Source organism: Ciceribacter ferrooxidans (genome assembly GCF_004137355.1).
Lineage (GTDB): Bacteria > Pseudomonadota > Alphaproteobacteria > Rhizobiales > Rhizobiaceae > Allorhizobium > Allorhizobium ferrooxidans.
Map to the genome: position 1 here is coordinate 111,952 of NZ_SDVB01000391.1, position 45,848 is coordinate 157,799.

The following is a 45,848-nucleotide window of genomic DNA, read 5'->3' on the forward strand; positions in this document are numbered from 1 at the left end:
TTGTCCGCGGCCGGTCACCCCACCCCGGCCCTTCGGTCCGACCCTCCCCCTCAAGGGGAGGGTGACTGAGGCGGCACATGCTGACATCTACCTCCCCCTTGAGGGGGGAGGTCGCCGCGAAGCGGCGGGTGGGGGTGACGTCTGTCCGTCCCATCCGATCTTCTCCGCTCCGTGCCAAATTCGCGATTGTACGGACGGGGCAAATTTTGCTAGCAGGAGCTAGCCTTTATCACCCCACCCCGGACCTTCGGTCCGACCCTCCCCATCAAGGGGAGGGTGAGGAAAGAGACCATGCCCGATCTTCTGCTTGAACTCCGCTCCGAGGAAATTCCTGCCCGCATGCAGCGCAAGGCCGCGGGCGACCTGAAGAAGCTCGTGACCGATGCGCTGGTCGAGGCGGGGCTGACCTACGAGGGTGCGCGCGAATACTGGACGCCGCGCCGCCTTGCCCTCGACATCCGCGGGCTCGCCGCGCGCTCCGCCGATGTCCGCGAGGAGAAGAAGGGGCCGCGCGTCGACGCGCCGGAAAAGGCGATCGAGGGCTTTCTGCGCGGCGCCGGCCTTTCCGATGTCTCTCAGGCGCAGGTGGTGAGCGATCCGAAGAAGGGCGATTTCTATGTCGCTTTCATCGAGAAGCCCGGCCGTCCCGCGGAAGAGATCGTCGCCGCCGTCATGCCGGGCATCATTCGCGATTTCCCCTGGCCGAAGTCGATGCGGTCGGGTTCCGCGTCCATGCCGAAGGGCATGTCCTATGGCGGCATCGAGGGCAAGGGCAGCGAAAGCCTGCGCTGGGTCCGCCCGCTGCAGTCGATCGTCTGCACTTTCGGCACCGAGCATGACGAAGTCGCCGTCATTCCCTTCGAGATCGACGGCATCGTGGCCGGCAACACCACCTACGGCCACCGCTTCCACGCGCCGGAGGCCATCACTGTCCGGCGCTTCGGCGATTACGTCGCGAGTCTCGAAAAGGCGAAGGTCGTGCTCGACGCCGAGCGACGCCGCCAGATCATCGCGCAGGACGCCGCGAACCTCGCCTTTGCCAACGGCCTCGACCTCGTCGAGGACGCCGACCTGCTGGAAGAGGTCTCCGGCCTCGTCGAATACCCGCACGTGCTGCTCGGCACGTTCGAGGAAGACTTCCTCTCGATCCCGGCGGAAATCATCCGCCTGACGATCAAGACCAACCAGAAGTGCTTCGTCACCCGCCCGCACGGCGAGGCGGAAAGGCTCTCGAACCATTTCATCCTCGTCTCCAACATCGAGGCGAAGGACGGCGGCAAGGAGATCATGCACGGCAACGGCAAGGTGGTGCGCGCCCGCCTCTCCGACGCGCTGCATTTCTGGAAGCGCGACCAGGGCGACCTGCCGGACCTCGACACGCTGAAGGCCTCGGCCGCGAAATTCGATCTCGACCTTGCAAAGCCGCTCGACCAGCGCATGGCCAAGCTCGATGCGCTGAACGTCACCTTCCACGCCAAGCTCGGCACGCAGGGTGAGCGCGTCGCCCGCATCCGCGCGCTGGCGAAGGAACTGGCGCCGCTCGTCGGTGCCGACGCGGCGCTCGTCGACCGCGCTGTGGTGCTGGCCAAGGCGGATCTCCGCACCGAAGCCGTCGGCGAGTTCCCCGAGCTTCAGGGCCTGATGGGCCGCCGCTATGCGCTCCTGCAGGGCGAGGACGCCGCCGTCGCCGCCGCCATCGAGGACCACTGGAAGCCGAACGGTCCGTCGGACCGCCTGCCGGAAGACAAGGTCGGCCTGACGGTCGCGCTCGCCGACAAGCTCGATACACTCACCGGCTTCTGGGCGATCGACGAGAAACCGACCGGCTCGAAGGACCCCTATGCGTTGCGCCGTGCGGCGTTGGGTGTGGTGCGGATGATCTTGGAGCGCAATGTTCGGTTGGCTTTACTTAAGGAGCTGAATTCCGCGGGAGCGATAGTTGCTCATAGCCGGTGGGTCGCTCCCGTAAACGAGAAAGTTGACCTTGAGGTCGAGGCAGAGTTTTCGGGCCTGTCGTCAGAAAAACGAAACCGTCTCGCGCAACTTGGAGAATGGGACCTCATAGGGGATCCTGCTGGCTTCGACGTTGGATCGATAGCGACAGTGGTCATCGACCTCCTTTCCTTCTTCCACGACCGTCTGAAGGTCTACCTGCGCGACCAGGGTGCCCGCCACGACATCATCGATGCGGTGCTCACGCCAGAGGCCGACGACCTGCTGATGGTCGCCCGCCGCGCCGAGGCGCTGACGGCCTTCATCACCTCGGAAGACGGTATCAACCTCTTGGCCGGCACCAAGCGCGCCACGCAGCTTCTCGCAGCGGAAGAGAAGAAGGGCACCGTCGTTGCCGACGCAGTCTCCGAGGCGCTGCTGACGCTCGACGCCGAGAAAGCGCTCTATGCCGCGATCAGGGTCGCGACCGCGGAAGCCGCCGAGGCCGTGGCGAAGGAAGACTTCCGCTCCGCCATGCAGGCGCTGTCGAAGCTCCGCGCGCCGGTCGACACCTTCTTCGACGACGTGCTGGTGAATGATGAGGATGCCGCGATCCGCGCCAATCGCCTGGCACTCTTGAAGGCGATTCGCGAAGCGACCGGCACGGTTGCGGATTTCTCGAAGATTTCGGGCTAGCCTCTCCCCCTGCGGGAGAGGAAGAAAAATCGGCATCTTGGCTTTAGCCAAGTGCCAGATTTTTCAGGTGAGGGGGAAGGTCTGACGCAGGACGTTCGCTTTCTCGGCGGGCTGCCCACAAGGGGAAGAGGAATGAGCGTGTCGAACATCCTCATCAGCGCCTGTCTTCTCGGCCGCCCGGTCCGCTACGACGGCAAGGGTAAGCCGCTCGTCCACCCGGCGATCGATCGCTGGAAGGCCGAGGGCCGGCTCGTCGCCTTCTGTCCGGAACAGGCGGGTGGACTTTCGACGCCGCGCCCGCCGGCCGAAATCGAGGGTGGCGCAACCGGCGAGGACGTGATCGAGGGGCGCGCAAGCGTCATCGAGAAGACCGGGCGCGACGTCTCGCAAGCCTTCGTCGAGGGCGGACGGAAGGCCGTCGATTTCGCCCGCGCCCATGGCTGCGCCTACGCGCTGCTGATCGACGGCAGCCCGTCTTGCGGGTCCGGCTTCATCTATGACGGGAGTTTTTCCGGCGGGCGCCATCCGGGCCTCGGCGTAACCGCGGCGCTGCTGCGCCGGGCCGGTATCGAGGTCTTCTCCGATCGCGAGATAGAGGCGCTCGCGGCGCGTCTCGCCGAAGGCACTTAGTTGCCAGTCGGCGATCCTATCAAAGGCATGCCAGACATGCGAAGGGCGGCGTTGCCGCCGCCCTGATCCGTTTGCGGGTGGGACGATCAATCGTCGTTGTCGTTTCCGCCGTCGTGATCGTTGCCATTGTCATGGCCGGCACCGTGATCATTCTCGCCACGGCCGTTGTCGTCGCCACGACCGTTGTCATCGTTACCGTTGTCGTCATTGCCGCCGGTGCCGTTGTCGTCACTGCCGTTGCGGTCGGTGTCGCCCATGCCGTTGTCGTCGCCCGAACGGTCGCCGCTGGCCGAGGAAGTCTCGTGGCCGAGGCACTGGGCGACGGTAGAGCACTTTTCGGTGGCCATGGCGGGGGCGGCAAGCAACGAGGAAGTGGAAGCGGCGAGAAGGGCGGCGAATACTGCGGTGTAGGTCTTCATTGGTCTGTCCTCCGTGTTGAAGATGGGATTATGAATACTCAACACTGGCTGACGGTTGGCTGACCGCTATCTGACGGGAAGCTGACAACGGCAAGAAAAACGCCCCGCAACGAAAAAAGCCGCCGGATCGCTCCGGCGGCCTTCCTGCATGATGACGATAAGTCGTCAGCTCGCCATACGCATCTGCTGCGCGACGCGCTGCAGGCCGTAGCCCTGGCTGCCGGAAACCTTGAAGCTGCGGATGAGGGTCAGCAGTTCCTCGGTATCGTTGGCGAGCGCCTCGGCCGATGCGGTGGTTTCCTCGGCCATCGCGGCGTTGTGCTGCGTCGCCGCGTCGAGCTGGTTCATCGCCGAGGAGATCGAGCGCAGCGTGGTGTCCTGCTCGACCGCCGAATGGGCGATCTTCGAGACGATGTCGCTTGCCGTCTTGATCTGGTCGGAGATCCGCTTCAGCGCCTCGCCGGCCTGGCCGACGAGCTGCACGCCGTTCTGCACCTGCCCGGTCGAATGCGAGATCTGGTCCTTGATCTCCTTAGCGGCGGCAGCCGAACGCTGGGCGAGCTCGCGCACTTCCTGGGCGACGACGGCAAAACCCTTGCCGCTTTCGCCGGCCCGTGCCGCCTCGACACCTGCGTTGAGCGCCAGCAGGTTGGTCTGGAAGGCGATCTCGTCGATGACGCCGATGATCTTGCCGATCTCCATCGAAGACTTCTCGATGCCGCTCATCGCGCTGATCGCCTCGGCGACGACGGCATCCGAGCGGGATGCTTCGCTGGAGACCGTATTCACGCGCTTGGCGGCCTCCTGTGCGCCCTCCGCCGTCTGGCGGACGGCGACGGTGAGTTCGTCGAGTGCCGCCGAGGTTTCCTCGAGGTTGGCGGCCTGCCGCTCGGTGCGCTGGGAGAGTTCGTTGGAGGCACGGCGGATTTCCTCCTTCGAGCCGCCGATGTCGACGCCCTTGGCACTGACCTTGGACATCGCCGCTTCGAGATGCGAGAGCGCATCGTTGAAGTTGTCGCGAAGCGTCGCGTATTTCGGGCCCAGATCGCCGCAACGGACGGTCAGGTCGCCGCCGGCAAGCTCTTCCAGGGCAACGCCGATGGTCGCGACCACATGCGCCTGCTGCTCGCTCTCCTGCCGCTGCATGGCGGCATTCTGCTGCCGCTCGCTGTCGAGCTCGCGGTCCTGTGCCTTCTGGCGTTCCGCCATGGCATGGCGCTCGCGCACCTTGTCCTGCAGCGAAAGCGTGGCCTTGGCCATCATGCCGACCTCGTTGCGCATGTCGGTATGCGGGATCGTAACCGTGACGTTCTCGTCGGCGACGGCTTCCAGCGCGTCGTGGATGGCCGTGAGCGGCCGGGTAATGCCGCGGATCACGAAGAACGCTGCGGCAGAGCCGAGACCGAAGACGACCATACCGATGAACAGAGCGTCCATCACGCCCTTCATGACCGTTGCATCGAGATCGTCCAGATAGGCGCCGGTGCCGATCATCAGGCCCCAGGGTTCGAATGTGGTCGAATAGGCGGCCTTGGGGGAGAGCTGGTTTTCGGCCATGCCGGGCTTCGGCCATTCATAGGTGGTCCAGCCGCCGCCCTGGCGGGCCTTCTGCACCATTTCGACGAGGAACTTGTTGCCCGATTTGTCGGTGACATGGGCGAAATTCTTGCCGATGCCCTTTCCGTCGAGATAGATCACGCGGTTGACGTCGTAGTCGTAACCGAAGATGTAGCCGTCGGGCTCGTAGCGGATTTTCGCGAGGACGTCGTAAGCCTGTGTCTTGGCTTCCGCGGTCGTCAGCTCGCCCTTCACCTCGAGGTCGTGATAGCGCTTGAGAACCGAGACCGCTGCCTCGGTCTGTGTCCGCAGCATCTCGTAACGCTCGCTGTAGATTGCGTCACTCGATGCGCGGATCTGGAAAAAGGTGGCGATCGCGAAGGCGAGCATCAGCCCGCCGATCAGCATCATAAGCTGGCTGGAAATCTTAAGGTTCTTCATCGTGCCTCTCAGACAGGGGGCCGGTTCCGCTGCCTGGATGGGGATCGCAGCTTCGACCGACGGTCAGTCGGCGCTTCCTGCGCCCGTCATGTGCTGCATCGCACCTCGTATCGGTTCATAGCGATCCAACTATAAACTTTCCCCTAATTTACGAGGGGGCTTATACCTAAGGATAGTCAATGCCTTGTGCCGAGCCGCTGAAGGGCCGCAAAGCAATGCGCCCGGACGGGGTGTCCGGGCGCATTTGTCCGCAGTCGCTGCGGCGGCCACCCCTCGAACCTGGATCGTGCGGTCATGGGGCGGGGGATTTCGTGGCGGGCGTCAGGGCAGCCTGAGTTCAAAACCTGACGTGTCGAGCGTGGCCGCCGTGGTCGCGGTTGCCGCGCCGGCCTCGCCGCCCACGGCTGCCGTTGTTGCCGCGGCATCGATGCCGACCTCGCCGTTGCCGTCCTGGCCCGGAATGGCGGCGGTGACGATCGAGCCGTTGGTCGCCCAGCCCTCGGCCTTGTTGATGAAGACGACCGGCGAGCCGCCCATCCAGGCTTCGGTGCGGATGAGCTTGCGTTCGCCGTCCATGTTCCTGATTTCCGCCTTCTGTTCTCCGGCGGGAAGCGTCGGCACAACATAGGCGCTCTTCTTGACGGCGACCGGCGGCGGGCAATCCGGACAGCGCATGACCTCGACGCTGTGGCTCTCCGCGCGCGGAACGGCGTGGATCACCTCGACGGACGATGCCACGGCCGGGCCGGTGGCCAGGATGACGGCTGCGGTCAGGATCAGACGACGCATGGTATAAGCACTCCCCGAGCTGTTATCGGGGAGGCTAGACCGGCTTTGTTGATATCCGGTCAGGAGGAATGGTAAATATTGACCGAATAGCGCCTTTTTCGTCGCGAAATCGGTGCCGTTGGTCAGTTTTCGTCGCGCGCGATCGCCCGCCAGCCGATGTCGCGGCGGCAGAAACCGTTTTCCCACGCCACCTGGTCGACCAGCGCATAGGCCCGCGCCTGGGCCTCGGCGACCGTCTTGCCGGTCGCCGTCGCGTTCAGCACACGCCCGCCGGTCGCAACCAGCTTTCCGTCCTTCAGCGCCGTACCGGCATGGAAGACCTTGGCGCTCGCCGTTTCCGCGGGCATGGCCTCGATCGGCGTGTTCTTGTCGTAGGCACCGGGATAGCCCTTCGAAGCGAGCACGACGGTGAGCGCCGGATCGTCGATCCACTCGGCCGAAACCTTGTCGAGCGTGCCGGTCGCAGTGGCGTAAAGCAGCGGCAGCAGGTCGCTCTTCAGCCGCATCATCAGCACCTGGCATTCCGGATCGCCGAAGCGGACATTGTATTCGATGAGTTCGGGCCCCTTGGCCGTGATCATCAAGCCGGCGAAGAACACGCCGCTGAAGGGCGAGCCCATCTCCGCCATGCCGCGCATGGTCGGCTCGATGATCTCCTTCATCGTGCGCTCGACCATTTCTGGCGTCATCACCGGGGCCGGCGAATAGGCGCCCATGCCGCCGGTGTTCGGGCCGGTGTCGCCGTCGCCGACACGTTTGTGGTCCTGGGCAGTGGCGAGCGGAAGCGCGTGCTTGCCGTCGCAGAGGCAGAAGAAGCTCGCTTCCTCGCCGTCGAGAAAGGCCTCGACCACCACTTCCGCACCGGCCGCACCGAAGGCGCCTTCGAAACAGTCGTCGATCGCCGCCAGCGCCTCGTCGAGCGTCATCGCAACCGTCACGCCCTTGCCGGCGGCGAGCCCGTCGGCCTTGATGACGATCGGCGCGCCCTGGGCACGGACATAGGCCTTCGCCTTCGGCGCGTTGTTGAAACGCTGGTAGGCGCCCGTCGGAATGTCGAAGCGGGCACAGAGATCCTTGGTGAAGCCCTTCGAACCTTCGAGCTGGGCGGCGGCGGCCGACGGCCCGAAGACGGCGATGCCGGCGGCGCGCAGCACGTCGGCAAGTCCCGCTACCAGCGGCGCTTCCGGTCCGACGACGACGAAGTCGATCGCCTTTTCCTCGCAGAAGGCGGTGACGGCGGCGTGATCGTCTACGTTGAGGGCGACGAGCACCGCATGCTCGGCGATGCCGGGATTGCCCGGTGCGGCGTAGAAGGCCTCCATCAGCGGCGACTGCGCCAGCTTCCACGCCAGCGCATGTTCGCGCCCGCCCGACCCGATCAACAGAACCTTCATCGCTCGTCTCCGAAATCCTTTGATAGCCGGGCGTTAAGGGCAGGGGGGCGAAAGGTCAAGGTGGCATATGCGCTTTCGCGCCATGCTTTCCTGTGGAGGCGGGGAGGGCGCCGTTGCCTTGGCACAATCCGTCGCTATGGTCTGCCGACTTCTTAAGAGGACAGGAATGTTCATGGCCGACGACATCAAATCCATTTCCGCGATCATCGCCGCCGAGATCAGTGCGCGCCCCGACCAGGTGGTGGCGGCCGTCGGACTGCTGGACGAAGGCGCGACCGTGCCCTTTATCGCGCGCTACCGTAAGGAAGTGACCGGCGGTCTCGACGACACCCAGCTGCGCAACCTTTCCGAACGGCTGATCTACCTGCGCGAGCTTGCCGCCCGCCGCAAGGCGATCGTCGAGTCGATCACCTCACAGGGCAAGATGACCGACGAGCTCGCCGCGAAGATTGCAGGCGTCGCCACCAAGGCCGAGCTGGAGGATATCTATCTTCCCTACAAGCCGAAGCGTCGCACACGCGCCGAGATCGCCCGCGAGCGCGGGCTTGCACCCCTTGCGGAGGCAATCTGGGCGGACCGCACGGCCGATCCGGCGAAGCTCGCCGAAGCCTATCTGACCGAAGAGGTGCCGGACGTGAAGGCGGCGCTCGAAGGCGCGCGCGACATCGTCGCGGAAGGGATCGCGGAGAATGCCGACCTGCTCGGCCGGCTGCGCAACGATCTCAAGGACCGGGCGCTGCTCTATTCCAAGGTGGTCGAGGGCAAGGAACAGGCGGGCGAAAAGTTCGCCGACTATTTCGATCATTCGGAGCGCTGGGCTACGGTTCCCGGCCACCGTGCGCTCGCCATGCTGCGCGGCTGGAACGAGGAGGTGCTGACGCTCGCAATCGAGGCGGACCGGGACGACGCGTCCCCGGTTAAGCCGGCGCAGCGGATGATCGCCGCCGCCTTCGCCATTGCCGACAAGGGCCCCGCCGACCGCTGGCTGATGGAGGTCGCCGGCTGGACCTGGCGGGTGAAGCTCTCGATGTCGCTCTCCCTCGACCTCATGCGCGAACTGCGCGAACGGGCCGAGGAAGAGGCGATCCACGTCTTTGCCCGTAACCTGAAGGACCTGCTGCTCGCAGCCCCCGCCGGCTCGCGCGCTACCATGGGGCTCGATCCGGGCATCCGCACCGGCGTGAAGGTCGCGATCGTCGACGGCACCGGCAAGGTCGTCGACACCACGACCGTCTATCCCTTCCCGCCGAAGAACGACGTTCGCGGCACGCAGGCGGAGCTGGCGAGCCTCATCCGCAAGCACAAGGTGGAGCTGATCGCGATCGGCAACGGCACCGGCAGCCGCGAGACGGAGAAGCTGGTCGCCGACATGCTCGCCCAGATGCCGGCGCCGAAGCCGACCAAGGTGATCGTTTCGGAAGCCGGCGCCTCGGTCTATTCGGCCTCCGAGACGGCGGCGCGGGAATTCCCGAACCTCGACGTCTCGCTGCGCGGTGCCGTCTCGATTGCGCGGCGTCTGCAGGACCCGCTCGCCGAACTGGTGAAGATCGAGCCGAAGTCGATCGGCGTCGGCCAGTACCAGCACGACGTCGACCAGGCGAAGCTCGGTCGCTCGCTCGACGCGGTGGTCGAAGACGCGGTGAACGCGGTTGGCGTAGATTTGAACACGGCCTCGGCGCCATTGCTCGCGCGCGTCTCCGGCCTCTCCGGTTCCATCGCCGAGGCGATCGTCGCCCATCGCGACGAGACCGGCCCGTTCGAAAGCCGTAAGGAACTTCTCAAGGTGTCCCGTCTCGGCGCGCGCACCTTCGAGCAATGCGCCGGCTTCCTGCGCATTCCGAACGGCAAGGAGCCGCTCGATGCCTCCGCTGTCCACCCGGAGGCCTATGGCGTGGCAAAGAAGATCGTCGCCGCCTGCGGACGCGACCTGCGCACGCTGATGGGTGACAGTGCGACCCTGAGGAGCCTCGATCCGCGAACCTTCATCGACGAGCAGTTCGGCCTGCCGACCGTGAAGGACATCATCGCCGAGCTCGAAAAGCCCGGCCGCGACCCGCGTCCGAGCTTCAGGACCGCGACCTTCGCCGAGGGTGTCGAGGAGATCACCGACCTGAAGCCCGGCATGCTGCTCGAGGGGACGGTGACGAACGTCGCTGCCTTCGGCGCCTTCGTCGATATCGGCGTGCACCAGGACGGTCTCGTCCACGTCTCGCAGCTCGCCGACCGTTTCGTCAAGGATCCGCACGAGGTGGTGAAGGCCGGCGATGTCGTGAAGGTCCGCGTCGTCGAGGTCGACGTCAAGCGCAAGCGGATTGCGCTCACCATGCGCAAGGACGGTGGCGAAGCGCCGCCTCCGTCTGCCCGCGACAGCCGCGGGCCGGGTCCGTCGCGTCCCGGCGGCGGCAAACCGCAGGTCCGGCAGGAGGCGCGTCCGCAGCAGGGAAGTCTCGGCGTGGCGCTGGCGGAAGCCTTCCGCAAGAAGTGAGGCAAAGGGTGGCGCAAAGACGCCACCTGTCCCCGGCTTCAAGAAATATGAAGCATCGATAATAATCTCGCGCTTGTCCAAGCTGATAAAAGCGTTAGATTTTTTCCGTTTCATATTCGTTGATAGCAAATTGGGGGCATAAATGACCTCGAAGCTTGAGGGATTACTGAATCGCATAATCAGAACCGGTACGCTGACGGCGACCACCGCTGACGGAAAGAACAAGACCTACGGAGACGGTACGGGCGATCCGGTCGCCATCCGCTTCATCGACGAGAAGGCCGAGAACGAACTCGTCGATGATCCGCAACTGAAGCTCGGCGAAATCTACATGGACGGCCGCATGGTCATGGACGCGGGGGATATCTACGATCTCCTCGCGCTCGTGAAGTCCAATACGCTTGCCGAGGACTTGAGCTTCGGCATGATCTGGCGCGGGGTGGCCCGGCTGGCGCTCACCCGCCTGCAGCGCCTCCTTCCCCTCAACCACAACCAACGCAACGTCGCTCACCATTACGACCTCTCGGCGAAGCTCTTCGACCTCTTCCTCGATCCCGACTGGCAATATTCATGCGCCTATTTCGAGACGCCGGAGACTTCGCTGGAAGAGGCTCAGGTCGCCAAGAAGCGCCACATCGCCGCCAAGCTGCTGCTCGGCGAAGGCCAACGCGTGCTGGAGATCGGTTCCGGCTGGGGCGGCATGGCGATGTATCTCGCCGAATCCTCCGGGGTCGACGTCACCGGCATCACGCTCTCCACCGAACAGCTGCGCGTCTCGCGTGGCCGGGCAGAGAAGCGAGGGCTTTCCTCCCGCGTCCGCTTCGAGCTGCAGGACTACCGCACCATGAAGGCGAAGCCGTTCGACCGCATCGTCTCGGTCGGCATGTTCGAGCATGTCGGCCCCTCCAATTACGGCCGGTTCTTCCGCAAGGTGGCCGAGCTGCTCGACAAGGACGGCGTCATGCTGCTGCATTCGATCGGCCAGCCGACGCCGCCGCTCGTCAACAATCCCTTCTTCGAGAAGTACATCTTCCCGGGAGGCTACATTCCCTCCCTCGCCGAGGTGCTGCCGGCGGTGCAGAAGGCGGGTCTCTTCGTCCGCGACATCGAGATCATGCCGCGCCACTACGCCCGCACGCTCCGTCTGTGGCGCGAACGGTTCCTCGCCCGCAAGGAAGAGGTGGTCCGGCTCTATGACGAGCGGTTCGTCCGCATGTGGGAATTCTATCTCGCCGGTTCGGAGATGGCCTTCACGCATCAGGGCTTCTTCATCTTCCAGATGCAGCTCGCCCGGAACACCTTCGCGGTTCCCGACACGCGCGGCTACATGGCCGAGCGTGAGGCGTCTCTTGCCGCCTTCGACGCGACGCGCCCGCCACTCGAGAAGGTGACGTACTGAAACCGGGCGCGGGGAGAGCAGCGGCAAGGTTAATGATCCGGTAACGCATTTCGTGCGAATGCGTCACCGGTTCCCCTCCGCACCGGCGGACCTTCGTATTGCGTTTCCGGAGCTTGTGTCATGCGTCTTCCCGCCCGCTTTCTCTTGTCCCTCGTCACCCTTCTGCCGGCTCACGCGGTCCTCGCCGGCGACTGGTATGCGAAGCTCGGCGCGCAGGGTGTGAGCGAGCCTTCCTACGAAGGCTCGACGGAACGGAAGATCGGGATCTCTCCGACGATCTCGATCGGACGCGAAGGCAATACGCAGCCGTTTTCGTCGCGCAACGACAGCCCCTCCTTCGGTATCGTCGAGACCGAAGCGGTGAGGGCCGGCGTCGCCGGCCGGCTGGTCTGGGGACGGGATTCCGATACCTCGGACGACCTCGAGGGCCTGTCCGACGTGAAGTTTGGCGCCGAAGTCGGCGGGTTCGTCGATGTCTACCCGACCGACTATCTGCGGGTGCGCGGAGAGTTGCGCCAGGGCGTCCGCAGCCATGACGGCCTCGTCGCCGATGTCGCCGCCGATGCGTTCACGGACATTGCGCCCGACCTGCAGGTTTCCGGCGGACCGCGCGCCCGATATGCGACGAGCGGCTACAGCCGCGCCTATTACGGCGTGAACGCCGCCGAATCGGCCGCTTCCGGTCTTGACCAGTATGATCCGGGCGCCGGCTGGCAATCGGTCGGGGCAGGGGCGGCGATCACCTGGAATGCCACCGAACGGCTGCAGGCGAGCGCCTTTGCCGAATACAAGCGCCTCGTCGGGCCGGCCGCCGACAGCAGCCTCGTCCAGGAGCGTGGCACGCCGAACCAGTTCCTCTTCGGCGTCGGGGCAAGCTACAAGTTCGGTGTCCGGGTCGACTGATCGGCCGCACCTCTTGTTTCCTTCCGCCGGTGTTTGGTCTATCAATCCGGCATGAACACGTTTGCTGAAAATTCCGGGCGCGTCGCCGATGCGCCCTCCGACAACTGGGTCTACCGCATCCTGCCGCGCGCCGCCTGGCCCTTTGCCCAGCTCGCGCGCTGGGACCGGCCGATCGGCTGGCAGCTCCTGATGTGGCCCTGCTTCTGGTCGTCGGCGCTTGCCGCCAACGTCCTCCAGGGGGAGGGGCGGTTGAGCGTCCTGCTCTTCGCCTTCCATCTCGTGCTCTTCTTCATCGGTTCGGTCGCCATGCGCGGCGCCGGCTGCACCTATAACGACCTCGTCGATCACGAGATCGATATGGCGGTCGCCCGCACCCGGTCGCGGCCGCTTCCCTCCGGTCGCGTCAGCCGCCTGCAGGCGAAGCTCTTCATGGCGGCGCAGGCCCTCACCGGCCTTTTCGTCCTTCTCTGCTTCAACGGCTTTGCGATCGGGCTCGGCGTGCTCTCGCTGGCGATCGTCGCGATCTATCCCTTCGCCAAGCGCTTCACCGACTGGCCGCAATTCTTCCTCGGGCTCGCTTTCTCCTGGGGCGGACTGATGGGCTGGGCCGGGCTCTTCGGCTCGCTGTCTCTGCCGGCCGTGCTGCTTTATGCCGCCGCCGTCGCCTGGACGATCGGCTACGACACCATCTACGCCCATCAGGACAAGGAGGACGATGCGCTGATCGGCGTGCGTTCCACCGCGCGCCTCTTTGGCGAAAACACCCGTGCCTGGCTCGTCGGCCTCTACGGCCTGACGCTCGTTCTGCTCGCCGCCGCCTTCTTCGCGGCCGGGGCCGGTCTCCTCGCCTTTGCCGGCCTTTTCGTCGCCGGCGGCATGTTCATCTACCAGATCGCCGTTCTTGACATCGATGACGCTGTCCAGTGCCTCGCGCTCTTCAAGTCCAACAGCCGGGTCGGCGCGATCGTCTTCCTCGGGCTTCTTGCCGCGCTGCCTTTCGCCTGAGGCAAAACCGCTGGCCCGAAACGAAACAGGCCCCGCATCGGAATGAGCGGGGCCTCGTATCTGGCGGTTGCCTGATTGTCTCGAAAAGAACCGGATGACCGGTCCTTCGCTCAGTTGCGGGCGATGATTTCCTTGCCGGAGATCTTCATCGCCACGCCGAGGCTGCCGGTCGAGCGGCGGACCAGGAAGCGCGGGCGGCGCTGTGCGAAATAGGAATGGCGGCGGCGCGGCTGGGTGGCGCGGGCCTTGACGTCACCGAGATGCTCTTCAAGCGGACGGGCGATACCGTCGGCCTCGACCATCAGCATCGGGATCCGGAAAGCATCCGCCCATCCCCGCCAGTCGGCTGCGATATCGCAGAGGTCGTGTGCTACCAGCAGCGGGATGCACAGGTCCGGATCTTCGTGATGCAGTTCCAAGGTTACCGTTACCTCTCCATCTCCGTGGTCGATCGCCCGCGCCGCGACGCCCTTGAAAGCGCGGGCCGGCAGGGCGAAGGACAGCGGCAGGCCGCTCGAAGGCAAGACCTTTCGCAGAATGGCGCCACGCTCGTCAATGGTGATCGTGACATCGCCGGCCGCTTCGCGCAATGCGTAAGTGATCTGATGCGGGAAACGGGACGGATCCAGTCTCAGCGTCGCGCCCGCCCAGGCAGGCTTCATAACCGTGTTCGTCATCATCATTCTACCCTTGTTTTACCTCGAGAGCCGTCATGGCCATCGCTTCGGGACTTTGCGTCCTCTGATCGCGAAGATAGTCGCGCCCCCTTCCGGGCAACTTAAAAATTGCGGTTAAGAAAACTTTGCATCCTCAGATGGTTAGCGAAGTCCAACGGCTCAGGGTTTCGAGACAGTGAACGCGCTCGCCACCTGCTGCCGCGCCAAAAGCCCGGGGCAAGGCTCGGCAGGCATGGTGGCCGCGCCAGTGTTCTCGTCCGGGAGTTGCGCCGTGGTTTCCACCTATCTGAGCTATGACCTCGTCGTCAGGAATCTGAAGTCGAGTCTCGATCGCGTCGCTTCGGACGCCCAGACGGAGCGGCTTGCCGCCTACTACAAGGAAAACATCGACAAGGTGACCACGGTCGACGAGTTTCTCGACGACTACCGGCTCTACAGCTATGCGATGAAGGCTCACGGCCTGGAGGACATGACCTACGCCAAGGCCTTCATGAAGAAGGTTCTGGAAAGCGACCTCAACGATTCCGAGAGCTACGCCAACAAGCTCACCGACGAGCGCTACCGGAACTTCGCACTTGCCTTCCAGTTCGTCGGGCAGGTCAAGGATGTCCAGACGGACGCCCAGGAGACAGCGATCATCGACGGCTACAAGCGGGCTCAGGTCGATCTCGCCGGCGACGTCGAAACGGAGACGAACTATTACGAGGCGGCGATCGACACGGTCACCAGTGCGGACCAGCTGGTCAAGTCGAAGCGGCTCTTCAATTACGTCCTTGAGGCCTACGGCATCGACCGCGGCTACTATACCAACGACCACTTCGTCAAAATCCTGACGAGCGACACGTCGGATCCGAACAGCTACGTCAACCAGCTCGTCACCGACAATGCCGCCAACTCGGCCGCGTTTCTCAAGATGGCACAGGCGTTCAATTTCAACGCCGACGGCAGCCTTTCGGCGGCGACCGCCCAGACGGCGGACCAGAAGGAGGCGACCGTCTACCTCTATGTCGACGGCGCGCAGAACTACGTGTCCGAATACACGCTTGCGCGGGAGAAGAAGTACTACTCCGCCAAGATGGCGACCATCACCTCGGTCGGGGAACTCACCTCCGACACGCGCCTCTTCGACTACGTGAAGACGGCCTTCCAGCTCGACGCCGGCATGACCTCGTCGGTCTTCAAGTCGATCGTTACCAGCGATCTCTCCGACCCGAACAACTACGCCGTCACCAATGGCGGCGCCGCCTGGGTGGCGATCGCCCAGAAATTCAATTTCGATACGGCCGGCAACGTCAAGGCCGGCTACGCCGCGCAGCAAGGCACCCAGATCATCGAGACGAATTCGGCCTATGCCGAGTTTTACGACGATAAGGATGTCGAGCGTATGGACAGCATGATCGACTATTACAAGACGAAGCTTTCCGACCTCACCGACGTTGACGTCCTGCTCGGCAATGCGGCGCTGCGCCCGATCCTGCTCAAGCCCTTCGGCATCGAGGCCGGAGAATACACCGACGCCGAACTGCGCAAGGCCCTGACCAGCGACGTCACCGATCCGGCGAGCTTCGTCAACAGGTCCCGGGACGAGCGTCTGGTAAAACTCGCCGAAGCCTTCAATTTCGACGGTAAGGGCGATGCCGCGGTGCCGCTTCTCGCGCAGAACCAGTTGGCCATCACCCGCACGGCCAAGGATTACATCGTCAACAAGATCCGCTTCCTCGAGGGTGACGACAAGACGAAGGCGAAGACGGCGGCCGAAGCGGAGACCAAATACTATCAGGAGAAGATCCAGAGCATTCGAACCGTGGACGATCTTCTGGCCGACCGTCGCGTGGTGGATGTCGTGCTCGGCGCCTATGGATTCGACCCGGCAAACGTGTCCGACGAGTTCCTGAAGCAGATCTTCTCGTCCGATCTCGATGACGAGAAGAGCTTCGTCAACCAGCAGACGGACGAGGACTGGGCCGAGCTCCTGGCCTCCTTCAATTTCGACGGCGATGGCAATCTGACGCGCGAGACCGTCGGCACGGTGCAACAGCGCGGTTCGGCACTCGAGACCGCCAACATGTACCTCCGGCAAAGCCTCGAAGAGAGCGAAGGCGAGAGCAATCAAGGTGTGCGTCTCGCCCTTTACTTCGAACGTATGGCGCCGACGCTCACCGACGCCTACGGGCTGATTGCCGACAGCGCGCTGCTCGAGGTCTTCCGCGTGACCTACGGTTTTCCCTCCGAGTTCTCCAGCATGGACGTCGACGTGCAGGCGAAGATCGTCAAGAAGAACCTCGACCTCTCGGAGATGCAGGACCCCGCCAAGGTCAAGCGCCTGCTGCAGCGCTTCACCGCCATGTACGACATGGAGAACTCCACGACCGATCCGGTGCTCGGGGTTTTCGGCGACGGCAGTGCCGGCATCAGCGGCGACCTCCTGATGTCCCTCGCCACGCTGCGGTCCGGCTGATCCACGGCCGGGCTCAAGCCCGGGACGGAGGCCGGCCTCTTGCCTGGCGGTTTCTGATCGGCTACCGATATATCCATGAAAATATATCGACAGCTGGAGAGGGTTCTATAATGAGCGTTTTTGCGGGGGTATCCCGTCTTGTCGGTGCGGTGGTCGTCGCCGGTGTCGTCTTCCTTTCGCCGCTGGCCGCCTCGGCGGCCGATGCCGTGACGGTCTTTGCGGCGGCGAGCCTCAAGGATGTGCTCGGCGAAATCGCCTCCGACTGGAAGGCGGAAACGGGCGGGGAGGTTACGCTCTCCTTCGCCGGCAGTTCGGCCCTCGCCAAGCAGATCGAGGAAGGGGCGCCCGCCGACCTCTTCATCTCGGCCGATCTCAAGTGGATGGATTATGTCGAGAAGGCCGGCCTCGTCGCCGAAGGCAGCCGCGTGAACCTGCTCGGCAACCGGATCGTGCTGGTCGCTCCTTCCGACAGCGCCGTCGCACTTGCGATCGGCAAGGACTTCCCGCTCGCAAGCACCCTCGGCGACGGACATCTCGCCATGGCCAATACCGATGCCGTACCGGCGGGCGTCTACGGCAAGGCGGCGCTCGAAAATCTCGGCGTCTGGGAGAGTGTCAAGGATCACGTCGCCCAGGCGGAAAATGTCCGCGCGGCGCTCCTCCTCGTTTCGCGCGCCGAGGCGCCGCTCGGCATCGTCTACGAGACCGATGCGAAGGCCGATCCGAAGGTGAAGGTGGTGGACCGCTTCCCCGAGGACAGTCATCCGGCGATCGTCTATCCGGCCGCCGCGCTCAAGGCTGCGGATAATGCCGATGCGGCGGCATTTCTCTCTTACCTTCAATCGCCGAAGGCCTATGATCGCTTCACGGCTGCCGGCTTCACGGTGCTTGCCAAGACGAATTGACCGGAGACCGAGGACCACGCCGCCGTGACGCTATCGCCGGAAGAACTGACGGCCATGTTCCTCAGCCTGAAGGTCGCGGCGACAGCCGTGGCCTTTTCCGTGCCGGTCGGCGTGGCGGTCGCCTGTCTGCTCTCTCGCGGCAGGTTCTTCGGCAAGGCGCTCCTGAACGGCATCGTCTACCTGCCGCTCATCATGCCGCCGGTCGTCACCGGCTACCTCCTGCTCCTGACCTTCGGGCGAAAGGGGGCGGTCGGCGCCTTTCTCGACCAGTGGTTCGGTCTCGTCTTCTCCTTCCGCTGGACCGGCGCGGCGCTTGCTGCCGGCGTCATGGGTTTTCCGCTGCTCGTGCGTTCGATCCGCCTTTCGCTCGATAATGTCGACCGCAGGCTGGAGGCGGCGGCCTCGACGCTCGGCGCCAGCCGCCCGTGGGTCTTCGTTACGGTGACCCTGCCGCTGATCGTGCCGGGCATCGTCGCCGGCGCGGTGCTCGCCTTCGCCAAGGCGATGGGCGAGTTCGGCGCGACCATCACCTTCGTCTCCAACATACCCGGCGAGACCCAGACGCTCGCCTCGGCGATTTACACCTATACGCAGGTGCCGGGCGGCGAGTTCGCGGCGATGCGGCTGACGCTCGTCTCGATCGTGATCTCGCTCGGTGCGGTGATCGCGTCGGAACTGCTGGCGCGCCGCCTTGCCGCCGGCACGGGGGCGCAATGAGGCTGCGCATCGACGTCCGCCATCGCCGCGACGGCTTCGAGCTTGTCGACGATCTCGCGATCGGCGCCGGCCTGACCGCACTTTTCGGCCCCTCCGGTTCGGGAAAGACCACGCTGGTCAACCTCGTCGCCGGCCTCGAAAAACCGCAACACGGGCGAATCGCCTTCGACGGCGAGACCTGGAGCGATGCGGAACGGGGGATCTTCGTGCCGCCGCACCGGCGCCGGATCGGCTATGTCTTCCAGGAAGGGCGGCTCTTCCCGCACCTCACCGTCCGGCAGAACCTCGCCTATGCCCGGCGCTTCACGCCGGCCGCCGAGCGCCGCGAATCACTGGAGCGTGTCGTCGATCTCCTCGGCATCGGCCGTCTGCTCGACCGCCGTCCGGCCAATCTTTCTGGTGGCGAGAAACAGCGCGTGGCGCTCGGACGCGCGCTGATGGCGAGCCCGCGCCTGCTCCTGATGGACGAGCCGCTGTCGGCGCTGGACAATGAGCGGAAGGCGGCGATCCTTCCGGATATCGAGCGCATCCGCGATGAGGTCGGCATCCCGATCCTCTATGTCAGTCATGCGATCGAGGAGGTCGCCCGCCTCGCCACCCGCGTCGTCGTGCTCGCCCAGGGCCGGGCCACCGCGATCGGGGCGCCGGACGAGGTGCTGAACGTCGTGTCGTCGGCGACAGGCGCCCTGCAGCCGGGCAACTTCCTCCACGCTGTCGTCACCGGCCACAGCCCGGAGGAGGGACTGACGCTCGCCGACAGTCGCGCCGGACCGCTCTTTCTGCGTCAGGCCGACATGGCGGTCGGCACCCATATCCGTGTTTTCGTGCCGACCAGCGAGATCGTCCTTTCGACGACGGTTCCGGACGGCATATCGACCCTCAATCGTCTCTCGGGCCATGTCGTGGCACTCACGGATTCCGGCCATTCGGCCATGGTGACTGTTGATTGCAGCGGCGAGCAGCTCGTCGCCGAAGTCACGCGCCGCTCGGCCGCGGGCCTCGGGCTCGCGCCCGGCAAACCCGTCCACCTTCTCTTCAAGGCAGTGTCGATCGCCACCGAGGGCCTGTTCCGCCAGTCGTGACGAATGCCGGGGGCATGACGCCGCCGTTCAGTCGTCGCCGTCCACGTCGGCGGCACCATGCGGGCGGTAGGCCATGTCGAGTGCGCCTTCCACCCAGGCGAGATCGCTTTCGACTGCGCACCGGCTTTCTTCGTCCATGCGCCGGCAGCAGGAAAGCAGCCTCTCCCCGAAGGGGGTCAGCTCGGCGCCGCCGCCGCTTTTTCCGCCGTGGCGGGTGATGATCGAGGGTTCCTGGAACATGCGGTTGATCTCGTCCGCCAGCAGCCAGGCGCGGCGATAGGACATACCCATCGCAGCACCCGCGGCGCGGATCGAGCCATGCTCGACGATGTTGGCGAGAAGCTGTGCCTTGCCGGGCCCGAGCCGCGTGCCGTTCGGCAGGTCGATCCGGAGCGTCAGCCGTGCCGTCATTGCGGAGATACCATCTTGCCGGGGTTCATGATGCCGGCCGGATCGAAGGCCTGCTTGATCCGGTTCATCAGCTCCGTCTCGATTGCCGGCCGCGTGGCGATCAGCTCGTCGCGCTTCAGCTGCCCGACGCCATGCTCGGCGGAGATCGACCCGCCCGCCTTGCGGACGATGGCATGCACGATGGCGTTGATCTCGCGCCAGCGGCCGATGAAGGCGGCCTTGTCCGCTCCGACCGGCTGGCTGATGTTGTAGTGGATGTTGCCGTCACCGAGATGGCCGAAGGCGCAGATGCGGGCGCCGGGCATCGCCGCCGTGACCGCCGCGCCGGCCTCGTCGAGGAACTGCGGGATGCGCGCGACCGGCACGGACACGTCGTGCTTGATCGAGCCGCCTTCCGGCTTCTGCGCCTCCGACATGCTCTCGCGCATGTGCCAGAGCGCGTCCTGCTGGGCGAGCGAGGCGGCGATCACCGCATCCTGAACGAGGTCGGCCTCGAAGGCCTGTTCCATCAGCGTGGTAATCATCGCCTCGGCGGTCTCGGCCGAGTCCGAGGTCGAGATGTCGATCAGCGCGTACCAGTCATGGGCGGTATCGAGCGGATCGCGCACCCCCGGAATGTGCCTTGTGGTGAACTCGACGCCGATGCGCGGCATCAGCTCGAAGCCGGTGAGCGCCGTTCCGCAGAGGACGGAGGCGCGCTCGAACAGTGCCAGCGCATCGGCGGGGGAACGCAGTCCGGCAAAGGCGACCTGCCGCCCGCGTGGCCGCGGGAAGAGCTTCAGCACCGCGCCGGTGATGACGCCGAGCGTGCCTTCCGCGCCGATGAAGAGGTCGCGCAGGTCGTAGCAGCTGTTGTCTTTCTTCAACCGCCGGAGCCCGTCCCATATCTCGCCGGTCGGCAACACCACTTCGAGGCCGAGGCAGAGCTGGCGCATGTTGCCGTAGGCGAGCACGGCGGTGCCGCCGGCATTGGTCGAGAGATTGCCGCCGATGCGGCAGCTACCTTCCGATCCGAGCGAGAGCGGAAAGAGCCGCTCGTGCGCTTCCGCCGCCTTCTGCACGTCGGCGAGGATGCAGCCGCCGTCGACGACGATCACGTCCCCGACCGTGTCGACCTCGCGGATGCGGTTCATCCGTTCGAGTGACAGCACGACGTCGCGGCTTTCCTCCCGCGGCACCTGCCCGCCGACGAGGCCGGTGCGCCCGCCGGCCGGGACGATCGGCGTGCCGGTCGCGCTTGCAAGCTTCAGGATCGCCGCGACTTCTTCCGTCGAGCCGGGCTTGAGGACGAGCGGCGAGGCGCCGTGATAGAGGCCGCGGCCCTCGACGAGATAGGGTTCGATGTCGGCGGCGGCCGTCAGCGCGTGGGCGGGGCCGACGATGTCGATGAACTGCTGCAGGAGGGCATTCGCTGAATCCATCTTTCCTCTCCCTGGCTAGCTCTCTCTCGGCGCCGCCGCCCGCTTCAGCCGGTCGTTGATCGCTTCGCCGAGTCCGCGGTTCGGAACGGGCGTGACGGCGATGTGCGCAGCCCCGCTCGCATCGGCCTTCTTCATGTAATCGAAGAGATTGGCGGCTGCTTCCGCAAGGTCGCCGCCGGGGCTGAGGTCGAGGACGAGCCTCGCGCTTTCTTCTCCCGCGACAGATGCACCGGCGAAACGGATCAGCGCATCGCCCGCTGCGATGCGCCGCGCTTCGAGCTGCATCGCGGCATTCGGCGCGTAGTGGGAGGCGAGCATGCCGGGCGCCTCGATGGCCGCGGCGGCGCCGGCCGGACGCTCCACGGGCAATCCGCTCACCTCCTCGAGTGCCTCGACCGCGATGCCGCCGGGACGCAAAAGCCGGAGCCTGTCGGGTTCGACGCGTACGATGGTCGATTCGACGCCGACGCGGCAGGGGCCGCCGTCGAGCACGAGTTCGATCCGCCCGCCGAGATCGTCGAGTACATGGCGGGCGGTGGTCGGGCTGATCTTGCCGGAGGAATTGGCGCTCGGGGCGGCAAGCGGGTGGCCGAAGGCGCGGATGAGGTCGCCGGCAAAACCCTGCGGCACGCGCACGCCGACGGTGTCGAGGCCCGCCGTCGCCAGCGTATGGATGCCGCTTCCGGCCTTCAGCGGCAGAACGAGGGTCAGCGGACCGGGCCAGAAGCGTTCGGCGAGCCTCAGCGACACCGGATCGAAGACGGCGTAGCGCTCGGCCATCTGAAGGTCCGCCATATGGCAGATCAGCGGATTGAAGCGGGGGCGTCCCTTGGTCTCGTAGATACGGGTGATCGCGGCGGGATCGGTGGCGTCGGCGGCAAGCCCGTAGACCGTCTCGGTCGGCACCGCCACGGGCAGGCCACGCGACAGCACCGCCACCGCTTCGGTGATCGCCTCCTGCCGGGCGGTTTCGATTGAGATGCATCTTGCCATGTCGCCGCTCGCAACGTCCTGTTTTCCCGTCAATAGCGTGTCTTGCATGCCGGGACCAACTCCTTTTTGCCCTTCCGGGCGGAGCCTGCGCGGGCTTTGTCCACAGGTGGGAGAACCGCCTCGCGGACGGTCGCTAAAACTTTATCCATCGGCGTAACCGAAAGAAAGAATTCTGCCTCTTATAGTCGGCTCGAACGACAGATTCGCCTCGAAATGCCGGAACAACAAACATGCTTCCTCCGAAGAACCCCGCCTCCAGTATCGCCCTGCGTGTCGCGACCGCCATGCACCAGATGGGGATAGAAGGCCTGCCGCGGAACTACGAGCTGGTTTACGAGGCCTATGCCGGCAGCAATCCGGAACTGGTGCGGGAATTCGTGGCGCTCGGCAAGAACAGGACGCAGGACGCACTGGATGCACTGGGACGGAAATACCTGCCGCACCATCACGAAGCGGGCCTTCTGAGCCGCCACAACGGTCACGTCCGCGCCGAACTCAGCAACTTCATCAGCCTCCTGAACGAGGAGAAGGTCTCGCTCACCGATTACGGTCGCCTGATCGGCGATGCGTCGCGGGTGATCCTCGCCGAGGGCGACATTGACCATGTCGAGCTCGGGCAGTCGATCACCGCGCTCAAGGTCGCGACGGAGAAGCGCGCCACCCAGAACAGCACCGTGGTGCGCGCAGTCGTCAACAAGACGGCGGCGCTCGCCGACCTGCAGCGCGAGGCGGAAGACGCGGAAACGGCGAAGTTCGTCGACGCCCTGACGGGGCTCGGAAGCCGCCGCGCCTTCAACAAGGCGCTCGCCAAGGTCTATGCCAATCCCAACATGCCGGTGCTCTGCGGCCTCGCCGTCGGCGAGATCGACGACTACAGCCGCATTTCCGAACAGATGGGCGCAACCGTCGCCGAACGCTTCCTGAAGCAGGTCTCGAAGATCGTGCAGACGGTGACGAACGGCGGCGACCTCGCCTGCCGCTTCGACGGTGCGCGCTTCGGCATGCTCTTCTATACCTCCGAACAGGAGGAAGTGAGCCGCATCGTCGATCTGGTGCGGGTGAAACTCGCCTCGACGGCGGTCGTCAACGGCGGTTCCGGCCGCGCGCTCGGCCAGGCGCAGATGTCCTTCGGCATCTGTTTCTCCGAACAGGCGCCGAACGCCTTCGATCTCACCAGCTATGCGGAACGGGCACTCGCGACCTCGAAGGCTGCGGGTGGCAATACGGTCACGGTCTATGGTGAGGGCGGCTTCGTTCCGAAGGACTGGCTGATCTACAAGAAGCAGTCCGTCGGCGGTTTCGGCGGCTGATGATCGCGGCCGCCGCCGGCGTCAGAGGGCGGCGATGATCTTGCGCAATTCGACGTCGCGGGCGCCCAGCATCAGCACGTTCTTCAGGGCTTCCTTCGGGTCCCGGGTGCGGAAGAGCACGCCGTTGTCGCGGACCGAGCGGTCGATCGCCATCGTGCGGCTGTCGTGATCGGGCTGGATCGCGACGGCGAAGTACATGCGCGAGAAATCCGGACGGATGCGCTCGAAGAACTGTTCGGTGCCGCCGATGTCGGCGAAAAAGTTGGTGAGGTAGAACGCCCACTTCACGTCGGCAAAGCGGGCGAAGCTGGTGCGCGCCGCCGTCACGTGGCAGTAGCCGAGATGCGGCTGGTTCTCGAGCGTGCGGTGAAAGATGAGTTTCGGAAAGCGGATCGACCGGTGAAAGGCGTTGATCCGTTCGTGGGTCGTCTCGCCTGCGGCTTCGAGCTTGCGGCCGGTGCGTTCGGCGACCTCCTCGTGGGTAAGGTAGCGGCGCTCTTCCGCCACCCAGTCCTCACGCCGCCGCGAGATTCTCCCCGTGCGCAGGAACTCGCTGTGGACGGCCTTGAGCGCCGATGGTGGAGCGTCGTTTTTCTTCAGTGCGAAATATCTGAACTTCGGCATGGTCCAACTTCGGCGGCAAGGGCGAGGCTCTGAACGAGCTCCGACAGATCGGCATTATGGCGCGCTTTCGTTACGCGAAGCTTGCGTCGCCGTCTGTTGCCCTTGCCCGGTTCCGTGCCGTCGCGCGCTTGTCAATTTGCGCCAATCCGCTTCTTCGAAAGAACTTGGATTGTTCTGTTAAGTATGGGTTCTAAAACGATTATTCTAAATATCGCGATCTGCCGTGGGGGTCGCTCCGCAATGTCGTGATTGCTTGAGGCGATGTCGTTTCGCAGCGCAGCAGAGACACGCGGCCTGTGGTTAGATGATCGAAGGACGGCGTCGGGACCCAGCAAACCACCGAGCCGCTCCCTTCCCGCCACGCCCTGCCGAACGAGGACACCGATGGATCTGCACAGTTCCGTGTTGCGTCAACTCAAGAGCCGCCGTGAGGGCTTCAGCCTCGCGCAGCCGTTCTATATCGACCCGGACTACTTCAAGCTCGACATGGAGATGATCTGGTATCGCGACTGGCTGTTCATCGGCCATGACTGCGAAGTCCCGCGCGCCGGCAACTATTTCACCGCGCAGATCGGCGATTACCCGGTTGTGGTCGTGCGCGGCAAGGACGGCGCGATCCGCGCCTTCCACAACACCTGCCGCCATCGCGGCCACCGCGTCTGCACCTCCGATCGCGGCGCCTCGGCCAAGCTCGTCTGCCCCTATCACCAGTGGACCTACGATCTCGACGGCTCGCTCGTCTTTGCCCGCCAGATGGGCGAGACCTTCGACAAGAGCGAGTTCGGCCTGAAGGCCGTCCATTGCGAGAGCGTCGGCGGCTACGTCTTCGTCTGCCTCGCCGACGAGGCGCCGGATTTCGCGTCGGTACGCGCCACCATCGAGCCCTACCTGAAGCCCCATCGGCTGTGGGAGGCCAAGGTCGCCCATCGCAGCACGATCATCGAGAAGGGCAACTGGAAGCTCGTCTGGGAAAACAACCGCGAGTGCTACCACTGCGCCGGCAACCATCCGGAGCTCTGCCGTACCTATCCGGAAGCGCCCACCGCGACGGGCGTGCAGGGCGCCAAGGACGATCCCTTCATCGCCGCGCACTGGGCGCGCTGCGAAGCCGCCGGCCTGCCGAGCGAATTCCGGATGGACCCGACCGGCCAGTTCCGCACCGCCCGCATGCCGCTGATCCAGGAGGCGGAAAGCTACACGCTGAGCGGCAAGCCGGCCGTTCGTCGCCCGCTCTCCGCCGACGTGCCGATCAGCCATGCCGGCACCATGCTGCTTTTCCATTATCCGACGACCTGGAACCACATCCTCGGCGATCACGCGATTTCCTTCCGCGTGCTGCCGCTATCGGCGGAGGAGACCGCCGTCACCACGACCTGGCTGGTCAACAAGGACGCCGTGGAAGGGGTGGACTACGATCTCGACGAACTGACCCATGTCTGGACGATGACCAACGACCAGGACCGGGCGATCGTCGAGGAAAACGCCTTCGGCATCCGCTCGCCGGCCTATGAGCCCGGCCCCTATTCGCTGGAACATGAGGGCGGCGTCATGCAGTTCGTCGAGTGGTACTCGAATTTCATGGTCAACCGTCTTCAGGGCGACAAGGCCCGTCTTTCCGCGGTCGCCTGACATGAATATCGCCATTCCGAATTACCGCCATGTCGACGAAATGCGCCCCTGGTCCGACCGGGAACACAAGCTTACCTGCGTCGCCGTCACGCCCGAATCGCCGGACGTGATGACCTTCACCTTCCGGCCGGATCGCTCCGGTCTCTGGTTCCGTTATCACCCCGGCCAGTTCGTCACGCTCGAGCTGCCGGTCGGTCCGGAGCCGGTGCTGCGCACCTATACGCTCTCCTCCAGTCCATCGCGGCCCTATACGGTCGCGGTGACGGTGAAGGCGCAGAAGGGGTCGGTCGGCACCCGCTGGATGCTCGACCACCTGAAGCCCGGCATGGTGCTGAAGGCGATCGGCCCGCTTGGCGACTTCTCTTATGTCCGCCATCCGGGCCGCAAGTATCTCTTCATCTCCGCCGGCTCAGGCATCACGCCGATGATGTCGATGACCCGTGACCTCGGCGACCGGGCGCCCGACAGCGACATCGCCTTCGTGCACTGCGCCCGCACGCCGGACGACATCATCTTCCGCGCGGAGCTCGAGGCCAAGGCCCGCGAGATGGAGAACCTCACCCTCGGCTTCGTCGTCCGGCAGACCGCCCGCGGCCAGCTCTGGTCCGGACTCAAGGGGCGGATCGACAAGGCGAAGATCGCGCTGCTCGCGCCCGATTTCCTCGACCGCACGGTCTTCTGCTGCGGGCCTGAGCCGTTCATGGCGACCGTCCGCGATGCGCTTTCGGGCGCCGGCTTCGACATGAAGAACTACCACGAGGAAGCCTTCCAGCCGGTGAAGCCGGCGCCGCCGGTGGTGGTCGCCGGCCCCTCGGGCGAGGTCGCGCCGACGAAAGTCACCTTCGCGATGTCCGGCAAGGAGGGCGCCTGCGAGCCGGGACATACTCTCCTGCAGGCGGCCCGTGCCGCAGGCGTGCGCATCGGTGCGGCCTGCGAATCCGGCCTCTGCGGCACCTGCAAGGTGATGAAGCTCTCCGGCGAGGTGGAAATGAACCACAACGGCGGTATTCTCGACGACGAGATCGACGAGGGATACGTGCTCGCCTGCTGCTCGCGGCCGAAGGGCGACGTCGAGATCGAGGCCTGACCGGCACCGCTCCGGAACAACATGGCTCGCCCGGACGTTTCCCCGGTGCCCGGGTGGTAGAACGTGCATGAATGCGTCGTTCAGGATGCCTTTTCTATCCCGGCGGGTATCTCGTTGCGACAATACTACGCTTTCGTTTTCCCGGAAAAGTCGTGGTATGATGTCGCACGAGAACTAGGATGGAGTAAGTGTCATGAAAACGACAGTTAAGCGCTGGGCCGCGCTTGCTCTGGCCTCCGCCCTGACGATGGGCGTTTATGCACCCGCCGAGGCGGTGACCATGCCTGTGCCAGCTCCGAAGGTCGAGACCTCGGGTGACGTGCTGAAGGTCGATCATCGCGTCTACTATCGAGCACCCTACTATTACTATCGTGGCTATCGCGGCTATCGTCATCCGCGTCCCGGCTATCGCTACCACAACGGCTACTGGTTCCCGCTCGCCGCCTTCGGCGCCGGTCTCATCATCGGCGGTGCGCTCGCCACCCCGACTGTCCCGCGTGCCGGAATGGGCCTCAACCCGCGGCACTACCGTTGGTGCGAGGCGCGTTATCGGTCGTATGATCCGTATTCCAACACCTTCCAGCCGTATCACGGACCGCGCCGCCAGTGCCTCTCGCCGTACTATTGAGCGGACGGCACCTGGAAGAGACGTGAACATGCCCGGCTTCTGCCGGGCATTTTCGTCGATGGACGGTTCCCGGCAAAACGGAAAAGGGGCACCGGCCCGAGCCGATGCCCCTCCGCAAGCGGTGAGCGTGTCCGTCAGCCGATCATCGCATTGTCGTCGCGCTTGATCGCGACGACGGTCGAGCGCGGCAGCTTGCCTTCACCATCCGGGAACGGAGCATCGGGATGCTGGATACCGACGAAGTGGGTACGCTTGTCGGCCGACCAGGTCTGGCCGGTGACCTCAGCGCCCTTCGGCGCCGTCAGGAAGCGCTCGATGCGGCCGGTGGCCGGATCGCCTGCGAGCATCTGGTTGTTGCCCTGGCCCGCGAAGTCGCCTTCGTTCGAGTCCTCGCCGTCCGTCTGGATCCAGAGGAGGCCCGTCGTGTCGAACATCATGCCGTCCGGCGAGTTGAACATGTTGCCGGAATTGATGTTCGAGGAGCCGGCATAGGCATCCTTGTGAACGTCCGGATTGCCGGCCATGCAGAACAGGTCCCACTTGAACTTGCCGTCGGCATGGTCTTCGTTTTCGGGATACCAGCGAACGATCTGGCCGTATTCGTTCTCGGCGCGCGGATTCGGGCCGCCGACCGGCATTTCGTCGCCGCCGGCATTCTTCTTGATCCCGCGCTTGCTGTTGTTGGTCAGTGCGCAATAGGCCTCGATGGCAACCGGGTTGATCGCCACCCATTCCGGGCGGTCCATGGTGGTGGCGCCGACCTTGGAGGCTGCCTGGCGGGTGAAGACGCAGATCTCGTCCATCTTCATGCCGGTCGTCTCCGGCGTCAGCGCCAGCCATTCGCCGGTGCCGTCGTCGGCGAATTTCGCGACGAAAAGCGTGCCCTCGTCGAGCAGCTTGGAGGTGTCGCCGCCCGGAACGTAGATGCCGTTCGAGACGTATTTGTAGAGGAACTCGCCACGCTCGTCGTCGCCCATGTAGACGACCACGCGGCCGTCACGGGCCACCACGACGGCGGCGTTCTCGTGCTTGATGCGGCCGAGGGCGGTGCGCTTGACCGGCGTCGAAGTGGCGCTCGAGGGGTCGATCTCGACCACGTAGCCGGCGCGGCGCGGCTCGTTCGGGTTCTTCGAGACGTCGAAGCGCGCGTCGAACTTCTCGTAGGCATAGCGCGTCTCGGCCGTGATGCCGTAGCGGGCATAGTCTTCCGGCAGAACGAAGTTCGCATCGGTCGAGCCGAAATAGCCGTTGAAGTTCTCTTCGCAGGTCAGATAAGTGCCCCACGGCGTCCGGCCGGCGCCGCAATTGTTGAAGGTGCCGAGACAGTCGGTGCCCTTCGGATCTGCCGCGGTCTTGACGAGATCGGAACCGGCGGCCGGACCCGAAAGCATCATCGGTGTGTTGTGGTGGATGCGGCGGTTGAACGGGCTGTCGAGCACGATCTGCCAGCCGTTCTCGCCCTCGGTGACTTCCATGACCGTCACGCCCTGCATGTTCTGCAGGATCTTCACGTCGTCGGCCGACTGCGGCACGCCCTTTTCGGTGTGCGGCAGGTTGATTTCCGGGTTCACGTATTCGTGGTTGATGGCGATCACCTGATGGCCGCCGATCGCGAAGAGCTCCATGCCGTCGGTGTTCTCGCCGAAGACCTTGTCGGAGTTTTCGAGGTTGACGCCCTTCGCCGGATCGACGTCCGGAACGTTGGAGAACAGCGGCTGGCCCCACTTGGCGAGCGGCTGCCAGCTGTAGCCTTCCGGAACGTGGACGGTGTTGTCGGTGGAGATCGGCACCGGCTTGAACTGGAAGCGGGAAGCCACTTCCTGGGCCTGCGCCGAGGTCGAGCTCATCAGGTTACCGAGCGTACCCATGGCGGCGGCGGCCGAACCGAGGACGAGCACCCCGCCGAGGAAGCCGCGGCGCGAGATAGCCCGCTCGACGACACGATCGAAGTCGGTTTCGGCCGGCGGCGGGTTCTGCAGTTCGTCCCATTCGTCCCAAGACAGCTTGCTGGTATCGACGTCGGTCATGGTTTGCTCCTGTGCTGACGCTGTTGGAATATCCGAACCGCGGGTTAACTGGCTGCCGTTACAGTTCTGTGACGGATCGGCTCGGGCCTGTGGAAGCTGCGCCAAATGCGGCGCGCCATTTCTTCAATCGTTTCCGGACTGAACGGTGTGTCACCCGCAGATCCTGCGGGATAGCCGGATTTTCCCTGTCATCCCGTGCCGATGGTGACTACGTTAGCAAAAGCCAAATCGATCGGAGACCTTCATGTCGTTCTTTCCCGGAATCGATCCAGCCGCCGGTGATGCACCGGCCTGCGACGCCATCGAACATCTCATCATTCCCCGCACCAGCGACATCGGCGGGCTCGCCGTGCGCCGCGCGCTGCCCTCGGCCAAACGACGTCTGGTCGGCCCCTTCATCTTCTTCGACCGCATGGGCCCCGCCGTGCTGAAGGCGGGCGAGGCGCTCGACGTGCGCCCGCATCCGCATATCGGCCTCTCGACCGTCACCTACCTCTTCGACGGCGAGATCAAGCACCGCGACAGCCTCGGGACGACGCTCGTCATCCGTCCCGGCGACGTGAACCTGATGACGGCGGGGAGGGGCATCGTTCATTCCGAACGCACGCCGGAAAATCTCCGCGGCAGCCCGCTCTCGATCTCCGGCCTGCAGACCTGGATCGCCCTTCCCGACGAGAAGGAGGAGATCGACCCCGCCTTCGCCCATACCGGGCGTGATGCGATGCCCGTCTTCGACGACCGCGGCGCCAGCGGGCGCGTGGTGATCGGCAGCCTTTCCGGCATGACCTCGCCGGTCGGCGTCTTTTCCGACACGCTCTATGTCGACCTGGCGCTCGTTCCCGGCGCCAGCTTCCCCTTCGACGCCGGCCACGAGGAGCGCGCCGCCTACGTCCTTTCCGGCGAGGTCGAGATCGCCGGGGATATCTTCGGCGCCGACCAGTTGCTGGTTTTCCGCCCCGGCGACGCGATCACGCTGAAGGGCGGCGTCGACGGCTGTCATGTCATGCTTTTCGGGGGCGCGGCGCTTGCTTCGCCGCGCCACGTCTGGTGGAACTTCGTCTCCTCGTCGAAGGAGCGGATCGAAAAAGCCAAGGAGGAATGGCGCACCGGCAGATTCGACATCGTTCCCGGTGACGAAGACGAGTTTGTCCCTTTGCCCGAAGGTCGTTAACTTCTATATAAGGAGGGCATGGGCCGTTCTGCGGTATTGCCGGGCCGGGAATTTCGGCTTAGGGCGCAGGACCCTTGAACCGACGACATAAGAAGAATGAGGCCTGAGCCCGTGACATCGCTGCCCGAGACCCCCTTGCTCGACAAGGTGAAGCTGCCGACGGACCTGCGTGAACTGGATGACCGCGACCTGCCGCAACTCGCCCGCGAAGTCCGCGACGAGATGATCGACGCGGTGTCGAAGACCGGCGGGCACTTAGGCGCGGGCCTCGGCGTCGTCGAGCTGACGATCGCGATCCACAAGGTTTTCAATACGCCGCACGACCGGTTGATCTTCGACGTCGGACACCAGTGCTATCCCCACAAGATCCTCACCGGCCGGCGCGACCGCATCCGCACGCTGCGGCAGGAAGGTGGCCTTTCCGGCTTCACCCGTCGCGCCGAGAGTGAATACGATCCCTTCGGCGCCGCGCATTCCTCGACCTCGATCTCGGCCGGGCTCGGCATGGCGGTCGCCGCGGACCTCAGTCATACGGAGCGCAACGTCATCGCGGTGATCGGCGACGGCGCGATGTCGGCCGGCATGGCCTACGAGGCGCTCAACAATGCCGGTGCGCTCGACGCCCGGCTGATCGTCATCCTGAACGACAACGACATGTCGATCGCGCCGCCGACCGGCGCCATGAGCGCCTATCTGGCGCGGCTCGCCTCGGGCCGCACCTATATGGGCTTCCGCGACTTCGGCAAGAAGCTGACGGCCTATCTCGGCAAGAGCATCGACCGGGCGATCACCCGCGCAGTCGAGCACGCCCGCGGTTACGTGACCGGCGGCACCATGTTCGAGGAGATGGGCTTCTACCATATCGGCCCGATCGACGGACATTCCTTCGACCACCTGCTTCCGGTACTGCGCAACGTCCGCGACAACGGCAAGGGCCCGGTGCTGATCCATGTCGTGACGCAGAAGGGCAAGGGCTATGCCCCGGCAGAGGCCGCTGCCGACAAATATCACGGCGTCAACAGGTTCGACGTCATCACCGGCACGCAGGCGAAGGCGAAGCCGAATGCTCCGAGCTATACCGCCGTCTTCGGCGAGACGCTGGTGCAGGAGGCAGCGCTCGACGAGAAGATCGTCGGCATCACCGCGGCGATGCCCTCCGGCACCGGCATCGACAAGCTGCAGGAAGCCTTCCCGCACCGCACCTTCGATGTCGGCATCGCCGAGCAGCACGCCGTCACCTTCGCGGCAGGCCTTGCCGCGGAAGGCTACAAGCCCTTCTGCGCGATCTATTCGACCTTCCTGCAGCGCGCCTACGACCAGGTGGTCCACGACGTGGCGATCCAGAGATTGCCGGTGCGCTTCCCGATCGACCGCGCCGGCCTCGTCGGCGCCGACGGGCCGACCCATGCCGGTTCCTTCGACACCGGCTTTCTCGCCGCGCTTCCCGGTTTCGTGGTGATGGCCGCCGCCGACGAGGCGGAGCTGAAGCACATGGTGCGCACGGCCGCGGCGTACGACGAAGGCCCGATCTCCTTCCGCTATCCGCGCGGCGAAGGGGTCGGCGTGCAATTGCCCGAACGCGGCTCGATTCTGGAGATCGGCAAGGGCCGGATCGTCAAGGAAGGCACGAAGATCGCCCTTCTCTCCTTCGGCACGCGCCTTGCGGACTGTCTGCTGGCGGCGGAAGACCTCGACGCCGCCGGACTTCCGACGACGGTGGCGGACGCCCGCTTCGCCAAGCCCCTCGACCACGACCTCGTCCGCCGGCTCGCCCGCGAGCATGCGGTGCTGGTGACCGTCGAGGAAGGCGCCGTCGGCGGCTTCGGCGGCCAGGTCCTGCACTTCCTTTCCGGCGAGGGCCTGCTCGACCACGGGCTCAAGATCCGTTCCCTCGTGCTCCCCGATATCTGGATGGAGCAGGGCAAGCCCGAGGCGATGTATGCGAAGGCCGGCCTCGACAGCCGCGGCATCGTCGAGACGGTGTTCCGCGCGCTCGGCCAGAAGGGTTTCGGCGTGAACGCCGCCGGCTGAACCCCGACACCCTCCCTTACCCCAAAAGAGAAGGCCCGGATCGCGGCGGCGATCCGGGCCTCTTTCGTGACGGCTTTTGATTGGATCAGAACTCCGACCATTCCTGCTTGACGGCAGCCTGGGACGAACCGCCGCCGAAGGCGCCGGCGACGCGGTTCGCGAGCGCCCGGGCCGGGGAGGCGGCGGGACCGCTGCTTTCCGTTGCCGCCTGAGGCGCCGGACGGCGACCGGCCAGCCGTGACGTGACGGCGGGAGCGGCGGCGCGCGTGGCACCGCCGGTCTCGGCGAGCGTGAACTGCGCGAGAAGGCTGTTCAGCGAGGCGGCTTCGGTCGCGAGCGAGTGGCTGGCGGCGGTCTGCTGCTCGACCATGGCGGCATTCTGCTGCGTGCCCTGGTCCATCAGGTTGACGGCGGTGTTGATCTCCTGCAGGCCGGTCGCCTGTTCGCGGCTTGCCGTGACGATCGCCGCGACGTGCTGACTGATGTCCTGGACGGCGACGACGATCTTTTCCAGTTCCGAGCCGGTCTCCCCGACCAGCGCGACGCCGGTGCCGACATGGGCGCTCGAGGTCGAGATCAGAGACTTGATCTCCTTTGCCGCATTGGCCGAGCGCTGGGCGAGCTCGCGTACTTCCTGGGCGACGACGGCAAAGCCCTTGCCGGCGTCGCCGGCGCGGGCTGCCTCGACCCCGGCGTTGAGAGCGAGCAGGTTGGTCTGGAAGGCGATGTCCTCGATGACGCCGATGATGTTGCCGATCTCGCCGGAGGATTTTTCGATCTCGTTCATCGCCGCGACCGCATTGCGGACGACGGTTCCCGAACGTTCCGCACCGCTGCGGGTGCGGGCGACGAGTTCGCCGGCGTTTTCGGCGCGCATGGCGGTATCCTTCACCGTCGTGGTCACCTGTTCGAGGGCGGCTGCGGTCTCCTCGACGGAGGCGGCCTGCTGTTCGGTACGCTTGGCGAGGTCGTCGGCGGCGGCACGGATTTCCGCTGCACCCGCATTGATCGCCGCGGCGTTCTCACCGACCGAGCGGAGCGCGCCCTGGAGTTTTTCGAGCGAGTTGTTGAAGTCGACGCGGAGCGGATCGAGCCGCGGCGCGAACTCGCTGCGGATCCGGTAGGCGACGTTGCCGTCGGAAAGCGCCGTCAGGCCGGCTGCGAGCTTGTCCATCGCAAAGGCGATTTCTTCGGTCTCGCGGGCTTTTTCCGCTTCCGCGGCGCGGCGTTCCTCTTCGGAGCGCAGCCGCATCGCCTCGGTCTCGCCGGAAAGGCGCAGCTTCTCGACGGCGGCATCCTTGAAGACCACGACGGCCTTCGCCATCTGACCGACCTCGTCGCCGCGGTCGAGTGCCGGGACTTCGATGTCGTGATCGCCCTCAGCGAGCCGCGTCATCGCGGCGGTCATGCCGACGATCGGGGTGACGATCGAGCGGGCCAGCAGCCAGATCAGCGCGACGGCCATGCCGCCGGCGACGACGCTGCCGAGGAACAGCGCCATCTGGATGTCGCTGTGGGCGCCGGCCTGTTCGGCCCGCTTTGCCTCCAGCATCGCGACGACCCGCTGCTTGATGTCGGCGGCGGCTTCGCGGAAGGCGTCGAGCTGCCCCTTGGAGGCATTGCGGCCGATCTCGATGATCTCGGCAATCGGCGCCTCGGTGTTCTTGCGGGCTGCGAGCTGCGGCTCGGTCAACTGGGTATGGAAGACGTCGGCGGCCTTCTTCATCGCCTCGAGCGACGCGACCAGACCTGCATCGCCCGCGGCGAGGGTCTCGGCGTCGGCGATCGACTTCAGCATGCGCTCGCGATGGGCGAAGACGTCGTTGTAGGTGCTCTCGCTGCGGAACAGCAGGTAGCCACGCTGGTTCACCGCCTGCTCCAGCATGGATTCCAGTGCGTTGTCCACGGAGGCGAGGATCTGTTCGGCGCGCTCCTGCTCCTGGGAGGCGAGCTTGGCGTGCCAGGCCTGCAGGAAGACGATGACGGAAGCGACGAAGCATCCGGCCATGATCGCCATGAAGGTCACGATCAGTTTTTTACTCAGCGACAAGTTCTTGATGGACATGCCAAAGGGTCTTTCACGCTCGAATGTCGGTCGGCAAGTGGGCGCACGGCCCGGCCGGATCGGCTTGCGGGAGGGCATGATCGGGCCTTGGCCGGAGCGCTGCCGTCATGGCGCGCTGCATCGATGGGCGGAACCGACGATCGGCCCACCCTGTAACGGATTATCCTTACAATCCGTTAGCAGGCGCTGATGAAATTGACGGAACCGAAGTCCGGCGTGCAAAAAGAGCTATTCGGACGGCACCAGCAGCAGAAAATCGAGGTCCTTCTGTGGATAGAAGTCCTCGGCCGTCATCTCGAACGTCGTCGGGCCGACCTTCTTGACGCCTTCGCCGCAGAAGCTGATGTAGTTTTTCGGGCTTCCCTTGTCGACCGTCAGCTTGAAGTGCTTGATCGCGCCGCCCCAGTTCGCCCCTGTGGTGAGCACGTAGGATATCCAGATCTCCGTGTAGTAGGGGCCCGTCTGGTCGCTCGCCGCCTTATCGAGCTTGGTCGCGGTCTTCACGAAACCGTCGTCCATGCAGTACTTCTTGAGGTATTCGTCATAGCTGTAGCCCGGCTTGCCCTCCTGGATGAAGGAGAGGCCGGCGGTGCCGCCGACACCGGGCTTGTACTCGTGATGGACGCGGACTTCCCTGCCGGCAGGGAAGGTGGTCTTCCACCAGTAAGCCGATTTCAGCGTCCAGAGCGGCATCGGGTGATGCTCCCAGCCCTTGCCGGCGTCGTAGGAGTCATCGAAAATCAGTCCGCGCGCCGTCCAGTCGGAGAGCACGTCCTGCGGCAGCTTTTCGAGGGCCGCATAGGTCGCTTCGCTGAAGGGCAGGAGGGAGACGCCGCGCGCCGTCACCTCGTCGGTCATGTCGATCCCCATCGCGTAGACGCGCTGCTGGAGCTCCGGCGTGATTTCCTCCCCGTCCTGCTTGACAACGAAGCCGAGGAAGTTGTCGGACTGGGTGTCGCCGATCGCGATGTTTGCGTCCGGCCCCGCCGTCAGGTCCGGCATCGGGAAAGCGACGTAAGATTCGACGTCCTTGTCGGAGCCGTTGCGGAAGACGTAGTCGACGGTGACTTTGTCCGGCGAAATGAAGAGGTCTTCGCTCTCCATCGAGACGTCGGTCGTCTGGACATAGACGAGGCCGCCGGCCTTGAGTTCGGCCATCGTGTCGTTGGCAACGGCCGCCGGTGCGGCGGCGACGCTGGAAAGGAGAACCAGGAGAGCTTTCTTCATCGCGAGAATCCTTCTGCCGCGTGCTGGCTACAGTTAGCGGCGAATGCGAAGGAGCGTCAATCGTCCGCAAAGTCACACCAGAAATGGCCCCTCGGCGGCAGCCGGGATACGGAACGGAACAAAAGGCTTGCCACGGCCTCCTTTGCGGGCCATGGACAGCCGCATGACCACAACCAATCCCCAACGCCTCGACCAGTTGCTGGTCGCTCTCGATATCGTCGCCAGCCGCTCGCGGGCGCGCGATGCGATCCAGCGCGGCACCGTCAAAGTCGACGGCAAGGTCGTCACCAAGCCGAGCCTCGTCTTTGCAGCGGACGTGACGATCGAGATCGATGACCCGGCGCAGGATTACGTCTCGCGCGCGGCGCTGAAGCTGGTCGCCGGGCTCGACCACTTCGGTCTCGATCCGTCCGGGCAGGAATGTCTCGACGTCGGCGCCTCCACTGGCGGCTTCACCGAAGTGTTGCTGAAGCGGGGCGCCGCCCATGTGACGGCGATCGACGTCGGCCACGACCAGATGCATCCCCGCGTCGCCGCCGATCCCCGCGTCACCAATATTGAGGGGCTCAACGCGCGCTATCTCGAAAGCGAGGATATCGGCGATCGGCCGATAACCTTCGTCGTTTCGGACGTCTCCTTCATTTCGCTGAAGCTCGCCCTGGCGCCGGCGCTCGACTTGGCGGAGCCGGGCAGCCACTGCCTGCTGCTGGTCAAGCCGCAGTTCGAGGCCGGGCGCGACGCGATCAGCAAGGCCGGCCTCTTGAAAGACCCGGCTTCGGCGCCGGCAGTCGCAGCCGAACTCGAACGCTGGCTCGCCGAGGACATGGGCTGGGAGAGCCTCGGCCTCATTTCCTCTCCGATCGCCGGCGGCGACGGCAACCAGGAATTCCTCCTCGCAGGGCGCAAACCATGAGCACCGAAACCGTCACCATCACCAGCCTCGGCGCCCAGGGCGACGGCATCGTCCACGGCCCCTCCGGTCCGATCTACGTGCCCTTTGCCCTTCCCGGCGAGACCGTCGCGATCGCGCGGGTGAAGAACCACGGCACCGTGATGTCGACGAGCGTCGCCTCGCCGGACCGCATTCAGCCCGCCTGTCGCCATTTCGGCCCGGAGGGTGTCGGCGGCAGCTGTGGCGGCTGTTCGCTGCAGCACCTCGCGCGGCCGGCCTATGGCGCCTTCAAGCGCTCGCTGGTGGTCGCGGCGCTGAAGTCGAAGGGCCTGGAGCCGGAGGTCGGCCCGCTTGTGGAGGCAGAAGCCGGTCAGCGCCGGCGCGTCGTCTTCGCCGCCCGCCGCACGGAAAAGGGCTTGCTCGTCGGCTTCAACCAGGCCGAAAGCCACCACATCGTGCCGATCGAGGAATGTCCCGTCATCTCGGCGGGCATTTTCGCGCGGCTGGAGGCGGTGCGGACGATCGGCCTTGCCGCCGCCGGCGCCGATGCCTTCCGCATCACGGTGATCGAGAGCCTGACGGGCCTCGACGTCGCCATCGACGGCGTCAAGCAGCTTTCGGATCGCCAGCGCCGCGACGTGACGGAAGCCGTGCTGAAGCTTCGCGGCATCGCGCGGGTCTCGGTCAACGGTGAGATCGTGATCGAGCCGCAGAAGCCGCTTCTCGATTTCGCCGGCGTCAGGGTTTCCCCGCCGCCCGGCGCCTTCACTCAGGCGACGATCGCGGCCGAGGAGGCGATGGCGAAGCTTGCGCTCGACCATGTCGGCAAGGCAAAGTGGGTCGCCGATCTCTTCGCCGGCGTCGGCACCTTCGCGCTCAGGCTCGCGCGCACAGCCCAGGTGCATGCCGTCGAATCCGACGAGAAGGCGCTGAAGGCGCTCGATCATGCCGCCCGCAACACGCAGGGTCTGAAGCCCGTTTCGGTCGAGAAGCGCGACCTCTTCCGCCGGCCGCTGATGGTCTCGGAACTGAAGGCCTTCGACGCCGTCGTCTTCGACCCACCCCGGGCCGGGGCGGAAGAGCAATGCAAGGAACTGGCCCGCTCGGCGGTGAAGAAGGTGGTGGCGGTGAGCTGCAATCCGCTGTCACTCGCCCGCGATCTCGCGATCCTCGTCGGGGGTGGCTATGCGATCACCGGCGTGACCCCGATCGACCAGTTCCTCTGGACGCCGCATGTCGAGGTCGTCGCGACGCTCGTCCGGCGCTGATCCGGACTCAGTAGGCGTAGAGCGTACCGCTTCCGACCATGCCCGCGCAGCGGCAGCGGCCACCGACGCGGCCGGGCCTTGCGGGACAGGACCACTTGTCGTCGGTTTCCGCGCTCGCCGGCGGATCGATCACACAATAGAAGCGCTGGGGCCGCATTCCGGGCGGAGGTGCCGGCCTGTTCGACTCGCTGTTGATCGTTCCGGAACCTTCGTCCTGCACCAGGTGAAGCAGGCCGTTCTCGGTCGCAAACGGTCCCGCAACGGCGGTTCCCGCCGTCACGACGAGGGCCAGGCACAGGATCATTGCGCGCATCGGTTTCATCCTCCAGCTGTGATGCTCGTTCTTTTAGCCGTCAGGAATTAAAGAAGCGCGAAGAGGCGAGAATGTGGTCCTGCCGACGGCCGGCAAGCAAACGGCACCGGCGGTGAACCGGTGCCGTCATGCGATTGCCTGCCGGATCGAACGGGCGCCGTCAGGCGGCGCGGCGAGAGCCCGCACGGTGAGGCTGGGCGCCCGTGTTTTCGATCCTGAACTGGGCGAGCAGTGTGGTCAGCGCCGCCGCTTCCGTGGCGAGGCCATGGCTTGCCGCGGTCTGTTCCTCGACCATGGCGGCGTTCTGCTGGGTGCCCTGGTCCATGGTGTTGACGGCGGTGTTGATCTCCTGGAGGCCGGTCGACTGTTCGCGTGTCGCCGTGACGATGGCGCTCACATGCCGGTTGATCTCCTGAACGTCGCGGACGATCACTTCCAGCGCCTGGCCGGTCTGGTTGACCAGTTCGACGCCCGACTGGACCTGTTGCCCCGAAGCGCCGATCAGCTGCTTGATTTCCTTGGCGGCATTGGCCGAGCGCTGGGCGAGTTCGCGGACTTCCTGCGCGACGACCGCGAAGCCCTTGCCGGCTTCTCCGGCGCGGGCAGCCTCGACGCCGGCGTTGAGTGCGAGGAGGTTGGTCTGGAAGGCGATCTCGTCGATGACGCCGATGATGTTGGAAATCTCGCCGGCGGACTTCTCGATGCCGTGCATGGCTTCGACGGCCCGCTGGACGATCTCGCCGGATTTCTCGGCGCCGTTGCGGGCGCGGCCGACGAGCTGGCCGACCTCTTCCGCCCGGTGGGCGCTGTCCTTGACGGTCGTGGTGATTTCCTCGAGCGCCGCGGCGGTCTCCTCGACGGATGCAGCCTGTTGCTCCGTGCGCCGTGCCAGATTGTCGGCCGCGATGCGGATCTCGTTTGCGCCGCTATCGATTGCGCGTGCGTTCAGGCCGACCGTGGCGAGCGCGTCGTGCAGTTTCCCGACGGAGGCGTTGAAGTCGACCCGCAGGCGGTCGAGGTCGCCGGCAAAGGGCGTGTCGATGCGATGGACGAGGTCGCCGTTGGCGAGACGGTCGAGGCCTGCGGCGAGCGAGTGCACGGCAAAGGAGACCTGCTCGGCCTCGCGCGCCTTCGTCGCTTCGCGTTCGCGACGCTCTTCCTCGCTCAGGGTGCGGTTTCTGTCCGCCTCCTCGGAGAGACGGCTGCGTTCGATCGCGTTGTCGCGGAAGACGGCGACGGCGGCGGCCATCTGGCCGATCTCGTCGCGGCGTTCGGTGCCGGGAATCTCGGTCGAGACGTCGCCGCTCGCCAGCCGGCCCATGACGCCGGTCATGTCGACGACCGGACGCACGACGAGCCGCGAGAGGAGGGCGGCGAGGATACCGATCATCGCGACGACGCCGATCAACGTGGCGACGGCGGCGGCCGTGCGGAACTCGCCGACGCTGGCATAGGCGAGGTCACGGTCGATCTGGACACCGAGATACCAGTCGTCACGCGGCAGGCCCTTGACCGGCAGGAAGCTGACGAGAACGTTGGTGTCGGCGACGGTGGTTTCGGTGATGTCCGCTCCGACCGTCGGGGTGTCGGTCGGGAAGGCATCCTTCAGCGTCTTGGTGACGAGGTTGCCGTCGCGGTGGACGAGGATGGTGCCGTCCTGCTTGACCAGGAAGGCCGAGCCCTTGCCGCCCATGTCGACGGAGTTGACCATGTCGACGAGGGACTTCAGCGAGAAGTCGGAGGCCGCGACGCCATAGAGCTTGCCGTCCTTCTTCACCGGAACGGCGGCGCTGATGATGAGGTTGCCGGTCGAGGCGTCATTGTAAGGATCGGTCAGGACCATCCTGTCCGCCTTGACGGCATCCTGATACCACGGGCGCTTGCGCGGGTCGTAGCCTTCCGGCAGCGGCTGGTCGGGAACGCTGGTGAAGACGCCCTGTTCGTCGCCGACATAGGTCGACATGAATTCGCGGATCAGCACCGGATTGTCGAAGGCGGCGGCGATCGCCGCGGCATCCGGCGCCTTGGCTGCGGCGTTGCCGGCGAGTTCCGTCAGCATGACGCGGGCGGCGAGCCAGTTGGAAATGCTCTGCGAGGCCTGCAGGCCCGAGGAGCCGATCTCGCTGCGGACCGCCGTGCTCGTCGCGTTGCGCTGGAGGGTATCGATGTAGAAAGAAAAGCCGGAAAGGGCGGCCACCACGACGAGGGACGCGGCGACGAGAATTTTGGTCATCAGGTTTGAGCGTTTGCTCACAGGGGCATACCTCTTTCAAGCGGCAAGCCCGTTCCATGCGCAATGAGATCTTCTCTGCGGCCGATCAGGCTTGCCCATCCGCATAGGGAAAGGCGACTGGGGCCATCATGGCGCGACTGCGGCCCACAAGCCGCATCCCCTTATATTCGGCGGGTCTTTAAAAGCCCGTTAACCGAGAGAAGCACTATGCCGGTGATTCGCCGGCCGGTCTCCTCCGGCTTTTCTCCTTCGGTAATCTCTCGAAGGTGGCGCGCCCTTGCTCTACCAAAGAGAGAGTCACGGAACATCGAAGGGCGGCGAGGATTCGTCCATCTCGAATCCACGGGAGTCCCCGCGCAAGGGCAGGGAGGTATTCAATGCGGAGGATCGACAAGCTGAAGGCGGGCAAATTCCCGGTCGATGCCGATCTGGTCAGGCGGCTGGTCGCGAGTCAGTTCCCGGCCTTTGCAGGGCTGGAGCCACGTGGGATCGCCGAGGATGGTTGGGACAACTGGACCTTCCGGCTCGGTGACGATCTGAAAGTTCGCCTGCCCAGTGCCGAGGGTTATGCCGGACAGCCGGTCAAGGAATATCGCTGGTTGCCCATCCTGGCGCCGCAACTGCCGCTTCGGGTTCCGGCGCCGGTCGCGCTCGGCGAACCGGAGCACGGCTATCCCTGGCGCTGGACCATCTACGAGTGGATCGACGATGAGCCCGTGCGGCGCGAGAGTGTTCCGGATCTCGTCGCGTTCGCAGCCGACCTCGCCAGCTTCCTGAACGCGCTGCACGGGCTTGGTGCCTCCGGTGGACCGCCGCCGGGTGAACACAACTTCTTTCGCGGGGGCGACGTGATCGAAGTCTATGGCGAGGAGGCGCGCCGTTCGCTGGCACAGGTGGCGCAAAGAATTGACCTCGCCGGAGCGTTGTCGGTCCTCGACGCGGCGGAGCGGGCCCGTTTCTCGGAGCGCCCGTGCTGGCTGCACGGCGATGTCGCGGTCGGCAATCTGCTGGTCCGCGACGGGCGGCTCTCCTCCGTCATCGACTTCGGCTCGGCGGCGATCGGCGACCCGGCATGCGATCTTGTGATTGCCTGGCTGTTCTTCGACGGAGAGAGCAGGCGCACGTTTCGTAAAGCGATGATGGTCGACGAGGCCTGCTGGGCCCGTGCCCGTGCCTGGGCGCTGTGGAAGGCCGCCCTCGTCCTGGCGTCGGGGGCGCCGACACATCCGCAGGAATTTCCGCCCGCGGAGGTCATCGAGGCAGTCGTTCGCGAGCATCGGACGGCCGGCGGCTGAAAGCCCGGCAAGCATCGGTCGGCGAGGCTCGCCTCCGGTCAGCGTGCCTTCAGGAAGGCCTCGAAGGCGGCGCGGGCTTCGGCGCTCTTCAGCCGCTCGACGAAGAAGGCGAGTTCTTCCTCCATGCGCACGAGAAGTTCGCCGCGGTCACCGCGGATGAGATCGCGGGCGATCCGCATGGCCTCCGGTGGCTTGGCGGCGATCGACGCGGCAAGCTTCAGCGTTTCCGCCTCGACGGCCTCCGGAGCGACGACCTTCCAGATCAGTCCGGCGGCGCGCGCCTCTTCGGCCGAGAAGCCCTCGCTGGCGGCGAGCATCGCGAAAGCCCGCTGGTGGCCCATCATCCGCGGGGCAAGCAGGCTCGATCCCGCTTCCGGCACGAGGCCGAGATCGACGAAGGGCGTCCTGAACAGGCTGCGGTCGGAGGCGATCGTCATGTCGCAATGCATCTGGATCGTCGTGCCGATGCCGATCGCCAACCCGTCGACGCCGGAGACGACCGGCTTGGAAACGCTCCAGAGCGCCTTGAGAAAGCCGAATGCGGCCGGTTCGCCGACGGCGCCGGCCATCGCGAAGGCGAGGAAATCCGCCATGTCGTTGCCGGCGGAGAAGCAGCCCTCGGTGCCGAGGAAGGCCACGCAGCGGATCGCCGCGTCGTCCTCGGCGGAGAGCAGGCCGTCTGTCATCTTCGCATACATCGCCTGGGTGATGGCGTTCTTCTTCTCCGGCCGGTTGAACCGGATCACCAGCACGCCCGGATGGGCTTCGGGGCGCTCGATCAGAATGTGGTCGGTCATGGGTATGTTCCCAGTTGGTGTTGCACTCCTCACGAGGGAGGCCGGCTCAAACGAAATACCCCCTCTGGCCTGCCGGCCATCTCCCCACAAGGGGGAGAAAGTCGGGGTGAGCTTTCCGCATCCCTCAAACGGTAGCGGACGTTCAGCCCCTCCCCCTTGTGGGGAGGGGTTGGGGAGGGGGCTTCATGCAAACAGCACCCGCGCTGCCGTCAGGCTCGCGGCGCCGTTGACGACGCGGTCCTTCAGCGCCGCGGTTTCGGCGATCAGGTTTTCCGCGGCGAAGCGGCAGAGCGCAATGCGGGTGTCACGGCCGTTCTCCTCGTCGGCAAGCCCGCCTTTGGCGAGATAGCAGCCCGTGAGGGCAAGGCCGAACAGCCGCTGGTAGGGCGTCGCACCGGAAAGAGCCGTCGCGGCATCACCCTCGCCGAGACGCGCGAGCATCCATTCGGTCGCCGCTTCGAGGTCGGCGAGGCTCGCCGAAAGCCGCTCGGCCGTGGCGCCGAAGCCGTCGAGATTGGAGGCACGAACCTGATCGGCGACCGCCTTCAGTTCGGCGATGAAGCCGCGGACATGCGCACCGTTCGAGAGCGGCAGCTTGCGGGTGACGAGGTCGATCGCCTGGATGCCGTTGGTGCCTTCGTAGATCGGGGCGATGCGGGCGTCGCGCAGGTAGCGGGCCGCGCCCGTCTCCTCGATGAAGCCCATGCCGCCGTGCACCTGGATGCCCATCGAGGCGACGTCGACGCCGGCATCGGTCGCGAAGCTCTTGGCGATCGGTGTCAGCATGGCGGCGCGTTCCTGCCAGAAGGCGGCGTCCGGGCCTTCCGTATGATGTGCCATGTCGATCGCATGGGCACAGGAATAGCAGATCGCCCGCGAGCCTTGCGTCAGCGCCTTCATGGTGACGAGCATGCGGGCGACGTCCGGGTGCTCGATGATCGGGCTCATGCCGGACCCGGTCCAGCCGGGCGCCTTGCCCTGGGTGCGTTCCTTTGCGTATTCGACCGCCTTCTGGGTCGCGGCCTCGCAGATCGCGACGCCCTGCATGCCGACGGCGAGGCGGGCATTGTTCATCATCGTGAACATGCAGGCGAGCCCCTTGTTCTCCTCGCCGACGAGGTAGCCGATCGCGCCGGGTTCGTCGCCATACTTGCCGTCGCCGTAGATCATGGTGCAGGTCGGCGAGCCGTGGATGCCGAGCTTGTGCTCCAGCGAATGGCAGTGGAGATCGTTGCGGGGCCCAAGCGATCCGTCGTCGTTGACGAGGAATTTCGGCACGAGGAAGAGCGAGATGCCGCGGGTGCCGGCCGGCGCGTCGGGAAGGCGCGCCAACACCAGGTGGACGATGTTGTCGGTGACTTCGTGCTCGCCCCAGGTGATGAAGATCTTCTGGCCGAAGATGCGGTAGGTGCCGTCGTCGCGGCGTTCGGCGCGCGTCTTCATGACGCCGAGGTCGGAACCGGCATGGGGTTCCGTGAGGTTCATCGAGGCGGTCCATTCGCCCGACACCATCTTGTGCAGGTACTTCTCCTTCAGCGCCTCGCTGCCATGGGCGGCAAGGGCCTCCGAAGCGCCCATGGTGAGCGTCGGACCGAGCGCGAAGGCCATGGAGCCGGAGTTCCACATTTCGAGCGCGGCGACGTTCAGCATATGGGGAAGCGCCTGACCGCCGAATTCTTCCGGAGCGACGAGCGCGTTCCAGCCGCCTTCGGCCCATTGGCGATAGAGGTCTGCCCAGCCGTCCGGCACGATGACCTTGCCGTCGACGAGCCGCGCACCCTGCCGGTCGCCGATCTCGGCAAGGGGCGCCACTTCGTCGCTCGCAAAGCGCCCGGCTTCAGAGAGAATCGCGTCCACCAGGTCGTCGCTGAGATCCCCGAGGCGTCCCTCGTCGATCGCCTTGGAAAGGCCGGCCACATGCTTCAGGGTGAATGCGATCTCGTCTACCGGCGCCTTGTACATGCGCATGCTCCTCCTGCTGACGTCCCGTCATTTCCGCGGCCGGTCCTCCGGGCCTGATGCGGAAATCGTGTCCATTGGCTAATTGATTTTTACGTAAACGTCAAACCGTTTTGCAGGAGGCGATCCCGGCGCAGAAGGCCGGCGGTCGTGAGCGAAATCCGATGGATGGCGGGCCGGTACCGCGCCGGCTCGGTCGAAATTTCCTCTCGAGTTTGAAAAACAGGCGGAGATTTGGAATCTCATCCTACGTCTTCGTTTGTGCGGAAAGGATCGGCGATCTACTTGCAGGTCGAAGGAGATTGACCATGCAGATCAAGGAAACGCCCGATATGTGGGTTCTGCGCCTGTGCAGGCGCTTGCGCATTCCCGAGATCAGGCAGGCTGCGGCCGACTGTGCCCTCCTGATTGAACGGCAGATCGAGGAGGCCGGCCTGACGGTCGACGGTCCCTGGCTCTTTGTCTCGCACCACCTTCCGAAGGACGGCAAGACGCCGTTCGACTGGGAGATATGCCGCCCCGTCGCAAGGCCCGCCGCCTATGTCGGGTCGATCGAACTCTGCCACTTCGAACCGACCATCGTCGCTGCCCGCGTTCACCAGGGCTCCCTGCGGACCCTGTTCACGCAAGGATATGCGCCGCTGGTCGCCGAGATCGAGATGTCTCGCCATCATTTTTCCGGCGAGAGCCGGGAGGTCTATCACGGCTGGCGAGGACCCGGCGCGCCATACCACCGGATCGAGATCCAGTTCGGCCTGTCACGCTGACCGCCCGCCACGTCGAAGAACGGCAATAGGCCCGGACAAAGAAGACCCCGAAGGCGGGGCCTTCGGGGCGTGTGTTCAGGCGGGAGGTGGCCGGGCTTATCGGCTCAGAACTCTTCCCAGTCGTCGACGGCAAGCGCGGTGTTGCCGCGCATCGGAGCGGCCTTCGGGGCGGGTGCGGCCAGCGGGCGCGCCGCCGGCCGTGCTGCCGGGG

At 65.3% G+C, this 45,848-nt stretch carries 37 protein-coding genes (1 of these 37 running past the window's edge); 21 read left to right on the forward strand and 16 right to left on the reverse strand.

Annotated features, from left to right (window positions below):
* The 3 genes from EUU22_RS24130 to EUU22_RS24140 form a co-directional block, all read left to right on the forward strand.
* Positions 1–69: the final stretch of an endonuclease domain-containing protein gene (locus tag EUU22_RS24130; RefSeq protein WP_129334511.1), read on the forward strand. It extends 381 nt beyond the left edge of the window; 69 of the gene's 450 nt are visible here — the last part of the coding sequence; its start codon lies off the left edge, out of view; its stop codon occupies positions 67–69.
* 222 nt (positions 70–291) lie between these two features.
* Positions 292–2,628 (forward strand): glycine--tRNA ligase subunit beta, encoded by a 2,337-nt coding sequence (glyS, locus tag EUU22_RS24135; RefSeq protein ID WP_129334512.1) that lies wholly within the window; start codon positions 292–294, stop codon positions 2,626–2,628.
* A gap of 132 nt (positions 2,629–2,760) precedes the next feature.
* Positions 2,761–3,258: a 2-thiouracil desulfurase family protein gene (locus EUU22_RS24140; RefSeq protein WP_129334513.1), complete on the forward strand. Its 498-nt coding sequence runs from the start codon at positions 2,761–2,763 to the stop codon at positions 3,256–3,258.
* Positions 3,259–3,344: 86 nt separating this feature from the next.
* Here the strand turns inward: EUU22_RS24140 and EUU22_RS24145 are convergent, their stop codons facing one another.
* The 4 genes from EUU22_RS24145 to purD form a co-directional block, all read right to left on the reverse strand.
* Positions 3,345–3,677 (reverse strand): hypothetical protein, encoded by a 333-nt coding sequence (locus EUU22_RS24145; protein ID WP_129334514.1) that lies wholly within the window; start codon positions 3,675–3,677, stop codon positions 3,345–3,347.
* A 165-nt stretch (positions 3,678–3,842) separates the two neighbouring features.
* On the reverse strand, positions 3,843–5,675 hold the full coding sequence (locus EUU22_RS24150) for a methyl-accepting chemotaxis protein (RefSeq protein ID WP_129334515.1): 1,833 nt from the start codon (positions 5,673–5,675) through the stop codon (positions 3,843–3,845).
* A gap of 321 nt (positions 5,676–5,996) precedes the next feature.
* On the reverse strand, positions 5,997–6,464 hold the full coding sequence (locus EUU22_RS24155) for a plant virulence effector HPE1-like domain-containing protein (RefSeq protein ID WP_129334516.1): 468 nt from the start codon (positions 6,462–6,464) through the stop codon (positions 5,997–5,999).
* A gap of 122 nt (positions 6,465–6,586) precedes the next feature.
* A complete protein-coding gene (purD, locus tag EUU22_RS24160; RefSeq protein WP_129334517.1) occupies positions 6,587–7,858 on the reverse strand; it encodes a phosphoribosylamine--glycine ligase in 1,272 nt (423 codons plus the stop codon).
* A gap of 172 nt (positions 7,859–8,030) precedes the next feature.
* Between purD and EUU22_RS24165 the strand changes: the two genes are divergently transcribed.
* The 4 genes from EUU22_RS24165 to ubiA all read left to right on the forward strand — a co-directional run bounded on the left by EUU22_RS24165 (position 8,031) and on the right by ubiA (position 13,650).
* The gene (locus EUU22_RS24165; RefSeq protein WP_129334518.1) at positions 8,031–10,343 is read left to right on the forward strand and encodes a Tex family protein; all 2,313 of its coding nucleotides are present in this window, start codon (positions 8,031–8,033) and stop codon (positions 10,341–10,343) included.
* Positions 10,344–10,485: 142 nt separating this feature from the next.
* A complete protein-coding gene (locus EUU22_RS24170; RefSeq protein ID WP_129334519.1) occupies positions 10,486–11,742 on the forward strand; it encodes a cyclopropane fatty acid synthase in 1,257 nt (418 codons plus the stop codon).
* Positions 11,743–11,862: 120 nt separating this feature from the next.
* Positions 11,863–12,645 carry a MipA/OmpV family protein gene (locus EUU22_RS24175; protein ID WP_129334520.1) on the forward strand — a complete coding sequence of 261 codons (783 nt, stop codon included), beginning with the start codon at positions 11,863–11,865 and terminating at the stop codon, positions 12,643–12,645.
* Positions 12,646–12,696: 51 nt separating this feature from the next.
* On the forward strand, positions 12,697–13,650 hold the full coding sequence (gene ubiA, locus EUU22_RS24180; RefSeq protein ID WP_129334521.1) for a 4-hydroxybenzoate octaprenyltransferase: 954 nt from the start codon (positions 12,697–12,699) through the stop codon (positions 13,648–13,650).
* 110 nt (positions 13,651–13,760) lie between these two features.
* Here the strand turns inward: ubiA and EUU22_RS24185 are convergent, their stop codons facing one another.
* Positions 13,761–14,327 (reverse strand): DUF6101 family protein, encoded by a 567-nt coding sequence (locus EUU22_RS24185; RefSeq protein WP_129334522.1) that lies wholly within the window; start codon positions 14,325–14,327, stop codon positions 13,761–13,763.
* Between the two features lie 271 nt (positions 14,328–14,598).
* On the opposite strand from EUU22_RS24185, the gene EUU22_RS24190 reads away from it, so the two are divergent.
* The 4 genes from EUU22_RS24190 (at position 14,599) to modC (ending at position 19,489) form a co-directional block, all read left to right on the forward strand.
* A complete protein-coding gene (locus EUU22_RS24190; RefSeq protein ID WP_165351287.1) occupies positions 14,599–16,785 on the forward strand; it encodes a DUF1217 domain-containing protein in 2,187 nt (728 codons plus the stop codon).
* A 110-nt stretch (positions 16,786–16,895) separates the two neighbouring features.
* Positions 16,896–17,690, forward strand: a complete 795-nt coding sequence (gene modA / locus EUU22_RS24195; protein WP_129334524.1) for a molybdate ABC transporter substrate-binding protein — start codon at positions 16,896–16,898, stop codon at positions 17,688–17,690.
* Positions 17,691–17,714: 24 nt separating this feature from the next.
* Entirely contained in the window at positions 17,715–18,407 is a 693-nt protein-coding gene (gene modB / locus EUU22_RS24200; RefSeq protein ID WP_129334525.1) for a molybdate ABC transporter permease subunit, read from the forward strand.
* Complete coding sequence (gene modC, locus EUU22_RS24205) at positions 18,404–19,489, forward strand: molybdenum ABC transporter ATP-binding protein (RefSeq protein ID WP_129334526.1); 1,086 nt, start codon at positions 18,404–18,406, stop codon at positions 19,487–19,489. The genes modB and modC overlap by 4 nt, the downstream gene beginning before the upstream one ends.
* A 27-nt stretch (positions 19,490–19,516) precedes the next feature.
* Here modC and EUU22_RS24210 read toward each other — a convergent pair whose 3' ends face one another.
* From EUU22_RS24210 to EUU22_RS24220, 3 genes are read right to left on the reverse strand one after another with little or no spacing between them, the layout of a single operon-like run.
* On the reverse strand, positions 19,517–19,900 hold the full coding sequence (locus tag EUU22_RS24210; RefSeq protein ID WP_129334527.1) for a winged helix-turn-helix domain-containing protein: 384 nt from the start codon (positions 19,898–19,900) through the stop codon (positions 19,517–19,519).
* Positions 19,897–21,321 (reverse strand): FAD-binding oxidoreductase, encoded by a 1,425-nt coding sequence (locus EUU22_RS24215; RefSeq protein ID WP_129334528.1) that lies wholly within the window; start codon positions 21,319–21,321, stop codon positions 19,897–19,899. The genes EUU22_RS24210 and EUU22_RS24215 overlap by 4 nt, the downstream gene beginning before the upstream one ends.
* Before the next feature lie 15 nt (positions 21,322–21,336).
* Positions 21,337–22,314: an L-threonylcarbamoyladenylate synthase gene (locus tag EUU22_RS24220; RefSeq protein WP_129334553.1), complete on the reverse strand. Its 978-nt coding sequence runs from the start codon at positions 22,312–22,314 to the stop codon at positions 21,337–21,339.
* 230 nt (positions 22,315–22,544) lie between these two features.
* Between EUU22_RS24220 and EUU22_RS24225 the strand changes: the two genes are divergently transcribed.
* A complete protein-coding gene (locus tag EUU22_RS24225) occupies positions 22,545–23,624 on the forward strand; it encodes a GGDEF domain-containing protein (RefSeq protein WP_129334529.1) in 1,080 nt (359 codons plus the stop codon).
* A gap of 21 nt (positions 23,625–23,645) precedes the next feature.
* Here EUU22_RS24225 and EUU22_RS24230 read toward each other — a convergent pair whose 3' ends face one another.
* The gene (locus EUU22_RS24230; protein WP_129334530.1) at positions 23,646–24,248 is read right to left on the reverse strand and encodes a DUF6656 family protein; all 603 of its coding nucleotides are present in this window, start codon (positions 24,246–24,248) and stop codon (positions 23,646–23,648) included.
* 384 nt (positions 24,249–24,632) lie between these two features.
* Here EUU22_RS24230 and EUU22_RS24235 point away from each other — a divergent pair, with 384 nt between their 5' ends.
* The 3 genes from EUU22_RS24235 (at position 24,633) to EUU22_RS24245 (ending at position 27,592) form a co-directional block, all read left to right on the forward strand.
* Positions 24,633–25,877: an aromatic ring-hydroxylating oxygenase subunit alpha gene (locus EUU22_RS24235; RefSeq protein ID WP_129334531.1), complete on the forward strand. Its 1,245-nt coding sequence runs from the start codon at positions 24,633–24,635 to the stop codon at positions 25,875–25,877.
* 1 nt (position 25,878) lies between these two features.
* Positions 25,879–26,964 carry an FAD-binding oxidoreductase gene (locus tag EUU22_RS24240; protein WP_129334532.1) on the forward strand — a complete coding sequence of 362 codons (1,086 nt, stop codon included), beginning with the start codon at positions 25,879–25,881 and terminating at the stop codon, positions 26,962–26,964.
* A gap of 193 nt (positions 26,965–27,157) precedes the next feature.
* Positions 27,158–27,592, forward strand: coding sequence for a BA14K family protein (locus tag EUU22_RS24245; RefSeq protein WP_129334533.1), 435 nt, complete (start codon positions 27,158–27,160; stop codon positions 27,590–27,592).
* A gap of 134 nt (positions 27,593–27,726) precedes the next feature.
* On the opposite strand, the gene EUU22_RS24250 is transcribed toward EUU22_RS24245, so the two are convergent.
* Positions 27,727–29,619 (reverse strand): PhoX family protein, encoded by a 1,893-nt coding sequence (locus tag EUU22_RS24250; protein ID WP_129334534.1) that lies wholly within the window; start codon positions 29,617–29,619, stop codon positions 27,727–27,729.
* A 244-nt stretch (positions 29,620–29,863) separates the two neighbouring features.
* On the opposite strand from EUU22_RS24250, the gene EUU22_RS24255 reads away from it, so the two are divergent.
* Both EUU22_RS24255 and dxs read left to right on the forward strand, forming a co-directional pair.
* Positions 29,864–30,790 (forward strand): pirin family protein, encoded by a 927-nt coding sequence (locus tag EUU22_RS24255; protein ID WP_129334535.1) that lies wholly within the window; start codon positions 29,864–29,866, stop codon positions 30,788–30,790.
* Between the two features lie 111 nt (positions 30,791–30,901).
* A complete protein-coding gene (dxs, locus tag EUU22_RS24260; protein ID WP_129334554.1) occupies positions 30,902–32,821 on the forward strand; it encodes a 1-deoxy-D-xylulose-5-phosphate synthase in 1,920 nt (639 codons plus the stop codon).
* Positions 32,822–32,906: 85 nt separating this feature from the next.
* Here the strand turns inward: dxs and EUU22_RS24265 are convergent, their stop codons facing one another.
* Together EUU22_RS24265 and EUU22_RS24270 are read right to left on the reverse strand one after the other, a co-directional pair.
* On the reverse strand, positions 32,907–34,886 hold the full coding sequence (locus tag EUU22_RS24265; RefSeq protein WP_129334536.1) for a methyl-accepting chemotaxis protein: 1,980 nt from the start codon (positions 34,884–34,886) through the stop codon (positions 32,907–32,909).
* Between the two features lie 228 nt (positions 34,887–35,114).
* A complete protein-coding gene (locus tag EUU22_RS24270; protein ID WP_129334537.1) occupies positions 35,115–36,113 on the reverse strand; it encodes a DUF4424 domain-containing protein in 999 nt (332 codons plus the stop codon).
* A 163-nt stretch (positions 36,114–36,276) separates the two neighbouring features.
* Between EUU22_RS24270 and EUU22_RS24275 the strand changes: the two genes are divergently transcribed.
* Positions 36,277–37,026, forward strand: coding sequence for a TlyA family RNA methyltransferase (locus EUU22_RS24275; protein ID WP_245485286.1), 750 nt, complete (start codon positions 36,277–36,279; stop codon positions 37,024–37,026).
* Complete coding sequence (locus EUU22_RS24280) at positions 37,023–38,273, forward strand: class I SAM-dependent RNA methyltransferase (RefSeq protein ID WP_129334539.1); 1,251 nt, start codon at positions 37,023–37,025, stop codon at positions 38,271–38,273. Before EUU22_RS24275 ends, EUU22_RS24280 begins: the two co-directional genes overlap by 4 nt.
* 7 nt (positions 38,274–38,280) lie before the next feature.
* Here EUU22_RS24280 and EUU22_RS24285 read toward each other — a convergent pair whose 3' ends face one another.
* Both EUU22_RS24285 and mcpU read right to left on the reverse strand, forming a co-directional pair.
* Entirely contained in the window at positions 38,281–38,586 is a 306-nt protein-coding gene (locus tag EUU22_RS24285; protein ID WP_129334540.1) for a hypothetical protein, read from the reverse strand.
* A gap of 160 nt (positions 38,587–38,746) precedes the next feature.
* On the reverse strand, positions 38,747–40,840 hold the full coding sequence (gene mcpU, locus EUU22_RS24290; protein ID WP_129334541.1) for a methyl-accepting chemotaxis protein McpU: 2,094 nt from the start codon (positions 40,838–40,840) through the stop codon (positions 38,747–38,749).
* Positions 40,841–41,196: 356 nt separating this feature from the next.
* Between mcpU and EUU22_RS24295 the strand changes: the two genes are divergently transcribed.
* Positions 41,197–42,114, forward strand: coding sequence for an aminoglycoside phosphotransferase family protein (locus EUU22_RS24295; protein WP_129334542.1), 918 nt, complete (start codon positions 41,197–41,199; stop codon positions 42,112–42,114).
* Positions 42,115–42,152: 38 nt separating this feature from the next.
* Here EUU22_RS24295 and EUU22_RS24300 read toward each other — a convergent pair whose 3' ends face one another.
* Both EUU22_RS24300 and EUU22_RS24305 read right to left on the reverse strand, forming a co-directional pair.
* Positions 42,153–42,911, reverse strand: a complete 759-nt coding sequence (locus EUU22_RS24300) for a crotonase/enoyl-CoA hydratase family protein (RefSeq protein ID WP_129334543.1) — start codon at positions 42,909–42,911, stop codon at positions 42,153–42,155.
* 183 nt (positions 42,912–43,094) lie between these two features.
* Positions 43,095–44,873, reverse strand: a complete 1,779-nt coding sequence (locus EUU22_RS24305; protein WP_129334544.1) for an acyl-CoA dehydrogenase family protein — start codon at positions 44,871–44,873, stop codon at positions 43,095–43,097.
* Between the two features lie 305 nt (positions 44,874–45,178).
* On the opposite strand from EUU22_RS24305, the gene EUU22_RS24310 reads away from it, so the two are divergent.
* Entirely contained in the window at positions 45,179–45,637 is a 459-nt protein-coding gene (locus EUU22_RS24310) for a GyrI-like domain-containing protein (protein ID WP_129334545.1), read from the forward strand.
* Positions 45,638–45,848: the final 211 nt, after the last annotated feature.

Coding starts and splice junctions, on each gene's coding strand:
- EUU22_RS24245 (WP_129334533.1), top strand. CDS start 27,158: ATGAAAACGACAGTTAAGCGCTGGGCCGCGCTTGCTCTGGCCTCCGCC.
- EUU22_RS24140 (WP_129334513.1), top strand. CDS start 2,761: ATGAGCGTGTCGAACATCCTCATCAGCGCCTGTCTTCTCGGCCGCCCG.
- EUU22_RS24150 (WP_129334515.1), bottom strand. CDS start 5,675: ATGAAGAACCTTAAGATTTCCAGCCAGCTTATGATGCTGATCGGCGGG.
- EUU22_RS24275 (WP_245485286.1), top strand. CDS start 36,277: ATGACCACAACCAATCCCCAACGCCTCGACCAGTTGCTGGTCGCTCTC.
- EUU22_RS24280 (WP_129334539.1), top strand. CDS start 37,023: ATGAGCACCGAAACCGTCACCATCACCAGCCTCGGCGCCCAGGGCGAC.
- EUU22_RS24240 (WP_129334532.1), top strand. CDS start 25,879: ATGAATATCGCCATTCCGAATTACCGCCATGTCGACGAAATGCGCCCC.
- modA (WP_129334524.1), top strand. CDS start 16,896: ATGAGCGTTTTTGCGGGGGTATCCCGTCTTGTCGGTGCGGTGGTCGTC.
- EUU22_RS24175 (WP_129334520.1), top strand. CDS start 11,863: ATGCGTCTTCCCGCCCGCTTTCTCTTGTCCCTCGTCACCCTTCTGCCG.
- ubiA (WP_129334521.1), top strand. CDS start 12,697: ATGAACACGTTTGCTGAAAATTCCGGGCGCGTCGCCGATGCGCCCTCC.
- EUU22_RS24215 (WP_129334528.1), bottom strand. CDS start 21,321: ATGGATTCAGCGAATGCCCTCCTGCAGCAGTTCATCGACATCGTCGGC.
- EUU22_RS24170 (WP_129334519.1), top strand. CDS start 10,486: ATGACCTCGAAGCTTGAGGGATTACTGAATCGCATAATCAGAACCGGT.
- glyS (WP_129334512.1), top strand. CDS start 292: ATGCCCGATCTTCTGCTTGAACTCCGCTCCGAGGAAATTCCTGCCCGC.
- EUU22_RS24305 (WP_129334544.1), bottom strand. CDS start 44,873: ATGTACAAGGCGCCGGTAGACGAGATCGCATTCACCCTGAAGCATGTG.
- EUU22_RS24250 (WP_129334534.1), bottom strand. CDS start 29,619: ATGACCGACGTCGATACCAGCAAGCTGTCTTGGGACGAATGGGACGAA.
- EUU22_RS24230 (WP_129334530.1), bottom strand. CDS start 24,248: ATGCCGAAGTTCAGATATTTCGCACTGAAGAAAAACGACGCTCCACCA.
- EUU22_RS24210 (WP_129334527.1), bottom strand. CDS start 19,900: ATGACGGCACGGCTGACGCTCCGGATCGACCTGCCGAACGGCACGCGG.
- EUU22_RS24295 (WP_129334542.1), top strand. CDS start 41,197: ATGCGGAGGATCGACAAGCTGAAGGCGGGCAAATTCCCGGTCGATGCC.
- EUU22_RS24255 (WP_129334535.1), top strand. CDS start 29,864: ATGTCGTTCTTTCCCGGAATCGATCCAGCCGCCGGTGATGCACCGGCC.
- EUU22_RS24270 (WP_129334537.1), bottom strand. CDS start 36,113: ATGAAGAAAGCTCTCCTGGTTCTCCTTTCCAGCGTCGCCGCCGCACCG.
- EUU22_RS24185 (WP_129334522.1), bottom strand. CDS start 14,327: ATGACGAACACGGTTATGAAGCCTGCCTGGGCGGGCGCGACGCTGAGA.
- EUU22_RS24300 (WP_129334543.1), bottom strand. CDS start 42,911: ATGACCGACCACATTCTGATCGAGCGCCCCGAAGCCCATCCGGGCGTG.
- EUU22_RS24145 (WP_129334514.1), bottom strand. CDS start 3,677: ATGAAGACCTACACCGCAGTATTCGCCGCCCTTCTCGCCGCTTCCACT.
- EUU22_RS24165 (WP_129334518.1), top strand. CDS start 8,031: ATGGCCGACGACATCAAATCCATTTCCGCGATCATCGCCGCCGAGATC.
- EUU22_RS24265 (WP_129334536.1), bottom strand. CDS start 34,886: ATGTCCATCAAGAACTTGTCGCTGAGTAAAAAACTGATCGTGACCTTC.
- modC (WP_129334526.1), top strand. CDS start 18,404: ATGAGGCTGCGCATCGACGTCCGCCATCGCCGCGACGGCTTCGAGCTT.
- EUU22_RS24220 (WP_129334553.1), bottom strand. CDS start 22,314: ATGGCAAGATGCATCTCAATCGAAACCGCCCGGCAGGAGGCGATCACC.
- EUU22_RS24310 (WP_129334545.1), top strand. CDS start 45,179: ATGCAGATCAAGGAAACGCCCGATATGTGGGTTCTGCGCCTGTGCAGG.
- purD (WP_129334517.1), bottom strand. CDS start 7,858: ATGAAGGTTCTGTTGATCGGGTCGGGCGGGCGCGAACATGCGCTGGCG.
- EUU22_RS24285 (WP_129334540.1), bottom strand. CDS start 38,586: ATGCGCGCAATGATCCTGTGCCTGGCCCTCGTCGTGACGGCGGGAACC.
- EUU22_RS24235 (WP_129334531.1), top strand. CDS start 24,633: ATGGATCTGCACAGTTCCGTGTTGCGTCAACTCAAGAGCCGCCGTGAG.
- EUU22_RS24155 (WP_129334516.1), bottom strand. CDS start 6,464: ATGCGTCGTCTGATCCTGACCGCAGCCGTCATCCTGGCCACCGGCCCG.
- EUU22_RS24225 (WP_129334529.1), top strand. CDS start 22,545: ATGCTTCCTCCGAAGAACCCCGCCTCCAGTATCGCCCTGCGTGTCGCG.